At 66.0% G+C, this 56787-nt stretch carries 50 protein-coding genes and 1 tRNA gene (1 of these 51 cut by a window edge); 39 read left to right on the plus strand and 12 right to left on the minus strand.

The features are described from left to right. Positions 1 to 225: 225 nt before the first annotated feature. The 3 genes from AC13GI_RS02075 (at position 226) to AC13GI_RS02085 (ending at position 2744) form a co-directional block, all read left to right on the plus strand. Positions 226 to 993 carry a sulfurtransferase gene (locus tag AC13GI_RS02075; RefSeq protein ID WP_482995349.1) on the plus strand — a complete coding sequence of 256 codons (768 nt, stop codon included), beginning with the start codon at positions 226 to 228 and terminating at the stop codon, positions 991 to 993. Positions 994 to 1184: 191 nt separating this feature from the next. Further along, positions 1185 to 2180: an LLM class flavin-dependent oxidoreductase gene (locus AC13GI_RS02080; protein ID WP_099783538.1), complete on the plus strand. Its 996-nt coding sequence runs from the start codon at positions 1185 to 1187 to the stop codon at positions 2178 to 2180. 66 nt (positions 2181 to 2246) lie between these two features. Continuing rightward, positions 2247 to 2744, plus strand: coding sequence for a pyridoxamine 5'-phosphate oxidase family protein (locus AC13GI_RS02085; protein WP_099820081.1), 498 nt, complete (start codon positions 2247 to 2249; stop codon positions 2742 to 2744). 238 nt (positions 2745 to 2982) lie between these two features. On the opposite strand, the gene AC13GI_RS02090 is transcribed toward AC13GI_RS02085, so the two are convergent. Then, a complete protein-coding gene (locus AC13GI_RS02090; protein WP_482995350.1) occupies positions 2983 to 3636 on the minus strand; it encodes an exopolysaccharide biosynthesis protein in 654 nt (217 codons plus the stop codon). Further along, positions 3620 to 4924, minus strand: a complete 1305-nt coding sequence (locus AC13GI_RS02095; RefSeq protein WP_223880018.1) for a hemolysin family protein — start codon at positions 4922 to 4924, stop codon at positions 3620 to 3622. The genes AC13GI_RS02090 and AC13GI_RS02095 overlap by 17 nt, the downstream gene beginning before the upstream one ends. Positions 4925 to 5216: 292 nt before the next feature. Between AC13GI_RS02095 and AC13GI_RS02100 the strand changes: the two genes are divergently transcribed. Both AC13GI_RS02100 and AC13GI_RS02105 read left to right on the plus strand, forming a co-directional pair. Further along, positions 5217 to 5843: a DUF47 domain-containing protein gene (locus AC13GI_RS02100; RefSeq protein WP_025878890.1), complete on the plus strand. Its 627-nt coding sequence runs from the start codon at positions 5217 to 5219 to the stop codon at positions 5841 to 5843. Between the two features lie 13 nt (positions 5844 to 5856). Continuing rightward, complete coding sequence (locus AC13GI_RS02105) at positions 5857 to 6978, plus strand: inorganic phosphate transporter (RefSeq protein ID WP_265953508.1); 1122 nt, start codon at positions 5857 to 5859, stop codon at positions 6976 to 6978. A gap of 341 nt (positions 6979 to 7319) precedes the next feature. Here the strand turns inward: AC13GI_RS02105 and AC13GI_RS02110 are convergent, their stop codons facing one another. From AC13GI_RS02110 to parE, 3 genes are all read right to left on the minus strand, one after another. Continuing rightward, positions 7320 to 8816 (minus strand): S10 family peptidase, encoded by a 1497-nt coding sequence (locus AC13GI_RS02110; RefSeq protein ID WP_380656495.1) that lies wholly within the window; start codon positions 8814 to 8816, stop codon positions 7320 to 7322. A gap of 98 nt (positions 8817 to 8914) precedes the next feature. Next, positions 8915 to 9493: a GNAT family N-acetyltransferase gene (locus AC13GI_RS02115; RefSeq protein ID WP_380656493.1), complete on the minus strand. Its 579-nt coding sequence runs from the start codon at positions 9491 to 9493 to the stop codon at positions 8915 to 8917. Positions 9494 to 9646: 153 nt separating this feature from the next. Further along, on the minus strand, positions 9647 to 11536 hold the full coding sequence (parE, locus tag AC13GI_RS02120) for a DNA topoisomerase IV subunit B (protein ID WP_380656490.1): 1890 nt from the start codon (positions 11534 to 11536) through the stop codon (positions 9647 to 9649). A 160-nt stretch (positions 11537 to 11696) separates the two neighbouring features. On the opposite strand from parE, the gene AC13GI_RS02125 reads away from it, so the two are divergent. The 10 genes from AC13GI_RS02125 to truD all read left to right on the plus strand — a co-directional run bounded on the left by AC13GI_RS02125 (position 11697) and on the right by truD (position 19591). Beyond that, positions 11697 to 11930 carry a hypothetical protein gene (locus tag AC13GI_RS02125; RefSeq protein WP_089240228.1) on the plus strand — a complete coding sequence of 78 codons (234 nt, stop codon included), beginning with the start codon at positions 11697 to 11699 and terminating at the stop codon, positions 11928 to 11930. Between the two features lie 401 nt (positions 11931 to 12331). Next, positions 12332 to 13996: a CTP synthase gene (locus AC13GI_RS02130; protein ID WP_100464696.1), complete on the plus strand. Its 1665-nt coding sequence runs from the start codon at positions 12332 to 12334 to the stop codon at positions 13994 to 13996. 88 nt (positions 13997 to 14084) lie between these two features. Further along, entirely contained in the window at positions 14085 to 14915 is an 831-nt protein-coding gene (kdsA, locus tag AC13GI_RS02135; protein ID WP_099820088.1) for a 3-deoxy-8-phosphooctulonate synthase, read from the plus strand. Continuing rightward, positions 14912 to 15259 (plus strand): hypothetical protein, encoded by a 348-nt coding sequence (locus tag AC13GI_RS02140; protein ID WP_482995351.1) that lies wholly within the window; start codon positions 14912 to 14914, stop codon positions 15257 to 15259. The genes kdsA and AC13GI_RS02140 overlap by 4 nt, the downstream gene beginning before the upstream one ends. Beyond that, positions 15259 to 15591 carry a hypothetical protein gene (locus AC13GI_RS02145; RefSeq protein ID WP_482995352.1) on the plus strand — a complete coding sequence of 111 codons (333 nt, stop codon included), beginning with the start codon at positions 15259 to 15261 and terminating at the stop codon, positions 15589 to 15591. The genes AC13GI_RS02140 and AC13GI_RS02145 overlap by 1 nt, the downstream gene beginning before the upstream one ends. A gap of 97 nt (positions 15592 to 15688) precedes the next feature. Then, complete coding sequence (gene eno / locus AC13GI_RS02150; protein WP_089240235.1) at positions 15689 to 16981, plus strand: phosphopyruvate hydratase; 1293 nt, start codon at positions 15689 to 15691, stop codon at positions 16979 to 16981. A gap of 4 nt (positions 16982 to 16985) precedes the next feature. Then, positions 16986 to 17336, plus strand: a complete 351-nt coding sequence (gene ftsB / locus AC13GI_RS02155) for a cell division protein FtsB (RefSeq protein ID WP_482995353.1) — start codon at positions 16986 to 16988, stop codon at positions 17334 to 17336. Further along, positions 17333 to 18031, plus strand: coding sequence for a 2-C-methyl-D-erythritol 4-phosphate cytidylyltransferase (gene ispD, locus AC13GI_RS02160; RefSeq protein WP_100464707.1), 699 nt, complete (start codon positions 17333 to 17335; stop codon positions 18029 to 18031). Before ftsB ends, ispD begins: the two co-directional genes overlap by 4 nt. A 34-nt stretch (positions 18032 to 18065) precedes the next feature. Then, the gene (ispF, locus tag AC13GI_RS02165; RefSeq protein WP_089240241.1) at positions 18066 to 18563 is read left to right on the plus strand and encodes a 2-C-methyl-D-erythritol 2,4-cyclodiphosphate synthase; all 498 of its coding nucleotides are present in this window, start codon (positions 18066 to 18068) and stop codon (positions 18561 to 18563) included. Continuing rightward, the gene (gene truD / locus AC13GI_RS02170) at positions 18560 to 19591 is read left to right on the plus strand and encodes a tRNA pseudouridine(13) synthase TruD (protein WP_482995354.1); all 1032 of its coding nucleotides are present in this window, start codon (positions 18560 to 18562) and stop codon (positions 19589 to 19591) included. Before ispF ends, truD begins: the two co-directional genes overlap by 4 nt. Positions 19592 to 20038: 447 nt before the next feature. On the opposite strand, the gene AC13GI_RS02175 is transcribed toward truD, so the two are convergent. After that, positions 20039 to 20578, minus strand: a complete 540-nt coding sequence (locus tag AC13GI_RS02175) for a Smr/MutS family protein (protein ID WP_099820096.1) — start codon at positions 20576 to 20578, stop codon at positions 20039 to 20041. Positions 20579 to 20787: 209 nt separating this feature from the next. Between AC13GI_RS02175 and surE the strand changes: the two genes are divergently transcribed. The 4 genes from surE to AC13GI_RS02195 are packed head-to-tail and all read left to right on the plus strand — an operon-like array spanning position 20788 to position 23657. Beyond that, positions 20788 to 21567 (plus strand): 5'/3'-nucleotidase SurE, encoded by a 780-nt coding sequence (surE, locus tag AC13GI_RS02180; protein ID WP_089240247.1) that lies wholly within the window; start codon positions 20788 to 20790, stop codon positions 21565 to 21567. Then, positions 21564 to 22241, plus strand: a complete 678-nt coding sequence (locus AC13GI_RS02185) for a protein-L-isoaspartate(D-aspartate) O-methyltransferase (RefSeq protein ID WP_089240249.1) — start codon at positions 21564 to 21566, stop codon at positions 22239 to 22241. The genes surE and AC13GI_RS02185 overlap by 4 nt, the downstream gene beginning before the upstream one ends. Positions 22242 to 22260: 19 nt before the next feature. After that, on the plus strand, positions 22261 to 22875 hold the full coding sequence (locus AC13GI_RS02190; protein ID WP_346580119.1) for a YqaA family protein: 615 nt from the start codon (positions 22261 to 22263) through the stop codon (positions 22873 to 22875). After that, the gene (locus AC13GI_RS02195; protein ID WP_482995355.1) at positions 22872 to 23657 is read left to right on the plus strand and encodes a peptidoglycan DD-metalloendopeptidase family protein; all 786 of its coding nucleotides are present in this window, start codon (positions 22872 to 22874) and stop codon (positions 23655 to 23657) included. Before AC13GI_RS02190 ends, AC13GI_RS02195 begins: the two co-directional genes overlap by 4 nt. A 196-nt stretch (positions 23658 to 23853) precedes the next feature. On the opposite strand, the gene AC13GI_RS02200 is transcribed toward AC13GI_RS02195, so the two are convergent. Together AC13GI_RS02200 and yhbY are read right to left on the minus strand one after the other, a co-directional pair. Continuing rightward, complete coding sequence (locus tag AC13GI_RS02200) at positions 23854 to 24228, minus strand: Mth938-like domain-containing protein (protein ID WP_032976512.1); 375 nt, start codon at positions 24226 to 24228, stop codon at positions 23854 to 23856. A 12-nt stretch (positions 24229 to 24240) separates the two neighbouring features. Further along, complete coding sequence (gene yhbY, locus AC13GI_RS02205) at positions 24241 to 24546, minus strand: ribosome assembly RNA-binding protein YhbY (protein ID WP_025878910.1); 306 nt, start codon at positions 24544 to 24546, stop codon at positions 24241 to 24243. A gap of 64 nt (positions 24547 to 24610) precedes the next feature. Between yhbY and rlmE the strand changes: the two genes are divergently transcribed. From rlmE to AC13GI_RS02280, 15 genes are all read left to right on the plus strand, one after another. Beyond that, positions 24611 to 25243, plus strand: coding sequence for a 23S rRNA (uridine(2552)-2'-O)-methyltransferase RlmE (gene rlmE / locus AC13GI_RS02210; protein WP_100464728.1), 633 nt, complete (start codon positions 24611 to 24613; stop codon positions 25241 to 25243). A gap of 66 nt (positions 25244 to 25309) precedes the next feature. Next, complete coding sequence (gene ftsH / locus AC13GI_RS02215; protein ID WP_162292006.1) at positions 25310 to 27247, plus strand: ATP-dependent zinc metalloprotease FtsH; 1938 nt, start codon at positions 25310 to 25312, stop codon at positions 27245 to 27247. 98 nt (positions 27248 to 27345) lie between these two features. Next, positions 27346 to 27531 carry a hypothetical protein gene (locus tag AC13GI_RS02220; protein ID WP_482995356.1) on the plus strand — a complete coding sequence of 62 codons (186 nt, stop codon included), beginning with the start codon at positions 27346 to 27348 and terminating at the stop codon, positions 27529 to 27531. A 643-nt stretch (positions 27532 to 28174) separates the two neighbouring features. After that, positions 28175 to 29071 carry a dihydropteroate synthase gene (gene folP, locus AC13GI_RS02225; RefSeq protein WP_482995357.1) on the plus strand — a complete coding sequence of 299 codons (897 nt, stop codon included), beginning with the start codon at positions 28175 to 28177 and terminating at the stop codon, positions 29069 to 29071. Next, positions 29071 to 30024, plus strand: a complete 954-nt coding sequence (gene miaA / locus AC13GI_RS02230) for a tRNA (adenosine(37)-N6)-dimethylallyltransferase MiaA (RefSeq protein WP_482995358.1) — start codon at positions 29071 to 29073, stop codon at positions 30022 to 30024. The genes folP and miaA overlap by 1 nt, the downstream gene beginning before the upstream one ends. Positions 30025 to 30119: 95 nt before the next feature. Further along, on the plus strand, positions 30120 to 30395 hold the full coding sequence (gene hfq, locus AC13GI_RS02235) for an RNA chaperone Hfq (RefSeq protein WP_025878916.1): 276 nt from the start codon (positions 30120 to 30122) through the stop codon (positions 30393 to 30395). Positions 30396 to 30409: 14 nt separating this feature from the next. Next, complete coding sequence (gene hflX / locus AC13GI_RS02240; protein ID WP_482995359.1) at positions 30410 to 31720, plus strand: ribosome rescue GTPase HflX; 1311 nt, start codon at positions 30410 to 30412, stop codon at positions 31718 to 31720. Positions 31721 to 31823: 103 nt separating this feature from the next. After that, on the plus strand, positions 31824 to 32318 hold the full coding sequence (locus AC13GI_RS02245; RefSeq protein ID WP_025878918.1) for a CinA family protein: 495 nt from the start codon (positions 31824 to 31826) through the stop codon (positions 32316 to 32318). Positions 32319 to 32353: 35 nt separating this feature from the next. After that, on the plus strand, positions 32354 to 34036 hold the full coding sequence (ubiB, locus tag AC13GI_RS02250; RefSeq protein WP_482995360.1) for a 2-polyprenylphenol 6-hydroxylase: 1683 nt from the start codon (positions 32354 to 32356) through the stop codon (positions 34034 to 34036). Positions 34037 to 34247: 211 nt separating this feature from the next. Then, positions 34248 to 34883, plus strand: a complete 636-nt coding sequence (gene lexA, locus AC13GI_RS02255; protein WP_025878920.1) for a transcriptional repressor LexA — start codon at positions 34248 to 34250, stop codon at positions 34881 to 34883. A 201-nt stretch (positions 34884 to 35084) separates the two neighbouring features. Next, a complete protein-coding gene (gene recA, locus AC13GI_RS02260; protein WP_025878921.1) occupies positions 35085 to 36122 on the plus strand; it encodes a recombinase RecA in 1038 nt (345 codons plus the stop codon). A 109-nt stretch (positions 36123 to 36231) separates the two neighbouring features. After that, positions 36232 to 36723, plus strand: coding sequence for a recombination regulator RecX (recX, locus tag AC13GI_RS02265; RefSeq protein WP_099820106.1), 492 nt, complete (start codon positions 36232 to 36234; stop codon positions 36721 to 36723). Between the two features lie 105 nt (positions 36724 to 36828). Next, on the plus strand, positions 36829 to 39477 hold the full coding sequence (gene alaS, locus AC13GI_RS02270) for an alanine--tRNA ligase (protein WP_482995361.1): 2649 nt from the start codon (positions 36829 to 36831) through the stop codon (positions 39475 to 39477). Between the two features lie 149 nt (positions 39478 to 39626). Further along, the gene (gene csrA / locus AC13GI_RS02275; protein ID WP_025878924.1) at positions 39627 to 39830 is read left to right on the plus strand and encodes a carbon storage regulator CsrA; all 204 of its coding nucleotides are present in this window, start codon (positions 39627 to 39629) and stop codon (positions 39828 to 39830) included. A gap of 78 nt (positions 39831 to 39908) precedes the next feature. Next, a tRNA-Ser gene (locus AC13GI_RS02280) sits at positions 39909 to 40001 on the plus strand. Positions 40002 to 40058: 57 nt separating this feature from the next. Here the strand turns inward: AC13GI_RS02280 and AC13GI_RS02285 are convergent. Further along, the gene (locus AC13GI_RS02285; RefSeq protein ID WP_482995362.1) at positions 40059 to 42389 is read right to left on the minus strand and encodes a TonB-dependent receptor domain-containing protein; all 2331 of its coding nucleotides are present in this window, start codon (positions 42387 to 42389) and stop codon (positions 40059 to 40061) included. 177 nt (positions 42390 to 42566) lie between these two features. Here AC13GI_RS02285 and AC13GI_RS02290 point away from each other — a divergent pair, with 177 nt between their 5' ends. Continuing rightward, positions 42567 to 43049 (plus strand): LuxR family transcriptional regulator, encoded by a 483-nt coding sequence (locus AC13GI_RS02290; RefSeq protein ID WP_099820109.1) that lies wholly within the window; start codon positions 42567 to 42569, stop codon positions 43047 to 43049. 57 nt (positions 43050 to 43106) lie between these two features. On the opposite strand, the gene aceE is transcribed toward AC13GI_RS02290, so the two are convergent. Then, complete coding sequence (gene aceE / locus AC13GI_RS02295) at positions 43107 to 45779, minus strand: pyruvate dehydrogenase (acetyl-transferring), homodimeric type (RefSeq protein ID WP_482995363.1); 2673 nt, start codon at positions 45777 to 45779, stop codon at positions 43107 to 43109. 271 nt (positions 45780 to 46050) lie between these two features. On the opposite strand from aceE, the gene AC13GI_RS02300 reads away from it, so the two are divergent. The 4 genes from AC13GI_RS02300 to AC13GI_RS02315 all read left to right on the plus strand — a co-directional run bounded on the left by AC13GI_RS02300 (position 46051) and on the right by AC13GI_RS02315 (position 52282). Beyond that, complete coding sequence (locus AC13GI_RS02300) at positions 46051 to 46566, plus strand: RNA polymerase sigma factor (protein WP_482995364.1); 516 nt, start codon at positions 46051 to 46053, stop codon at positions 46564 to 46566. Next, on the plus strand, positions 46563 to 47600 hold the full coding sequence (locus AC13GI_RS02305; protein WP_482995365.1) for a FecR family protein: 1038 nt from the start codon (positions 46563 to 46565) through the stop codon (positions 47598 to 47600). Before AC13GI_RS02300 ends, AC13GI_RS02305 begins: the two co-directional genes overlap by 4 nt. Before the next feature lie 141 nt (positions 47601 to 47741). Continuing rightward, a complete protein-coding gene (locus AC13GI_RS02310; RefSeq protein ID WP_482995366.1) occupies positions 47742 to 50675 on the plus strand; it encodes a TonB-dependent receptor in 2934 nt (977 codons plus the stop codon). 11 nt (positions 50676 to 50686) lie between these two features. Beyond that, positions 50687 to 52282, plus strand: a complete 1596-nt coding sequence (locus AC13GI_RS02315) for an alkaline phosphatase D family protein (RefSeq protein ID WP_482995367.1) — start codon at positions 50687 to 50689, stop codon at positions 52280 to 52282. Between the two features lie 55 nt (positions 52283 to 52337). On the opposite strand, the gene AC13GI_RS02320 is transcribed toward AC13GI_RS02315, so the two are convergent. Together AC13GI_RS02320 and AC13GI_RS02325 are read right to left on the minus strand one after the other, a co-directional pair. Next, positions 52338 to 54446 (minus strand): phosphocholine-specific phospholipase C, encoded by a 2109-nt coding sequence (locus tag AC13GI_RS02320; RefSeq protein WP_482995368.1) that lies wholly within the window; start codon positions 54444 to 54446, stop codon positions 52338 to 52340. 10 nt (positions 54447 to 54456) lie between these two features. Beyond that, a protein-coding gene (locus tag AC13GI_RS02325; protein WP_482995369.1) for a TonB-dependent receptor crosses the window boundary here: on the minus strand, positions 54457 to 56787 show its 3' portion. 48 nt of this gene lie beyond the right edge of the window; the window shows 2331 of its 2379 coding nt (coding positions 49-2379); its start codon lies beyond the right edge, outside the window; the stop codon is at positions 54457 to 54459.

A 56787-nucleotide genomic window follows, 5' to 3' on the forward strand; every position in this document is an offset into this window, starting at 1 on the left:
GGGGGGGGGGCGGCCGCCGCGGCCCCCCGCCCCCCGGGGCGGGGGGCGCCCCCCCCCCCCCCCCCCCCCCCCCCCCCCCCCCCCCCCCCCCCCCCCCCCCGCCCCGGACGCGTTCCGGGTGCTGTCGGTAGATGTCGACCTTGGTCGACGCTGTGGTAGATCCACGCCATGCGTGGATGAACGGTGGAGGCTGATACGGGGGCGGTCAGGCGGTAAAATGGCGGGATGATCGCCAATACCGCTGCCTATCATTTCGCCGTCATCGACGCTCCCCAGGCCCTGTGCGACCAGCTGCAGGCGCGTGCCGAGGCGGCTGGCCTGCAGGGCACGATCCTGGTGGCGGGCGAGGGGCTGAACCTGTTCCTGGCGGGGGCACCGTCTGCTGTCGATGGCTTCTACGCGGAACTGCGTGCGGATGCGCGCTTCGCCGACATGCGGGTCAAGACCAGCTTCAGCGAGCACCAGCCGTTCGCGCGGCTGAAGGCCAAGGTCAAGGATGAGATCATCAGCTTCCGCCGGGACGATGGCCAGCCGCTGGACTACCCGCGCGCGCCGGCGATCGATCCTGCCACGGTGCAGCGCTGGCTGCGGCAGGGGCACGATGATGCCGGCAAGCCGGTGGTGATGCTTGATACGCGCAACCTGCAGGAAGTCGAGTACGGCACCTTCAAGGACGCGCTGGTACTGCCCATCCACAAGTTCACCGATCTGCCCGAAGCACTGGCACCCCATCGCGAGGCGCTGAAGGACAGCACCGTGGTCAGTTTCTGCACCGGCGGCATCCGCTGCGAGAAGGCGGCGCTGTGGATGCTCAACGACGGCATGGACAACGTGCTGCAGCTCGATGGCGGCATCCTCGGTTACTTCGAGGACGTGGGCGGCGAGGGCTACGAAGGCCGCTGCTTCGTGTTCGACGAACGGGTGGCGCTGGATGCCGAACTGAAGCCGCTGGTGGACGAACCGTTGCCGGAACCCCGCCCCAGCGCGTTCTGACCCGCCTTGTGTAGAGCCGAGCCCACGCTCGGCTGCTGTGCACCAGGGAAATGCAGCCGAGCGTGGGCTCGGCTCTACACAGGCCGGTGGCGCTGAATCCGTCCCACAGGAATCAGCGTCCCGCCACCGGCACTGGCCGTGGGGGCAGGGCGACCCCATCAACAGGGGATCCTGTAACGGAAAACCGCCTGATGATCCCGTTGTCGATCCTCGACCTGGCCCCGGTCTGCGAGGGCAGCGATACCACTGCTGCCTTCGCCAACATGCTCGAACTGGCCCAGCATGCCGACGCGCTGGGCTACCGCCGCTACTGGCTGGCCGAACACCACAACATGCCTGGCATCGCCAGTGCCGCCACCGCGGTGCTGATCGGCCATGTGGCCGGTGGCACCCAACGCATCCGTGTCGGCGCCGGCGGCATCATGCTGCCCAACCATGCACCGCTGCAGGTGGCTGAGCAGTTCGGCACGCTGGCCTCGCTGTACCCGGACCGTATCGACCTGGGCCTGGGCCGCGCACCGGGTACCGACCAGCCGACCGCGCGCGCCCTGCGCCGCTATTTCGACAGCGCCGACCAGTTCCCGCAGGACGTGCGCGAACTGCTGCACTACTTCGAACCGGTGCAGCCCGGCCAGGCGGTGCAGGCGGTACCGGGTGGCGGCCTGCGGGTGCCGACCTGGATCCTTGGTTCCAGCCTGTTCGGCGCGCGCATGGCCGCCTCTATGGGCCTGCCGTACGCCTTCGCCTCGCACTTCGCGCCCGATTCCATGGATGAAGCGCTGGCGGTGTACCGCCGTGAATTCCGCCCTTCGGCCACGCTCAAGCAGCCGCACGCGATGCTGGCATTGAACGTGGTGGCCAGTGACAGCGAGGCCGAATCGCGCCGGCTGTTCACCAGCCAGCAGCAGAGCTTCGTCAATCTGCGTCGTGGCCGTCCGGGCAAGATCCCGGCGCCGATCGACGACATCGAAGCGTTCTGGGAGCCGCACGAGAAGCTGGGCGTGGAGCGGGCGCTGGCGTGCACGGTGCTGGGTGATCCGCAGCAGGTGGCCGATGGCATCGCAGCCTTCGTCGAACGCCACCAGCCCGACGAACTGATGCTTACCGCCAACCTGTACGACCATCGCGCGCGCCTGCGTTCGTTCGAGCTGGCGATGCAGGCCTGGCACGCCCGCCACGCGGGCTGAACAATTGCGTCACGGCAATTTGCGGCGCGAACGCGTCTGATGGGGTTCCCCTCTCTGGAGTCCCCCATGGACGAGTCCCGCACCGAACACATTGCCCAGCTGGCCGAACTGATCAAGGACGTGGAGGTGGCGATGTTCACCACCCGCGGCGTCGACGGGCGTCTCTACAGCCGCCCGCTCGGCACCCAGCAGGTCGCCTTCGATGGTGACCTGTGGTTCGCCACCGCTGCAGACAGCCCGAAGGTGGCGGAGATCGCGCTCGACCCACGGGTGAACGTCGCCTATGCCTCACCGTCGAAGAACACGTATGTCTCGGTGGCGGGTGTGGCGCGCATCGTCGATGACCGCGCCAAGGTCGAAGAGCTGTGGTCGCCGGCGATGAAGCTGTTCTTTCCCGGTGGCCCCGATGATCCGAAGCTGCGGCTGATCCACGTACGTGCAGAAACTGCCGAGTACTGGGACGGGCCGGGCACGCTGTTGGGCTCGGCCCTCAGTTTCGTGTTGTCGGCCGTGCAGGACGAGCCGGCCCGGTTGGGTGACAACGGCTTCATCGACCTGCGTTGAGGTGCCGCATCCACGCATGGCGTGGATCTACTGGGTTCAAGGTAGATCCGCGCCAATCGTGGATGCGCGCGATCGAAAGTAGATCCACGCCGTGCGTGGATGAACGCGATCGAAAGTAGATCCACGCCATGCGTGGATGAACGCGGTTCAAGGTGAATCCACGCCGCGCGTCAATGCACCCGGTCCAAAGTAGATCCACGCCATGCGTGGATGGGAATCGCGCGGTAATTGCCTGCGCTCAGAACCAGCGCTGGAACAGTTCGACGGTGTAACCCACCAGTTGCCCGGAACTGAAACCAAAGAACGCGATCGCCACCACTGCAGCCACCCAGTTGAACAACATCAGCGCACCGTCGCGCTCGAGCAGCGCCAGCGCGAACAGCAGCAGCTGGAAACCAAACAGGTAGTTGGTGAATGGAATCGGCAGCGACAGCAGCAGGCCCAGCAGCACCAGCAGCAGGCCGCTGAAGGCGTGGGCGGGGGCAGGCGTCAGCATCTCTGGCATGCGCGGCTTGAGCATGCGGTCGAGGCGGCGCAGGGCACCGTCGATGCGGTCCAGGAACCGGTGCATGGTGCCGCGCTTGGGCCCGCGACGGGCGATGAACCCGGGCAGCCAGGGCCGGCGCATGCAGAACAGCATCTGCAGGCCGATCAGGATCACCAGCGGCCCACTGACCGCGCCGCCCAGCCCCGGGATGGGGATGAAGGCCGGCAGGATGGCGACGAACAGGAATACACCGAAGGCACTCTGCTGCAGATCCTGCAGGATCTGCCCGAGCTTCATGTGCTGGGCCGGGTCACCGAAGGCGAACATCGCCAGCAGGGTGCGGATGCCCTCGTTGCGGTATTCCGGTGGCGCAGCGCCGGGGCCGGACTCAGGCGGTGAGCTCATCGGCCTGCTCGTCGGACAGGGTGCGAAGCAGCAGCTTGTCCACGCGCGCGCCGTCCAGATCGACCACCTCGAAGCGCCAGCCGGCCCAGTCGAAGTACTCGCCCGCGTGCGGGATGCGGCCGAAGAAGTGGATGCACATGCCAGCCAGGGTGTAGTAGTCGCCATCCTCGGCGTCGGGCAGGTCGTTGCTGCCGATCAACTCGCGCAGATCCTCGATCGGCAGCGAGCCGTCCACCAGCAGCGAACCGTCTTCACGGGTCACCACCAGCGCGTCTTCGTCGGCATTCTCCGTTGCCTGCAGGCGGCCGACCACCGCGCCCATCAGGTCGCTGATGGTCACCAGGCCCTGGATCTCGCCGTACTCGTCCACCACCAGCGCCATTGACTGCTGTTCTTCGCGGAAGATCTCCAGCAGCTTCATCGCATGGGTGGATTCAGAGACGTACAGCGGCTCGCGCAGGGTCTGGAACAGCGCGTTGTCGCCGCGCGCCATGCGCGTGGCCAGCGATTTCAGCTCAAGCACGCCGACCACGTCCATGTCGTTGTCGCGGTACACCGGGTACCGCGAGAACTCATGCTCGGCCATGATTTCCAGGTTCTTGTCCAGCCCACCCAGCGTGTCCAGCCAGGCGATCCGGTTGCGCGGGGTCATCAGGCTGTCGGCGGTACGGTCGCCCAGGCGCATCACGCGGTTCATCATGTCGCGTTCGTGGCTGTCGATCACGCCGGCTTCGTGGCTCTCGGCCACCAGCATGCGGATCTCTTCTTCAGTGACCGAGGCGACCTCGTCCTTGCCCAGGCCGAACAGGCGCAGCACCAGCTGGGTGGTCTTGGACAGCAGCCAGACGAAGGGGAAGGCCAGCTTGGCCAGCCAGCTCATCGGCAGCGCCACCAGTCCAGCGATGTCCTCCGAGCGGGTCAGGGCCAGGCGCTTGGGCACCAGTTCGCCGAAGATCAGCGTGATGAAGGTGATGAAGGTGACTGCCAGCGCCTTGCCAACCGCGCCGGCATAGGCGAAGCCCGGCATCAGCCCCTGGATCCAGCCGCCGATGGCCTCGCCCAGCGCTTCGCCGCCGAGGAAGCCGGTCAGCACGCCGATCACGGTGATGCCGATCTGTACGGTGGACAGGAACGCTTCCGGCTTCTCCGACAGCTCCAGTGCCTTGGCCGCGCGCTTGGAGGTGCCGGCCAGCTGCTTCAGCCGGCTCTTGCGCGAGGTCATGACCGACATCTCGGACATGGCAAAGAAGCCGTTCAACAGAACGAGCGCGAAGACAATCAGGATCATTTCAAACACGGGCATCGTCCCCGGTTGGTGACAGGGAGGGCGGGTGCTTGCGATGGCGGCAGGCGCTCAGGAACGGGGTCCGGCGCGGCGCTGGGGGATAAGGGTCGTCGTCCATAAGGTGCGCCCGAAGACGCGCTGGCATCTTAGCAAAGGGCCGTGGCTGGGTGGCAAATGCCTGTTCAGTTTTGGGCCTTCCAGCCCCGAAAAGGGGGCAGGGATACCCGTGATGGTCATCTAGCCGTCATAATTCGCCCTGGTGCCGTCCTTCCCGCGACGGCTGACAGGTTTCTCAATGTTCTCTCTGCAGACCATTTTCGGTTCCGGCAAACAGTTCTACACCCTGCTCGATGAGGCTGCCGTCGCGGCTTCCGATGCCGCCAAGGCACTGCATTCGATGCTGCGCGACGCCGATCGCCAGCCCGCCCTGGATGCCTTCAAGCTGGCCCGTCTGCGCGAACGCGCGGCCTCAGACAAGATCAGCCAGGCGCTGGTGGACAGCTTCATGACCCCGATCGAGCGCGAAGACATCGAAGCGCTGGGCTCGGCCCTGTACAAGATTCCCAAGCAGATCGAGAAGTTCGCCGATCGCTATTCGCTGGCCACGACCCACCTGGAGCACATCGACTTCGCGCCGCGCGCGGCGATGCTGGAGCAGGCCGCCGGCGTGGTGGTGGAGATGGTCGCCGACCTGCGTCACATGAACCTGGACCGGATGACCGCGCTCAACGAGCGCCTGCGTTCGCTGGAAAACGAAGCCGACCGCCTGATGCTCGAGCTGTACCGCGACATCTACTCCGGTCGCCTGGACAACCTGCAGATGTTCCTGCTGAAGGAATTCTTCGAGATCCTGGAAAAGGCCATCGACCGCTGCCGCGAAGCCGGCGTGGTGGCGTACCAGATCGTGTTGAAGAACAGCTGACGGACGCCACAGCATGCTGACCCTCGTCCTGGTGGTGATCCTGGCCGCGCTCGTTTTCGAGTTCATCAACGGCTTCCACGACACCGCCAACTCCATCGCCACCGTGGTGGCGACCAAGGTGCTCTCGCCCGGTTGGGCGGTGATGCTCGCCGCGTTCATGAACCTGCTGGGCGCACTGACCGGCACCGCCGTAGCCCTGACCATCGCATCGGGCCTGCTCAACACCAACGTGGTCGAGGTGACCCCACAGGTGATCCTGTGCGCGCTGCTGGGCGGCATCATCTGGAACCTGATCACGTGGTGGAAGGGCCTGCCGTCCTCGTCCTCGCACGCGCTGATCGGCGGCCTGTGTGGTGCCGGCCTGGCCGCAGCCCACAACAACTGGGATGCGCTGATCTGGTCGGAACGCTTCGGCAGCTGGGTGCAGAACAAGGGCCTGCTGTGGAAGGTGTTCGTGCCGATGATCACCTCGCCGATCGCCGGCTTCCTGCTCGGCATCGTGGTGATGGTGCTGCTGTGGGCATTGATCGCAGGCCTGGCCAAGATCGGCGGCGCGATCGGTCGGCTGGCACGCCCGCGCATCGTCAATGCGTTCTTCGGCAAGGCACAGATCGCCTCGGCGGCCTACATGGGCTTCGCCCACGGCCACAACGATGCGCAGAAGACCATGGGCATCATCGCCATGACCCTGATCGGTGCCGAAGCGACCGGCGCGTTGAACGACCTGCCGTCGTGGCTGGCCTTCATGCATCCGGACGCGCACGCCGGTGATGGCATCGCCATGTGGATCGTGCTGACCTGCGCGGTGGTGATGGCCGCCGGTACCGCCTCGGGCGGCTGGAAGATCATCAAGACGCTGGGTCACAAGATGGTCAAGCTGCACCCGATCCACGGTTTCGCCGCGGAAACGAGCTCGGCCACCGTGCTGACCGTGGCTGCCCACTTCGGCATGCCGGTGTCGACCACTCACAGCATCTCGACCGCGATCATGGGCGTCGGCTTTGCCAAGAACCCGCGTTCGCTGCGCCTGGGCGTGATCGAGCGCATCGTCTGGGCCTGGATCCTGACCATCCCGGCAGCAGGCGGCTGCGCCTACCTGATCCTGAAGCTGTTCGAGCTGTTCGGCTGGGCCTGAAGCCCGAGGCATTGGGGTCAGAGCCCTTCCCTACGGGAAAAGGATCTGACCCCGGCAAATCAAAAAGCCCGCCGGATTCCGGCGGGCTTTTTCATGGGCAGATCATTTTCCCGTATCCACGCATGGCGTGGATCTACTGCAGGTCGCGTGAACCTGCCAGCGACGGGGTGGGGTGGGTGTGCAGGACCGTTGGCGCCATGGATGGCGCCATCGAGCCCCCAAGGACGGGTTTACGGCGTGTCCTGCACACCCACCCCATCCCGCCGCCCTCCAGAGACCGAGCCTTTGCCGTTGCTCCGGCCTCTGCGGGTGCCGGGCCGCAGGCCCGGCCCACACCCCCCTCAATTACGCTGGAACAACGCCTGCACATCCCTGCGGAACGCCGCCTGGCTGTCCGCCCGGCTGTAGAACATGTGCCCGCCCGGATAGCTGCGCACCTGCACGCGGTCCGGATTGCTGCCCATCGTCGGCATCTGGTCCACCGTCAGGATCGAGCCCATGAACGGGCACGACAGGTCATTCCAGCCGTGCACGATCAGCACCTGCAGATGCGGGTCGATCGCCACGGCCTGGCGCAGCTGGGTCACCGCGCCCTCGCGCAGGTCGCCATTGCGATCCCACAGACGGTTCACGTCGTAGTTCAGCGCCTGGTAGCGCGCATCTACCTTCCAGCCGACCTCTCGGGTGACGAAGTCGACCATCGCGGTGGTGGTCGGCGCGATGATGCTGTCCAGCAGCGGATCGTTGGCGCGCTGCTCCGGATCGTTCGGGAACGGATCGAACGCGGTGACGTTGGAGTCGTAGCGGCTGCCCAGCGTGCCCTTGTCGCGGAACACCTCGCGCAGGTAGGCCTGGGTCTCCAGGCGGCCGCCGGCGCGGCGCACGAACTGCGGGTCCAGGCCGGTCAACGCGGCCACCCGGCGCAGCATCGCCTCGGTCGCCTGCGGATCACTGCGGCCCTTCATCAACGCAGTGGCGTAGTCGCCGCGGGTGTACTCCACCACCTCGCGCATCGCCGCGTCGGTCAGCTTGCCCTGGCGCTCCAGGTGCGCGGCCGCGATCGAGGGCAGGGTCTGCATCCACGCCATCGGCGAAACATCGGCGTTGTCTTCCAGTGTCGGGCTCAGGTACGGCGACACCAGCACCAGGCCGTTCATCGCCACGCCCAGGCGGGTCTGCAGGAAGTGGGTGATGCGCGGGCCGCGGTAGCCGCCGTAGCTTTCGCCGGTCAGGTACTTGCGCGATGCCATCCGCTGGTTGCGCAGCAGCCAGTCGTAGATCGAGCGCGACAGGTACTCGATGTCGGCGCTGGGGGTGTACAGCTGCTTCTTCGCTTCGTCATCGCCGATGCGCGCGCGGCTGAAGCCGGTGCCTACCGGGTCGATGAACACCAGGTCGGTGAAGTCCAGCCAGGTGCCGGGGTTGTCGTGCAGCTTCGCTGGCGCCGATGCGCTGTCGCCTTCCGAACCGAAGGTCACCACCTTCGGGCCGATGGCGCCCAGGTTGAGGTACACCGACGACGCGCCGGGGCCGCCATTGAGGGCGAAGGTCACCGGCCGGTCCTTGCCCGGCATCGTGTAGGCGGTGAACACCACATCGGCGATCACCTTGCCCTTCGCATCGCGTACCGGCAGTGTGCCGACGGTGGCGGTGTAGTCGAGGGTGCGGCCCGCCAGGCGCATGCTCTGGCGAGCCGACGCATCGGCCGGCAGGGGCACGGCTTCGGTCTTTTCTTCTTTCGTTTCGGAGGCGCTGTCAGCAGCAGGAGCGGCCAGCGCGCAGGCAGGGGCGATCAGCAGGCCGACGCAGAGCGCGGCAGAGTGCAGCAGGAACTTCATGGCACCGGAACGGCAGCGGAAGGGACCCCGATGCTAGGACGGGGTGCCGCCTGCCGTATGTGTCCAAAGGCATGGGCCAGCGTTGCGGCCTGATCCGGTCAAGCCGAGGTGGCAGCTCGCGCAGCGTCATCGGCCAGCAGCCCGTACACGGCCGAGTCCGCCAGTTCACCGCGGATGCGCCAGCGCTGCCGCAGCAGGCCTTCGCGGTGGAAACCCAGGCGCTCGAGCACATGTGCCGAGGCCTGGTTGCGTGGGTCGATCTCGGCTTCCACCCGATGCAGTTGCAGCGTGTTGAACAGATAGTCCAGCACCCGCTGCAGCGCTTCATGCATGTAGCCATGGCCCTGCCTGCCAGGTGCCAGCAGATAGCCTATTTCGGCGCGGGCGGCGTCGCGATCCAGCGCAAACACCACGCAGATGCCCAGCAGCGGGCCGTCCACCGATTCGCGCAGGGCCAGCTTCAATTGCGTGCCGGTCGCCTGTGCGGCGAGGTCATCGTCGATCTGCGCGCGTGCTTCGGCGGGACGCGTCCACGCCGGGTGGTGCCACCAGTGCATCACGTCCGGGTCGGACTGCAGGGCGAACAGGGCCGCGGCGTCATCGCGGCGGATGGGGCTCAGCACCAGGCGCGCGCTGTGCAGCGGCAGCCCGGGAAACAGCAGCGAGTTGGCGGGCAATGGGGTCGTCCACGCGGATGAGCGCGCATTATGGACCCGCAGGGTTTGCCGATGGGGGTGTGATGTCTGTAGAGCCGAGCCGATGCTCGGCTGCCCGGCACGGCGCGAAATGCAGCCGAGCGTGGGCTCGGCTCTACAGGAGGGCCGCGAGCGTCAGACTTCCAGCGAAGCCAGATCGCCCTTGCTCTCCAGCCAGCCCTTGCGATCCGACGCGCGCTTCTTGGCCAGCAGCATGTCCATCAGCGAGCTTGTCTGCTCGCGATCGTCGACGGTCAACTGCACCAGGCGACGGGTGTCCGGGTGGATGGTGGATTCACGCAGCTGCGGCGGATTCATCTCGCCCAGGCCCTTGAAGCGGGTCACGTTGATGGCGCCCTTGATCTTCTCGCGTTCGATCTTGTCCAGCATCGAGCGCTTCTCTTCCTCATCCAGGGCGTAGAACACCTGCTTGCCCACGTCGATGCGGAACAGCGGCGGCATCGCCACGAACACGTGGCCGGCATCGACCAGCGCCGGGAAGTGCTTCAGGAACAGTGCTGTCAACAGGGTGGCGATATGCAGGCCGTCCGAGTCCGCGTCGGCGAGGATGATCACCTTGCCGTAGCGCAGGCCGCTGATGTCCTCCTTGCCCGGGTCGCAGCCGATGGCCACCGCCAGGTTGTGCACTTCCTCCGAGGCCAGCACGCTGTTGGAGGACACTTCCCAGGTGTTGAGGATCTTGCCGCGCAGCGGCAGGATCGCCTGGAAGTCCTTGTCGCGGGCCTGCTTGGCGCTGCCGCCTGCCGAGTCGCCCTCGACCAGGAACAGCTCGGTGCGCGACAGGTCCTGGCTGATGCAGTCGGCCAGCTTGCCGGGCAGGGCCGGGCCCTGGGTGACCTTCTTGCGGACGACCAGTTTCTCGGTCTTCAGGCGCGCGCTGGCGCGCTCGATGGCGATCTGCGCGATCTTCTCGCCCAGCTCCACGTTCTGGTTCAGCAGCAGGCTGAACGCATCGTGCGCGGCGCCTTCGACGAAGCCGGCGGCCTGGCGCGAGGACAGGCGTTCCTTGGTCTGGCCGCTGAACTGCGGGTCGGTCATCTTCAGCGACAGCACGAACGACACGCGGTCCCACACGTCTTCCGGGGCCAGCTTGACGCCACGCGGCAGCAGGTTGCGGAAGTCGCAGAACTCGCGCAGCGCTTCGGTCAGGCCGGTGCGCAGGCCGTTGGCGTGGGTGCCGTGCTGCGCGGTCGGGATCAGGTTGACATAGCTTTCCTGCACCAGCTCGCCTTCCGGCAGCCAGGCCACGGCCCAGTCCACGATCTCGGTGTCTTTCTTCAGGTTGCCGACGAACAGCTCGGCCGGCAGCATCTCGCGATCGCCCAGCTCCAGCTTCAGGTAATCGCGCAGGCCGTCTTCGTAGTACCAGGTGTCGACTTCACCGGTGGCTTCGTCGGTCAGCTTGACGGTCAGGCCCGGGCACAGCACGGCCTTGGCGCGCAGCAGGTGCTTGAGCGCGCGCACGGCGAACTTGGGCGTATCGAAGTACTTCGGGTCCGGCCAGAAGCGCAGGCGGGTGCCGGTGTTCTTCTTGCCGACGGTGCCGACCACTTCCAGCGGCGAGGCGCGGTCGCCGTTGCGGAAGGTGATGCGGTGTTCGGCACCTTCGCGCTTGATGTGGATTTCCACCAGGGTCGACAGCGCATTGACCACGCTGACGCCGACGCCATGCAGGCCGCCGGAGAAGGTGTAGTTGTTGTTGTTGAACTTGCCGCCGGCATGCAGGCGGGTAAGGATCAGCTCGACGCCCGGGATCTTCTCTTCCGGATGGATGTCCACCGGCATGCCGCGGCCGTCATCGCTGACCTCCACGCTGCCGTCCTTGAACAGGGTGATCTCGATCGAGCGGGCATGGCCGGCGAGGGCCTCGTCCACCGAGTTGTCGATCACTTCCTGCGCCAGGTGGTTCGGGCGCGCGGTGTCGGTATACATGCCGGGGCGGCGCTTGACCGGGTCAAGGCCGGACAGGACTTCAATATCGGCGGCGTTATAGCGGGCGTTCATCTGTCTTCGAAAGCGTGGAGCGACGGGCAAGTGTGCGGTCTGGACCGGGAATTTGCACGCCTGCGGTTCAGCCTCGTTGGCGGGGAGGGGGTAAAATGGCAGCCGCTGGAACCGAACACCGGCGCCCCCCACATCCGAGCCATACCGCGAGGAGGACTCCATGAAGAAGTTGCTGACCATTGCGATCCTGGCTGCCGCCGCTGTTGCAGTGCCGATGGTGCTGGCGCAGAACGCCGGCCAGCCTGCTCCGCAGCAGGGTGACCAGGCCGACAAGGCGCAGTCTGAAGCCGACGCCAAGGCCAAGCGCCGCGCGCAGGCCAATGCCGAGATGAAGGCCAAGGGCCAGCCGGTCCCGCAGCAGGAAGAAGAGGAAGAGGCACGCAAGAAGAAGTAATTCTTCTGCCCCTGCGAAGCCCTTGCCACAAGGGTTTCACCCTTGAACGCCCCGCCCAGCGGGGCGTTTCTTTTTGTCGATGGCGCCATCTGCCCCTTGGGTTGGCGGCCATCTATCTGTAAACTATGGCTTTCCGGGAGTAAGTGCGTGTCCACCATTTGCGAATGGGCTGGCACGGCCAAGCGTGGCCTCCAGCAAAGCGGGTCGCAGGTGACGGTCGAAGTGACCGGCACGGCCGCCCCGACCTCGCAGGGTGGTTCCCCGTTGGCGCCTGGCGCCGGCCGGGCCCGCACCTCCCTCGCTGCACCAGCGAACCGGAAAACCCCCTTTCTGCTCCACGCCCGCCCCCCGGGCAGGCGTGGCGCTGCCGTTTTCCATTTCCAGACAGGATGCTTGCAGCCATGACTCCCTTGATTTTCGTAACCGGCGGCGTGGTGTCCTCGCTCGGCAAAGGTATTGCCGCCGCGTCACTGGCCGCCATTCTCGAAGCGCGTGGCCTGAAGGTCACGATGATGAAGCTCGACCCGTACATCAACGTCGACCCGGGCACCATGAGCCCGTTCCAGCACGGTGAGGTGTATGTCACCGACGACGGCGCCGAGACCGATCTCGACCTGGGCCACTACGAGCGCTTCGTGCGCACCCGCCTGAGCCGCAAGAACTCGGTCACCACCGGCCGCATCTACGAAGAGGTGATCCGCAAGGAGCGCCGCGGCGACTACCTGGGTGCGACCGTGCAGGTCATTCCGCACATCACCGACGAGATCCGTCGCTGCATGGACGAAGCCACCGAGGGCTTCGACGTGGCCCTGGTGGAGATCGGCGGCACCGTCGGTGACATCGAGTCGCTGCCGTTCCTGGAGGCGATCCGCCAGGTGCGCACCGAGCGTGGCCCGGAAAAGGCACTGTTCATGCACCTCACCCTGGTGCCGTACATCGCCGCCGCGGGTGAACTGAAGACCAAGCCGACCCAGCACTCGGTGAAGGAACTGCGCTCGATCGGCATCCAGCCGGACGTGCTGCTGTGCCGTTCGGAACAGCCGGTACCGGATTCGGAGCGTCGGAAGATCGCCCAGTTCACCAACGTCTCCGAGCGCGCGGTGATCAGCGTCCCCGACGTCGATGTGCTGTACCGCATTCCGATGGGCCTGCACGCGCAGGGCCTGGACGAGATCGTCATCAACCAGCTGAAGCTGGCCGACAAGGCCGGCCCGGCCGACCTGTCGATGTGGGAAGACGCCGTCGATGCCACCCTGCATCCGCTGGATGCGGTGACCATCGCAGTGGTCGGCAAGTACATCGACCACCAGGACGCCTACAAGTCGGTCGGCGAGGCACTCAAGCACGGTGGCCTGCGCCAGCGCACCAAGGTCACCCTGAAGTGGCTGGAAGCGCAGGACCTGGAGGGCAGCGACATGTCCGCGCTGGCCGATGTCGACGGCATCCTGGTGCCGGGTGGTTTCGGCGACCGTGGCTTCGAAGGCAAGGTGCTCACCTCGCAGTACGCCCGTGAGCAGAAGGTGCCGTACTTCGGCATCTGCTATGGCATGCAGGCTGCCGTGGTCGACTACGCGCGCCACGTGGTGGGCCTGGAAGACGCCAACAGCACCGAGAACGACCGCCAGTCGCCGAACCCGGTGATCGGCCTGATCACCGAGTGGCGCACCGCCACCGGCGACGTGGAAAAGCGTGACGACAAGAGCGACCTCGGCGGCACCATGCGCCTGGGCCTGCAGGAACAGCGCCTGAAGCCGGGCACGCTGGCCCGCGAGCTGTACGGCAAGGACGTGGTCGCCGAGCGCCACCGCCACCGCTACGAATTCAACAACCGCTACCGCACCCAGCTGGAAGACGCAGGCCTGGTGATCGCCGGCAAGTCGATGGATGACACTCTGGTGGAAGTGGTTGAACTGCCGCGCGACCAGCATCCGTGGTTCCTGGCCTGCCAGGCGCACCCGGAATTCCTGTCCACCCCGCGTGATGGCCACCCGCTGTTCATCGGCTTCATCCGTGCCGCGCGCGAGCGCAAGGCCGGTGGCAAGCTGCTGCAGGAAGTGCGCGCCTGACTTGTCATGGGGGCCGCCGGCCCCCATCTTGCTCGCTTCAACCCCAGCGCACCGGCACTGCCGGTGTAGCGGACAACAAGGAAACGCCATGAAACTGTGTGGATTCGAGGTCGGGCTGGACCAGCCCCTGTTCCTGATCGCCGGCCCCTGCGTGATCGAGTCGATGCAGCTGCAGCTGGATACCGCCGGCAAGCTGAAGGAAGTGACCGACAAGCTCGGTGTGAACTTCATCTTCAAGTCCAGCTTCGACAAGGCCAACCGCACCTCCGGCACCGCCTTCCGTGGTCCGGGCATGGAAGAGGGCCTGAAGGTCCTGGCCGAGGTCAAGAAGCAGATCGGCGTGCCGGTGCTGACCGACGTGCACGAGTACACCCCGATGGACGAAGTGGCCTCGGTGGTGGACGTGCTGCAGACCCCGGCGTTCCTGGTCCGCCAGACCGACTTCATCCGCAAGGTGTGCGCGGCCGGCAAGCCGGTCAACATCAAGAAGGGCCAGTTCCTGGCGCCGTGGGACATGAAGCCTGTTGTCGAGAAGGCCAAGGCCACCGGCAACGAGCAGATCATGGTCTGCGAGCGTGGCGCCAGCTTCGGCTACAACAACCTGGTCAGCGACATGCGTTCGCTGGCGGTGATGCGCGATACCGGCTGCCCGGTGGTTTTCGACGCCACCCATTCGGTGCAGCTGCCGGGCGGCCAGGGCACCAGTTCCGGTGGCCAGCGCGAGCATGTGCCGGTACTGGCGCGTGCCGCGGTTGCCGTGGGCATCTCCGGCCTGTTCGCCGAGACCCATCCGGACCCGTCCAAGGCGCTGTCCGATGGCCCCAATGCGTGGCCGCTGGATCAGATGGAAGCCCTGCTCGAGACCCTGATGGAGCTCGATGCGGTGACCAAGAAGCACGGCTTCTCGCGCTTCGCGTGAGTCAGCACCCGCAGGCGGCGCTGGAGATCCAGCGTCGTCGCCGGCACTGGCGGCAGTGGCCGTGGGGCCCGATCGCACTCGGTCTGGCCTTGCTTTCGGTATCCGGCGTATTCGCCATCGGCATGCTGTTCGGTGCCGGTATGCGTCCGTCCAGTGCGGGCGGCCCGGTAGTGAACCTGCTGCCTTTCGTCATCGCGCTGGCGGTGGCCGAAGTGCTGACCATTTCCGCAGGGTTTTCCGCCGCGGTGCTCGGCTGGCGCCTGAACCGGGGCAGGGTCACCGCTGCACTGGCGATGGTCCTGCTGTCGCTGTGGTTGGGCATCCTGCTGCACGATCTGCTTTGATGAATACGACACCTGAACCCTCGCGTAGTCGCCCCTGGGGCCTGATCGCCCTGTTGCTGTCGGTGCTCGCCTGGGGCGCGTTGCTGCTGGGCGTGCTGGCCTTCGCCGCCAGCTTCCGGCCGCCGGGGGATGGCAACAACGGCGTGCAGGCTGTGCAGTACTGGATGCTGGGCGCGTTGGTTACGCTGGTGCTGTCTTTCGCAGGCAGCCTGGGCGCGATGGTGATGGCCTGGCGACGGCGGCGCGGACCTGTGTGCGCCGCCATTGCCGGTGCGTTGCTGGTGCTGCTGGTGTCGCTGGTGATGATCGTGATCGGGTCCAGCTGGGGCTGATGCCGCTCAGGCCATTTGGCAAGTGAGGGGTAGCCGGGGATAATCACGCGGCATTCGTTTTTGTCGCCCCCTCTCCATACAGGTAACCGGCCCGACCATGAGTACGATCCGCAGCATCCATGCCCGTGAAATCCTCGACAGCCGTGGCAACCCCACGCTGGAAGCCGAAGTCACCCTGGAGGACGGTTCGTTCGGTCGCGCCGCGGTTCCCTCCGGCGCATCGACCGGCACCAAGGAAGCGGTGGAGCTGCGTGACGGCGACAAGACCCGTTACCTCGGCAAGGGCGTGCGCAAGGCCGTCGACAACGTCAACGGCGCCATCGCCAACGCACTGAAGGGCTTCGAGGCCACCGACCAGGCCGGCCTGGACCGTCGCCTGATCGATCTGGATGGCACCGAGAACAAGGGCCGCCTGGGCGCCAACGCACTGCTGGGTGTTTCCATGGCCGCCGCGCACGCCGCCGCTGCCTCCAGCAAGCAGGCACTGTGGCAGTACCTGGCCAGCAAGACCGGCGCGACCCCGTCGCTGCCGGTGCCGATGATGAACATCATCAACGGCGGCGCGCACGCCGACAACAACGTCGATTTCCAGGAGTTCATGGTGCTGCCGGTCGGCTTCACCTCGTTCTCCGAAGCGCTGCGTGCCGGCACCGAAATCTTCCATTCGCTGAAGTCGGTGCTGAAGGGCCACGGCCTGAGCACGGCGGTGGGCGACGAAGGCGGCTTCGCGCCGGACTTCCGCAGCAACGTCGAAGCACTGGACACCATCCTCGAAGCCATCGGCAAGGCCGGCTACACCGCCGGTGAAGACGTGCTGCTGGGCTTGGACGTGGCCTCCAGCGAGTTCTTCGAGAACGGCAAGTACAACCTGGTCGGCGAGAACAAGCGCCTGACCTCCGAACAGTTCGTCGACTTCCTCGCCGACTGGGCCGCGCAGTACCCGATCATCACCATCGAAGACGGCCTGGCCGAGAACGACTGGGCGGGCTGGAAGCTGCTGACCGATCGCATCGGCAAGAAGGTGCAGCTGGTCGGCGACGATCTGTTCGTCACCAATCCGAAGATCTTCCAGGAAGGCATCGATTCGGGCACCGCCAACGCGATCCTGATCAAGGTCAACCAGATCGGCACCCTCAGCGAAACCCTGGAAGCGATCGCCATGGCCGACCGTGCTGGTTACGCCGCCGTGGTCTCGCACCGTTCGGGTGAAACCGAAGACACCACCATCGCCGATATCTCGGTGGCCACCACCGCCACCCAGATCAAGACCGGCTCGCTGTGCCGCAGCGATCGCGTGGCCAAGTACAACCAGCTGCTGCGCATCGAGGAAGCTCTCGGTGCCGGCGCGCGTTACGCGGGTCGTGACGCGTTCGTGTCGCTGAAGCGCTGAGCCGATGCGCAACTGGCGCTGGCTGCTGCTGTTGCTGGCCCTGCTGCTGGCATGGCTGCAGTACCGTTTCTGGTTCGGCCCGGGCAATTCGGGTGAAGTGATGATGCTCGAAGCCCAGGTCGCCAACCAGGAGCGGGACAATGACGGTCTGCGGCAGCGCAACGATGCGCTTGCCGCTGAAGTGAAGGACCTCAAGGAAGGCCAGTCCGCCATCGAAGAACGCGCGCGCAGCGAGCTGGGCATGATCAAGCCTGGCGAGAAGTTCTATCGCGTCGTGGAAGATGCACCCGTGCATCCGGCGCAGCCTGCGCCGGTCACGGCGCAGGCCGGTGACCATCCGGCGGACGTGCCATGAGCGCGGCGATCTGGGTGGTGGTTCCGGCCGCAGGGCGCGGCACGCGTTTTGGTGCGCCGTTGCCCAAGCAGTACCTGCAGGCAGGCGGGCAGACCCTGCTCGCCCATACCCTGGACACGCTGCTGGCACACCCGGCCGTGGCCGGGGCGATGGTGGTGATCGGCGCGGACGATGCTGACTGGCCGGGCTGGACCGAATGGGCCGGCAAGCCGGTGCTGACCTGCACCGGTGGCGCCACCCGCGCCGCCTCGGTGCTGGCGGGGCTGCAGGCCCTGCCGGACAGCGTGCGTGCCGATGAATTCGTGCTGGTGCACGACGCGGCGCGTCCGAACCTGTCGCAGGCCGATCTTGGCCGCCTGCTGGAAGTAGGGCGTACCGACCCGGTCGGCGCCATTCTGGCCGCGCCGGTGCGCGACACGCTCAAGCGTGCTGGCGACGATGGCGGCATCGATGGCACCGAGCCGCGTGAGCGCCTGTGGCGCGCACTGACGCCGCAGCTGTTCCGTCGTCACCAGCTGATCCGCGCCTTGTCCGAAGCGGCTGCTGCCGGCGTCGACGTCACCGACGACGCCATGGCCATGGAGCGCCAGGGCCAGCGCCCGCTGCTGGTGGAAGGCAGCGAGGACAACTTCAAGGTCACCACCCCGGCCGATCTCGATCGTTTCGAATTCGTACTCTCCCGCCGCGCCGGCTGACCGCCCGCGCGGCCCTGCTGCAAGGGCTGCATCCATGAGCACCTCCCCGTTCCCGCCCGTCCGTATCGGCCAGGGCTACGACGTCCATGCCTTCGGTGAAGGCGACCACATCATGCTCGGCGGCGTTGCGGTGCCGCACAGCTGCGGCGTGCTTGCGCACAGCGACGGCGACGTGATCCTGCACGCGTTGTGCGACGCCATGCTCGGCGCGATCGCGCTGGGTGACATCGGCCAGCACTTCCCGCCCAGCGATGACCGCTGGAAGGGCGCGGACAGCAGCGAGTTCGTGCGCCACTGCGACAGCCTGCTGCGCGAGCGCGGCTGGCGTGTCGGCAACACCGACATCACCGTGATCTGCGAGCGGCCCAAGGTCGGCCCGCATGCGCTGGCGATGCGCGAGCGCATCGGTGAACTGCTGCAGCTGCCGTTGGATGCGGTCAGCGTCAAGGCCACCACGTCCGAGAAGCTGGGCTTCACCGGGCGGGGCGAAGGCATCGCCGCGCAGGCCGTCGTTCTGCTGGTGGCGGCATGATTCCGTTGCCGCTCGCGTTCGGCGCGCCGCTGCTGCAGGCGCGCATCCGCACCACGCCGGAAGATTTCCAGGTCGATGAACTGCCGGCTTTCGAGGCGACGGGGGAAGGCGAGCACCTGCTGCTGCATATCCGCAAGCGTGGCGCGAACACGGTGCATGTGGCCAAGGTGCTGGCCAAGTGGGCGGGCCTGCCGGAAATGGCGGTCAGCTATGCCGGCATGAAGGATCGCAACGCGGTCACTACCCAGCGTTTCAGCGTGCACCTGCCCAAGCGCGTCGCGCCGGACCTGGCCGAACTGGCCGGTGACGAGATCGAAGTGATCGAGTCCACCTGGCACAACCGCAAGCTGCAGCGCGGCGCGCTGGCCGGCAACCGCTTCAAGCTGGTGCTGCGCGATGTGCAGGGAGATGCGGCGGCGATCGACGAGCGCCTGCAACAGATCGCCACGCGCGGCCTGCCGAACTGGTTCGGCGAGCAGCGCTTCGGTCGTGATGGCGGCAATGTTCCTGCGGCGCTGGCGATGTTTGGCGGCCGACGCATGCGCAAGGACCAGCGGTCGCTGCTGTTGTCGGCCGCCCGTTCGGCGCTGTTCAACCGGGTGCTGGCCGCGCGCGTGGAGCAGGGCAGTTGGGACCAGCCGCTACAGGGTGAAGTGTGGATGCTGGATGGCAGCCGCAGCGTGTTCGGTCCCGAGCCGTACAGCGACGTGCTGGCCGAACGCCTGGCGCGCTTCGACATCCACCCCAGCGCGCCGCTGTGGGGCGAGGGTGAGCTGCGCAGCACTGACGCCGCCCACGAGCTGGAACTGGCGGCGCTGGACGATGACGAATCCAAGGCGCTGCGTGTCGGTTTGGAAGAAGCGCGGCTGAAGCAGGAGCGGCGCGCGCTGCGGCTGCGTCCGGCGCTGTTGCAGCACCAGTGGCTGGCCGCCGACGTGCTGGAGCTGTCCTTCGCACTGCCGCCGGGCTGCTATGCCACGGCCGTCCTGCACGAGCTCGGGCCGGTCGAAGACGCTTCGCAGGCCTGACGGAAATAGTGGCGGAGGAAAGTAGATCCACGCCATGCGTGGACGGGCCGCCAGTAGATCCACGCCATGCGTGGCTGGGCCGTCAGTAGATCCACGCCATGCGTGGACGGGCCGTCAGTAGATCCACGCCATGCGTGGACGGGCCGCCAGTAGATCCACGCCATGCGTGGATGAATCGCCAGTAGATCCACGCCATGCGTGGATGAATCGCCAGTAGATCCACGCCATGCGTGGATGAATCGCCAGTAGATCCACGCCATGCGTGGCTGGGCCGTCAGTAGATCCACGCCATGCGTGGATGGGCCGTCAGTAGATCCACGCCATGCGTGGATGGGCCGCCAGTAGATCCACGCCATGCGTGGATGGGCCGTCAGTAGATCCACGCCATGCGTGGATGGGCCGTCAGTAGATCCACGCCATGCGTGGATGAATCCCACCGGCAAAACGTCAGCGCCGCGCCAGCAGCACCAGCACTGCACCGGTGCCGCCTTGCCCGGTCGGGGCCGAATGGAACGCCAACACGTCGTTGCGCAGGCGCAACAGTCGGTCCACCAGGTTTTTCAACACGGGCGCACTGCCATCGGACTGCAGGCCCTTGCCGTGGATGATGCGCACGCAGCCGTACTCGTGGGCGTGCGCCTCCAGCAGGAACTGGCGCAGCATCGCCTCGGCCTGCGCGGCAGTGGCGCCATGCAGGTCCAGCTCGTCCTGTACCGAGTACTGCCCGCGCTTCAAACGCTGGAACAGGCGTGGCGGCAGGTTGTCGCGCCGGTAGCTGGCAACGTCGCCCGCTTCCAGCGGCGCGTTGTCGCGCAGCAGCCGGGCGAACTCTCCGGCAGCTTCGGCGTCGTCGCGCTCGGCCATGCGCGCGCGCGGCTTGGGGCGCGGCGCGGCGGGCGCGGGCTCCACTTCCTTGCGCAGCGGCGTCACTTCGCCGATGGCTGCACGGAACAATGCAGCCGGGTCTTCGTCTTCAGGGTGCGACATGCGCACAGGTTAAACCGCCTGTGCGGGTCTGCCTATGACCGTTTGATGTCGGCCGTGACCGCAGACAGGGTAGGACCCAGCGCCCGCTTGCGGCACAATAGTCGGCGCACTTGCGGAGCTGCCGCCTCCCTGGAGGAGACGGGCCGGCTTCGCCCACGCTGCAAGGTGACGGGATCGAATTCTTGGAAAATCAAGCGGTTAAATCGAAGATGCGCATCCTGGTCAGCAATGATGACGGTGTCGACGCGGCAGGCATCCGCATGCTTGCTTCCGTGCTGCGCGAGGCCGGGCATGAAGTCACGGTGGTCGCACCGGACCGTGATCGCTCCGGCGCCAGCAATTCGCTGACCCTGGATCTGCCGATCCGGCTCAAGCGCATCGACCACTACACCGTGTCGGTGGCCGGCACGCCCACCGACTGCGTGCACCTTGCGCTGACCGGCCTGCTGGAGTTCGAGCCTGACATTGTCGTGTCCGGTATCAACAACGCCGCCAACCTCGGCGACGACGTGATCTATTCCGGCACCGTCTCGGCGGCGATGGAAGGTCGTTTCCTCGGCCTGCCCGCAGTCGCGGTGTCCTTGGTGACCCGCAACCACGACCCGAAGCATTTCGAGACGGCGGCGCGTGCCGCGGTGGAGATCGTTGCCCGCCTCAAGGCCGATCCGCTGCCGGCCGACACCATCCTCAACGTCAATGTGCCGGACCTGCCGTGGAGCGAGGTCAAGGGCTTCGAAGTCACCCGCCTGGGCAACCGCCATCGCGCCGAAGGCTGCATCGCGCAGAAGGATCCGCGCGGCAACGAGGTGTACTGGATCGGTCCGGCCGGCCGCGAGCAGGACTCAGGCCCCGGTACCGATTTCCATGCGGTGCGCACCGGCCACATTTCGATCACCCCGATCCAGGTCGACCTGACCCGCTACCAGGCGCTGGAAAAGGTCGCCAGCTGGGTCGGCGGCCTTACCGCTGCGCTGGACCAGCCGGCATGAGCCCACGCCTGCGCCTGCAGCCGGAAGCGGTCGGCATCGGCATGACCTCGCAGCGCGTGCGCGACCGCCTGGTCGACCGCCTGCGCGAGGCTGGCATCGTCGACGAGTCGACGCTGAACGCGATCCGGGTGGTGCCACGGCATCTGTTCATCGACGAGGCCCTGGCCTCGCGCGCGTATGAAGACACCGCGCTGCCGATCGGCCACGGCCAGACCATTTCGCAGCCGTGGGTGGTGGCGCGGATGACCGAGGCCGTGCTGCAGGTGGCGCCGAAGAAGGTGCTCGAAGTGGGCACCGGCTCGGGCTACCAGGCGGCGGTGCTCGGCGCGCTGGGGCTGGAGGTCTATACCGTCGAGCGCATCGGCGATCTGCTGCGGCAGGCGCGCAAGCGTTTCCGTGCGCTGGGCATGAACATCCGCACCAAGCACGACGACGGCCGCGTTGGCTGGGCCGAGCATGGCCCGTTCGACGCCATCGTGGTCACCGCCGCCGCACCGGCGCTGGTTGATGCCCTGGTCGAGCAGCTGGCCGAAGGGGGCCGCCTGGTCGCCCCGGTCGGTGGCGCAGGCGCACAGTCGCTGGTGCAGCTCGACCGCAAGGACGACGGCAGCATCGAACAACGCGTGCTGGCGCCGGTCACCTTCGTACCGCTGCTGTCTGGCATGCTCGATTGAATCCACGGAGCAGGGTTGCATGAAGATTTTCGGGCCGCTGTACGAGCGGGCGATGAAGTGGGCCGCGCATGAGCGCGCGCCGACCTACCTGATGGTGCTGAGCTTTTTCGAAGCCATCATCTTCCCGGTGATGCCGGAAGTGATGCTGGCGCCGATGTGCGTGGCCCAGCCCAAGCGCGGCTGGTGGTTCGCCACCCTCAGCCTGGCCGGCTCGATGGTCGGCGCGGTGATCGGTTACGCGCTGGGCCACTACGCATTCGAGGCAGTCAAACCGCTGTTCGAGGCGCTGGGCATGCTGCCGGCGATCGAGCAGGGCATCGCTACCGTGCAGGCCAAGATGGTGGAGTCGCCCTGGGCGGTGTTCACCTTCCTGGTGCTCGGCGGCTTCATGCCGATTCCGATGAAGGTCTTCACGTGGGCATCGGGTATCGTCGGCGTGCCGATGCCGCAGTACCTGTTGAGCATGTTGATCGGTCGTGGCAAGCGCGTGTTCGTGCTGGCCGCGGTCATCCGTATCGGTGGTGCGCGCGCCGAAGCAGTGCTGCGCCGATGGATTGAACCGCTGGGCTGGATCGCCACCGCGTTGGTGGTGGTGCTGATCGCCTGGCTTGTATGGAGGTCGAAGTTCGCATGAGTGCAGATCGTCTGAGCAAGGGAGTGCGCATCGGCGCACTGGCGTTGCTGGTATCCACCCTGGCCGCCTGTGGCACCGCCACCGTGGTCCGGACCAGTGGCAGCGGCGGCAGTGGCGTCAGCACGCCGAAGACATCGGTGCCCAAGCCGGGGCAGACGGTGGTCGTGCGCAAGGGCGACACCATCTATGCACTGGCCCGCATCCATGACATCACGCCGGCCGACCTGATCGCCTGGAACAACCTGGACAATCCGTCGACCATTTACCCGGGGCAGGTGATCCGCCTGTATCCGGCCGGCTCCGGCGGCGGCCGTGCGCCGACCACCGTGGTGACCGCACCGCGTCCGGGTGGCAGCACGTCCGGCGGCAGTACCGCGCCGACGCCGGGTCCGGCCGGTCCGGTCAAGAGCAACATCGCCTGGCGCTGGCCGGCCGATGGCGCAGTCGTGGGCCGCTACGTGGCCGGCGACGCGACCAAGCAGGGTGTGGACATCGCCGGCACCAGCGGCGCGCCGGTGAAGGCCACGGCCAACGGCGTGGTGGTGTATTCCGGCGCCGGCCTGGTCGGCTATGGCGAGCTGATCATCATCAAGCACAGCGACCAGTGGCTGTCGGCCTATGGCCACAACCGCAAGCGCCTGGTAAATGAAGGGCAGAGCGTGAAGGCCGGCGAGCAGATCGCCGAGATGGGCCGTACCGGTGCCAACCGGGACATGCTGCACTTCGAGATCCGCTACAACGGCAAGCCGGTCGACCCGCAGCAGTATCTGCCGGCGAAGTGATCGGATATTCGCCTTCCGGGCGGATCCCCGGCCCGGCGCAGCGCGCCGGGCCATGCCCGGCATGCTGATCTGTAGAGCCGAGCCAATGCTCGGCTGCCTTTCCGTCGCTGCACGGCGCCGCGCGAGCATCGGCTCGGGCGCTACGAATGGGGCGTGATCGATGCGAGCGCCGCGTCATGCCCGGCGGCTTCAGGCCTCAGCCTTCCAGAATGAAGGCGGCCGCCACCTTGCGGCCTTCGCCGGCAAGGATGTTGAAGGTGCGCGCGGCGGCCGGATTGTTCATCACTTCCAGACCGATACCGCGCGACAGGCAGGCGGCCATCACAACCGCCGGCGGAAACGCCTGACGCTCGCCGGTGCCGAGCAGTATCAACGCCGGCTTCAGTGCCAGGATCGGCTCCAGGTCAGCCACCTGCAGCGCCGCGACGTCGGTCACCGGCCACTGCTCGACCAGCTGATCAGGGGTCAGGAAGAAGCTGTTGCCCAGAACGCGATCATTGACCCGCGCCGAGCGACCGTCCGCGGCGCGCAGGCTGTAGGCGTAGTCGGGCAGTTCGTGGTTCAGCTGCATGGCAGGGACCGATCAGCCGCGCGGCAGCACGATCTGGCGGTGTTCCTTGCTCGGGCGATACAGCACGGCCACATGGCCGATACGCTGCACCAGCGCACTGTCGGTGGCCTGCACGATCTCGCCGATCATCACGTCGCGGGCGTCACGGTCTTCGGCGGCAACCTTCACCTTGACCAGTTCGTGGCGCTCCAGCACTTCGTTCAGCTCGGTCAGGAAGGCCGGCGTGACGCCCTTGCCGCCGGTCTGCAGCAGGGCCTTCAGGTCGTGGGCTTGGCCGCGCAGGAAACGGGTCTGGGAAGGGGTCAAGGCAGTGGGCATGCAGAAAACACGGTTGAATGGGACGATCAGGGTATCATGGCGACCCCATCAGCCCCTATTTCCAATGGCTACCCGCAGCAAAAGCAGCCAGCGCTGGCTCAAGGAACATTTCTCCGATCCCTTCGTGAAGAAGGCCCAGGCCGAAGGCATGCGCTCCCGTGCGGCCTACAAGCTCGAAGAACTGCTCGAACGTGACCGGTTGCTGAAGCCGCACATGGTGGTGGTCGACCTCGGCGCGGCCCCGGGCGGCTGGTCTCAGCAGGTTCGGAGACAGATTGGCGACACTGGCCGCGTGCTGGCCCTGGACATTCTGGACATGCCGCCACTGGCCGGCGTGGAGTTCCTTCATGGTGACTTCAGGGAAGAAACCGTCCTATCGGAGTTTGAAGCCATGCTCGGGGATCAGCCGGTAGACCTTGTGCTGTCGGACATGGCCCCCAATAAGAGTGGTGTGGGCGCGGTCGACCAGCCGCGGATGATGCACCTGGCGGAGCTGGCGCTGGATTTTGCCGACAACCACCTCAAGACCGGTGGGGCATTCCTGATCAAGCTGTTCCAGGGTGAAGGCTTTGACGACTATGTGCGCGACATGCGCCGCCGGTACGACAAGGTCTCCATCCGCAAGCCGGAAGCCTCGCGCAAGCGCTCTCCCGAGGTGTATGCCTTGGGTCAGGGAAAACGCGCCCACATGAAGTAAGCTCGACCCCGTAAGTTCGACCCCAACGCAACGCCAGCACTGAGAGGAACACCGGAGCCAATGAGGATGAACGACTTGACCAAGAACCTCCTGCTATGGGTGGTCGTCGCCGTCGTGCTGATGGTGGTCTTCCAGAGCTTCTCGCCCAAGACCTCGGGGGCCGGGGCGCAGGGCGCTTCGTACTCGCAGTTCCTGGACCAGGTGGATACCGGCAACGTGCAGAAGGTCGCCTTCGGCGGCGATACGCGCGGCGGTACCAGCCAGATCACCTACACCACCCGTGGTGGACAGTCGTCCACCATCACCGCGCCGTTCGATCGCGACCTGATCAACGTGCTGCGCACCAAGAACGTCGAGATCGTGCAGGAAGAGCCGTCCAGCGGCATCTCCCTCGGCGCGATCCTGATGAATTTCCTGCCGGTCATCCTGATCATCGGCTTCTGGTTGTTCATCATGCGGCAGATGCAGGGCGGTGGCGGCGGTGCCAAGGGCGCGATGTCCTTCGGTAAGTCGCGCGCCAAGCTGCAGGGCGAAGACCAGATCAAGGTCACCTTCGCCGACGTTGCCGGCTGCGACGAGGCCAAGGAAGAAGTCGGCGAACTGGTCGACTTCCTGCGTGACCCGTCCAAGTTCACCAAGCTCGGCGGCAAGATTCCGCGCGGCGTGCTGATGGTCGGCCCGCCGGGTACCGGCAAGACGCTGCTGGCCAAGGCCATCGCTGGCGAAGCCAAGGTGCCGTTCTTCTCGATTTCCGGTTCGGACTTCGTGGAAATGTTCGTCGGCGTCGGTGCCAGCCGTGTGCGCGACATGTTCGAGCAGGCCAAGAAGCACGCGCCGTGCATCATCTTCATCGATGAAATCGACGCCGTCGGCCGTCACCGTGGTGCCGGCCTGGGCGGCGGTCATGACGAGCGCGAGCAGACCCTGAACCAGCTGCTGGTCGAGATGGATGGTTTCGAAGGCGGCGAAGGCGTGATCGTGATCGCCGCGACCAACCGTCCGGACGTGCTGGACCCGGCGCTGCTGCGTCCGGGCCGCTTCGACCGCCAGGTGGTGGTCGGTCTGCCGGACGTGAAGGGCCGCGAGCACATCCTCAAGGTGCACATGCGCAAGCTGCCGCTGGCCGACGACGTCGTGCCGATGGTGATCGCGCGTGGTACCCCGGGCTTCTCCGGTGCCGACCTGGCCAACCTCTGCAACGAGGCCGCCCTGTTCGCCGCCCGTGGCAACGAGAAGGAGGTCCGCATGGACCACTTCGATCGTGCCCGCGACAAGATCCTGATGGGTGCCGAGCGCCGCTCGATGGCCATGAGCGAGGAGGAGAAGACCCTCACCGCCTACCACGAAGCCGGTCACGCCATCGTCGGTCGCCTGGTGCCCGAGCACGATCCGGTCTACAAGGTCACCATCATCCCGCGCGGCCGTGCGCTGGGTGTGACCATGTACCTGCCGGAAGGCGACAAGTACTCGATCAACCGCGTGGCGATCAACTCGCAGCTGTGCTCGCTGTATGGCGGTCGCGTCGCCGAAGAGCTGATCTTCGGGCCGGACAAGGTCACCACCGGTGCCTCCAACGACATCGAGCGTGCTACCAAGATGGCCCGCAACATGGTCACCAAGTGGGGCCTGTCGGAGACCCTGGGACCGATCGCCTACGGTGAAGAGGACGATGAAGTGTTCCTCGGCCGTTCGGTCACCCAGCACAAGAGCGTGTCCAACGACACGGCGCGCCGCATCGATGAGGAAGTGCGCAGCATCCTGGACAAGGCCTATGCCCGGACCACCGAGCTGCTGACCGCCAACGTCGACAAGCTGCATGCGATGACCCAGCTGCTGCTGCAGTACGAAACCATCGACGCGCCGCAGATCGACGCCATCATGGAAGGCCGCGATCCGCCGCCGCCGATGGGTTGGACCAAGTCGAGCAAGGACGATGGCGGCAATGACAAGGGTGGCGACGCCCGTCCGCTGCCGCCGATCGCCGGTCCGGCCGAATCGATCTGACGGCCTGCCGTACGCAATGCAAGACGAGGCCGGGGCAACCCGGCCTTGTTGTTTCCGGGCCCCGGCCCATCCGATCCCGACCGTCCGCTGGAGTCCGCATGTCCGCCCCCACGCCTGAACCGATTTCCCACACTGCCGAGATGGTGATCGCCACCGTGGTCGGCGTCGCTGTCGGCCTGACCGTGGACAATCTGCTGCTGGGCTGTGGCGTGGGTATCGCGGTGGGCATCCTGCTGAGCATCATCAAGACGCTGTACGTGGACCGGAAGCGTCGGCGCAAGTAGGGTTCTGCGGCAGGGCTGCGCCCTGCAACCGCAGAGGCCACAGCGACCGCCGAAGCAACGGCAAGAGCTGGGCTTCCTGGGGATGGCGGGGCGGTGTCGGATTGCGGGGACGCCGTAAACCCGTCCATGGGGGCTTGGCCGCGGCTTGCTCGTGTGCGCTGTCCTGCGCACACGGCAAGACCGGGGTTGGGCGTCCTGCCCAACCCGCCCGAGGCATGCCTCGGGCCCATGCCGCGGACACCCCGCAATCCGACACCGCCCCGCCTTCGACGATTCCCCGCTGCTGTTGGGCTGCTGTTGGTAGGTGTCGACCTTGGTCGACACGTAGATCCACGCCATGCGTGGATGCTCTTCGTTCAATTGTCGAGATGTTCGATTCCGCTGGAGATTCATCCACGCATGGCGTGGATCTACTGGCCGCCGGAAAACTGTCGAAGGCAGGGCACTGTGGGTTTGCGGGGTGTGAGCCGCATGGATGCGGCGACCAAGCCTCCATGGACGGATTCACGGCGTCCCCGCAAACCCACAGTGCCCCGCCATCCCACGAAAACCCGCTGTTGCTGTTGCTCCAGACCTGGCCTCTGCGGGTGCAGGGCGCCGCCCTGCCGCCGTAAACTACCCTTCGTTGCCCGCAGGATCTGCCATGTTCGATATCTCTCCCCAGCTCGATTGCGCCGGCCGCATCCTGCGCCTGGACCGTGCCCGGGTCATGGGGATCGTCAACGTCACCCCCGATTCGTTCTCCGACGGCGGTGCCCATGACACTACCGAAGCAGCAGTCGCGCATGGCCTGAAGCTGGTGGAGGAGGGCGCCGACCTGCTCGACATCGGCGGCGAATCCACCCGCCCGGGCGCGGCGCCGGTGTCGATCGACGAAGAGCTGCGTCGGGTCGTGCCGGTCATCGAGCAGCTGGCGGCGCGTACATCGGTGCCGATCAGCATCGACACCTTCAAGCCGGAGGTGATGCGTGCCGCAGTGGCTGCAGGCGCCGGGATGATCAATGACATCTTCGGCCTGCGCCAGGACGGTGCGCTGCAGGCCGCGGCAGACACTGGCGTGCCGGTGGTGCTGATGCACATGCAGGGCGAGCCGGGCCACATGCAGGCCGACCCGCAGTACGACGATGTCGTCACCGAGGTCCATGGCTTCCTGGTGCAGCGCCTGTTCGCCGCCGAGATGGCCGGCATCGCCAAGAAGAATCTGCTGATCGACCTCGGCTTCGGCTTCGGCAAGACCACCGCGCACAACATCACCCTGTTGGCCCGTTCCGAGCGTTTTCTCGAGCTGGGTGTGCCGATGCTGGCCGGACTGTCGCGCAAACGCAGCCTGGGCGAGCTGACCGGGCGCGAGTCACCGGCAGAGCGGGTCGCTGCGTCGGTGGCCGCACACGTCATCGCCGTGCAGCGCGGTGCCCGTATCGTGCGCGTGCACGATGTGGCAGCGACGGTCGATGCGTTGAAAGTCTGGCAGGCGGTCGACGCGGTGCCTGCTGTCCGGGTGGATGCCAAACCGAGCCTCCGCTGGCCGGACGAAGACTGATGGCCGTCGATCAGCGGCCGCTGGCGATCGCCGTGATGGGGCCGACTGCCAGCGGCAAGACCGCCACCGCGATCGCGCTGGCGCAGCGGCTGGATGGCGAAATCGTCAGCGTCGATTCGGCGCTGGTCTATCGCGGGCTGGATATCGGTTCGGCCAAGCCTGATGCCGGCGAACGTGCGCAGGCGCCGCACCACCTGCTGGACCTGCGCGATCCCTGGCAGAGCTATTCGGCCGCCGAGTTCGCTGCCGATGCCGGCCGCGTGGTGGCCGACATCGTTGCCCGGGGCAAGACGCCGATCCTGGCCGGCGGCACGGGCTTGTACTTCCGTGCGCTGCTGCAGGGGTTGTCGCCGATGCCGGAGGCCGATCCGGCGATGCGCGACGCGTTGAGCGCCGAGGCCGCCGAGCGTGGCTGGGCGGCCCTGCACGCCGAACTGGCCACGGTTGATCCCGCCGCCGCCGCGCGCATCCATGCCACCGACCCGCAACGCATCCAGCGGGCGCTGGAGGTCTACCGCCTGACCGGCACGCCGATCAGTGAATGGCAGCGCCGCCCCGGCGTCGCCCCGTTGCCGGTGCGTACGTTGAAGCTGATTCTGGCGCCGCGCGACCGCGCCGTGCTGCACCAGCGCATCGAGGCCCGCTTCGACGCCATGCTCGCCCACGGCTTTCTCGACGAAGTGCGCGCCCTGCGTGCGTTGCCGGACATGCAGGCGGTCGCCGCGCCGCTGGACCTCCCGGCCGTCCGCGCGGTGGGGTATCGCCAGGCCTGGGAGTACCTGGAGGGCGAGGGTGACCAGGCCCGCTTCCGTGACAAGTCCATTTTCGCCACCCGGCAACTGGCCAAGCGCCAGCTGACCTGGCTGCGCGGCGAGCTTGATGCACGCTGGTTCGACCCCCATATGGATGGGGAGCGCCTGGCAGGCGCGGTGTCGACCTTCGTTGCACGCTGAACCGACGCTGGCCGTGTACCATCATGGGCCGGCAAGCGGCTCGGGGGCCGCGGCAACCGCCGGCTACCAATAAGAACAATAATCAGGAGTGTGCAATGTCCAAGGGGCAATCGCTGCAGGATCCTTTCTTGAATGCACTGCGGCGCGAACGCGTGCCGGTTTCGGTGTACCTGGTCAACGGCATCAAGCTGCAGGGCACGATCGAATCGTTCGATCAGTTCGTGGTCCTGCTGCGCAACACCGTCAGTCAGATGGTCTACAAGCACGCCATTTCCACCGTGGTGCCGGCGCGCAACGTCAAGGTCGGCCCGGGTGGTGGGTACGTGCAATCAGGTGAGGATGGTCAGGCGGGTGATGAAGCAGACGAATGATGTTGGAGCGGTGAATGTTTGACCGCTCGAAAAAGGGCGAACACGCCCTGTTGATCCAGCCGCATTTCGGCAAGCTGGAAGACGATGTGCTGGAAGAATTCGGTGATCTGGCCCGCTCGGCTGGGGCCAGCATCGCGGTGACCATCACCGCGCGCCTGGATCGCCCCAATCCATCGACCCTGCTCGGCAGCGGCAAGCTGGATGAGATCAAGGCCGCCGCCGAAGCAACCGGCGCAGATCTTATCCTGGTCAACCACGCGTTGAGCCCGGGCCAGGAACGCAATCTGGAACGTTTCCTGGAGCGCCGGGTGATCGACCGTACCGGTCTGATCCTGGACATCTTTGCCCAGCGTGCGCGCAGCCATGAAGGCAAGCTGCAGGTCGAGCTGGCCCAGCTGCGCCATATGGCGACCCGCCTGGTGCGTGGCTGGACCCATCTGGAGCGCCAGCGTGGTGGTTCGATCGGTCTGCGCGGCCCGGGTGAAACCCAGCTGGAAACCGATCGTCGCCTGCTGCAGAAGCGGGTTGAACAGCTGCAGAAGCGGCTGGAAAAAGTCGAAGTACAGCGCACCCAGATGCGCCGTGCGCGGGTGCGCAGCGAATTGCCGCGCGTCGCCCTGGTGGGCTACACCAATGCCGGCAAATCGACCTTGTTCAATGCGATGACCGGCGCCGAGGCCTATGCGGCTGACCAGCTGTTCGCCACCCTGGATCCGACCGTGCGCCGGATAGCCGTGCCCGGTGGCAACGTGGTGCTGGCCGATACGGTGGGTTTCGTACGCGACCTGCCGCATGACCTGGTGGCGGCCTTTCGCTCGACCCTGTCCGAAGCGCGGGAAGCGGATTTCCTGCTGCACCTTGTCGATGCCGCCGATCCGCACCGCGAGGAGCGCATCGCCCAGGTCGACGAAGTGCTGACCGCCGTCGGTGCCGGCGACCTGCCGCAGTTGCTGGTGTTCAACAAGATCGACCGCATCGAGGGTGCCGACGTGCGCCACGACGGCCAGGACGGCGTGCTGGATGAATCGCGGCGTGAGCGGGTGTGGATTTCCGCACGCGACGGGCAGGGCATCGAGCTGTTGCAGGCCGTGCTCGGCAAGCGCTTGGGGCTGCAGCACGTCACCGGCGAGCTGCGCCTGCCGCCCAGCGCCGGCCGCCTGCGCGCGCGCCTGCACCAGCTGGAGGTGGTCCGCAGTGAACAGGCTGATGACGAGGGCTGGCTGTTGCAGGTCGATCTTCCCATCGCCGAGGCCGAGAAGCTGGCGGCCAGCGCCGATGGCGAGCCGATCCGGGCCCTGCTGCCGGAAAAGCTGCCCGAATGGTGAGGTAGTGCCGGCCGCTGGCCGGCAGCTCCCGCGGGCCCGTGCCGCGACACCACCTTGCGATCTGCGGTACAACGTGCGGGTTCTTCACCTTTCAGCTACCCCGATGGCCTTCCCGACCGACGCCGAACTCAACGCCCAGGCCGCTGCGCTGGGCCAGCGCCTGCAGCAGGCTTCGCTGCAACTGGTGACTGCTGAAAGCTGCAGCGGTGGCTGGATCGCCAAGTGCATGACCGACATCGCCGGTTCCTCGGCGTTCTTCGATTGCGGCATGGTGGTTTACAGCTACGAAGCCAAGCAGCGCCTGCTCGGCGTGCGCGCGCAGACGCTGGAACAGTTCGGTGCCGTCAGCCGTGAAGCCGTGCTGGAGATGGTGTCCGGGGCGCTGGTCAATTCCGGCGCCGGCATCGCGGTGGCGGTCACCGGCATCGCAGGTCCGGGCGGTGGTAGCCCGGACAAGCCGGTCGGCAGTGTCTGGATCGGCTGGAAGCGCCGCGGCGGCTATGCGCGTGCCGAGCTGTTCCAGTTCGACGGTGACCGCGAAGCCATCCGCCGGCAGACCGTAGCGGCGGCATTGCACGGTATCGACGCCCAGCTGTGACATGCTGCTCCGGCAATCAACCGGAGTAGGCAACGATGTGGGAGACGCTGGGCACCGTCCGTGACCTTGGTAGGCTGCAGGAAATCGCCGCCGTCCTGATCCGCTACGGCTTCGGCGACGTCGTGCGGCGCATCGGCCTGGCCACGGTGCTGGAACGTACCGGCCGCCTGCTGCACTGGAACGAGGAGCGGCAGGAGATGCTGCGGATGACCGCGCCGGTGCGCGTGCGCAGCGCCCTGCAGGAACTCGGACCGACCTTCGTGAAGCTGGGCCAGGTGCTCGCCACCCGCGTCGACCTGCTGCCGCCGGACTGGATCGCCGAACTCTCCGAGTTGCAGAACGCGGTCCCTGCATTGCCCTACGAAAACATCCGCGAACAGCTGGAGGCCGATCTCGGTGCACCGCCGTCGCAGGTGTTCGCCTTCCTTGATGAAACCCCGATGGCCGCTGCTTCGTTGGCCCAGGCCCATCGTGCGCGGCTGCGCGATGGCCGCGAAGTGGTGCTGAAGGTGCGTCGCCCCGGTATCCGTGACGTGGTTGAAGCCGACCTGCGGTTGCTGGCACGGCTGGCCGAGATCGTCGAAGCCCGCCTGCCGGATCTGCGCCGCTACCGGCCCGCCGAGGTGGTGCAGCAGTTCACCGTGTCGCTGCGGCGCGAGCTGGATTTCGCCGCGGAGTGCCGCAATGCCGAGCGCATCGCGCGCAACTTCGAGGGGCGGGACGACATCCTGATTCCGGCGGTGCACTGGCAATGGACCTGCGAAAGCCTGAACGTGCAGGACTTCGTCGACGGCATTGCGGGGCGTGATCTGGCCGGTGTCGATGCGGCCGGCCTCGACCGCCGTGAACTGGCCCGGCGCGGTGCCGACATCGTATTGAAGATGGTGCTGGAGGACGGCAGCTTCCACGCCGATCCGCACCCGGGCAACATCATCTACCTGCGCGATGGCCGCATCGGCGTGATCGATTTCGGCATGGTCGGCGCCTTGTCGGAGGTGCGCCGCTTCCAGGTCGCGCAGCTGCTGCATGGTCTGGTGGAACAGGACCCGCAGGGCGTGGCCGATGTGCTGCTGGACTGGGCGGGTGGCGTCGAAGTGGACGAGAACCGGTTGCAGCACGACATCAGCCTGTTCGTCGACCAGTACCGTGGCGTGCCGCTGAAGGACCTGCGCATCGGCCTGATGCTGGGCGACATCACCCAGCTGCTGCGCAGCTACAACCTGACCCTGCCGGCGGATCTGGCATTGATGATCAAGGCCTTCCTGACCCTGGAGGGCATGGGCCGCCAGTTGGACCCGGATTTCGACATGGCCAGCGCCGCGCGCCCGTTCCTGGAGCGGGTGGTACTGCAGCGTTATGCGCCGCGGGCGCTGTTCAGGCGTGGCCGCCGCAGTCTGCTGGGCATGATCGACTTTGCCGGTGAACTGCCGCGGGATCTGCGCAAGCTGGTGCAGGCTGCGCGCCGGGGCCGCCTGCAGCTGAAGGTCGAGACCAGCGCGCTGCAGGGCTTCGGCGACCAGGTCAATCGCGCCGCGAACCGGATGGTGATGGGCATCGTCACTGCGGCCCTGATCATCGGCTCCTCCATCGTGATGCACAGCGTAGGCGGCGTCTCCAGCCGCTGGCTGCTGGCGCTGGGCGTGTGCGGTTTCATCGGCGCGGGGTTGTGCGGGGTGTGGATCCTGTTCTCGATCTGGCGCAGCGGCAAGCACACGTAGTGCGCTTGCCGCGGTGATTCCCGCCGGGAACCGCGGAGTCGCGCAGCGATTCCTGTAGAGCCGCCCGCTGGTCGGCTGCTTTCGCTTCCGCCACCCCCGACCCGTCACGTCGCATTCCCGGTAGCGCCGGGCCATGCCCGGCGGTATTCGCGCTTCCCGCAATCGCCCCCGGCACTTGCAGTCCCGGATGTTAGTAGTAATACTACTAACCATGGACCTGACCGACACCCAGCAGGCGATCCTGCAGTTGATCGCCGAGCGTATCGAGAGCGAAGGCGCACCGCCGTCGCAGACTGAAATCGCACGTGCCTTCGGCTTCAAGGGGGTGCGAGCAGCGCAGTACCACCTGGAGGCGCTGGAGCAGGCCGGGGCGATCCGTCGTGTACCGGGCCAGGCCCGCGGCATCCGCCTGGTGCAGGCGCCACCGGTGGAAAAGCTCGCCGAGCCGGGCCTGCCCGACAGTGTCCTGCGGCTGCCGATCCTGGGTCGGGTCGCGGCGGGTCTGCCGATCGGCGCCGACATCGGCTCGGATGATTTCGTGGTCCTGGACCGGGTGTTCTTCTCGCCGGCGCCGGACTACCTGCTGAAAGTGCAGGGCGATTCAATGATCGACGAAGGCATCTTCGATGGCGACCTGATCGGCGTGCACCGCACCCGCGACGCCCATTCCGGGCAGATCGTGGTGGCGCGCATCGATGACGAGATCACCGTCAAGCTGTTGAAGATCGCCAAGGACCGGATCCGCCTGTTGCCCCGCAATCCCGACTACAAGCCGATTGACGTGCTTCCGGACCAGGATTTCTCGATCGAGGGCCTGTACTGCGGGCTGCTGCGACCGAACCGTTGACGATTCACCCTGCATTTCCCGCGGTCTTTTGTGGCGATTCTCTGGTTCTGCTGAGGTTGGTACGGATGTCCGATAATTTTTTTCCGAACGCCGGGCAGAATCTCAGCCTGTGCGATACGCCAGCCTTAAAGTGAACCCATGGCCAAGAAGACTTCCAAAGACAGCACCTCCAACGACGTGACCTCTGCAAGGACCAATCCGATGGACGAGAACAAGAAGCGCGCCCTCGCTGCAGCTCTGGGCCAGATCGAAAAGCAGTTCGGCAAGGGCTCGGTGATGCGCATGGGCGACCGTGTGGTCGAGCCTGTCGAGGCGATTCCGACCGGTTCTCTGATGCTGGATATCGCATTGGGCATTGGTGGTCTGCCCAAGGGCCGCGTGGTGGAAATCTACGGACCGGAATCCTCCGGCAAGACCACCTTGACCCTGCAGGCCATCGCCGAGTGCCAGAAGCTGGGTGGTACGGCGGCCTTCATCGATGCCGAGCATGCGCTGGACCCGATCTACGCTGGCAAGCTGGGCGTCAACGTCGACGATCTGCTGCTGTCGCAGCCGGATACCGGTGAGCAGGCGCTTGAAATCGCCGACATGCTGGTCCGCTCCGGCTCGGTGGACATCCTGGTGGTCGACTCGGTCGCCGCGTTGACCCCGAAGGCCGAAATCGAAGGCGAGATGGGCGACCAGCTGCCGGGCCTGCAGGCTCGCCTGATGAGCCAGGCGCTGCGCAAGCTGACCGGCAACATCAAGCGTTCCAACACGCTGGTGGTGTTCATCAACCAGCTGCGCATGAAGATCGGTGTGATGATGCCGGGCCAGAGCCCGGAAGTGACCACCGGCGGCAACGCGCTGAAGTTCTATGCCTCGGTGCGCCTGGACATCCGCCGTATCGGTGCGATCAAGAAGGGCGACGAGATCATCGGCAACCAGACCAAGATCAAGGTCGTCAAGAACAAGCTGGCGCCGCCATTCAAGCAGGTCATCACCGAGATCCTGTACGGCGAAGGCATCAGCCGCGAAGGCGAACTGATCGATATGGGCGTGGAGGCCAAGCTGGTCGAGAAGGCCGGTGCCTGGTACAGCTACGGCGAAGAGCGCATCGGCCAGGGCAAGGACAACGCCCGTGGCTATCTGCGCGACAACCCGCAGGTTGCCGCCAAGCTCGAGGCCGAGCTGCGCGAAAAGTTCCAGCCGACCGAAGCCGTCCGTGAGGAAGGCGAAGACGAAGGCGACGACGAGTAAGACTTGCTGTGGGGCAGGGCGGCGCCGTCAGTGACGTCGCCCTGTCCTGCAGATTCGGTTTCCCCGACGGGGGACGCGCCAGGGACGGCGCATTTGATTGAAGGCGAGCATGAACGATTCCGACGCCCCGGAACCCGGCCGCAAGCGCCGCGTACGCGAACAGACGCCCGTCCAGCGTGCCCTGGGGTTGCTGGTGCGGCGTGAGCATTCGCGCAAGGAATTGACCCGCAAGCTGACCTCCCGGGGTATCGAGGGCGAGGCGGCGCAGGCCGCGGTCGACAAGCTGACCGAGGCTGGTTGGCAGGACGACACCCGGTTTGCCGAGAATCTGGTGCGCATGCGCGCCAATACCGGCTACGGCCCCATCCATGTGCGTGCCGAACTGGGCACCCATGGACTGGACAGCGAGCAGATCGCTGCCGCCATGGAGACCTTTGAAGGCGACTGGACGGAGAACGCCCGGGATCTGGTCCGTCGCCGCTTCGGTGAGGCTGGCCCGCAGGACCTGGCGCAGCGTCGCAAGGCCGCCGATCTGCTGGCTCGCCGGGGCTTTGATGGCGACAGCATCCGCCGTGCGACCCGTTACGATCCGGACGACTGAGACTGATGGCGCCGGGCCTGATACCCTTTGGGGTTTCGGCGGTCCGTTCGACCCTGGCCACTGCGGCCGGCGGCACGGGCCCCGGCCCGCAGACTGCCAGCCCCCATGAACGCATCCGCCAAATTCACGACATCCCAGATCCGCAGCGACTTCCTTGAGTTCTTCAAGGGCAAAGGCCACACCATCGTGCCGTCGGCGCCGCTGGTGCCGGGCAACGATCCGACCCTGCTGTTCACCAACTCCGGCATGGTGCAGTTCAAGGACGTGTTCCTGGGCGCGGAAAAGCGCAGCTACGTGCGCGCGGCCGACGTCCAGCGCTGCCTGCGTGCCGGTGGCAAGCACAACGATCTCGACCAGGTGGGCTACACCGCCCGCCATCACACCTTCTTCGAAATGCTGGGCAACTGGTCCTTCGGCGATTACTTCAAGAAGGATGCGATCGCCTGGGCCTGGGAGCTGCTGACCCAGGTCTGGAAGCTGCCGGCCGAGCGCCTGCTGGTCACGGTCTACCAGACCGACGACGAGGCCTACGCGCTGTGGCGCGACATGATCGGCATTCCGGAAGAACGTATCGTTCGCATCGGCGACAACAAGGGTGCGCCGTTCGCCTCGGACAACTTCTGGCAGATGGCCGATACCGGTCCGTGCGGTCCCTGCACCGAGGTCTTCTACGACCATGGTGACCATATCGCCGGTGGCCCGCCGGGCTCGCCGGACGAAGATGGCGACCGTTTCATCGAGATCTGGAACTTGGTCTTCATGCAGTTCGATCGCCAGCAGGACGGCACGCTGATGCCGCTGCCGGCGCCGTGCGTGGATACCGGCATGGGCCTGGAACGCCTGGCCGCGATCCTGCAGCACGTGCATACCAACTACGAGATCGACCTGTTCCAGGCGCTGATCCGCAAGGCATCGGAGCTGACCGGCACCGCCGATCTGGAAAACAAGTCGCTGCGGGTGATCGCCGACCACATCCGCGCCTGTTCGTTCCTGATCGTCGATGGCGTGCTGCCGTCCAACGAAGGCCGCGGCTATGTGCTGCGCCGGATCATCCGCCGCGCGCTGCGACATGGCTGGATGCTGGGCGTGCGCCAGCCGTTCTTCAGCAAGCTGGTGCCGACCCTGGTCGAGCAGATGGGCGAGGCCTATCCGGAACTGCCGGCGCAGGCCGATACCGTCGTGCGCGCACTGCAGGCCGAAGAAGAGCGTTTCGCCGAAACCCTCGATTCGGGCATGAAGATCTTCGACGACGTTGCGGCCAAGGTCAGCAATGGCGTGATCCCGGGCGTGGACGCGTTCCGCCTGTACGACACCTACGGCTTCCCGCTCGACCTGACCCAGGACATCGCCCGCGAGCGTGACCTGACCGTGGACATCGACGGCTTCAACGCCGCGATGGAGACGCAGCGCGAGACCGCGCGTGCGGCCGGCAAGTTCGGCGGTGGCGTGACGCTGTCGGCCGATCTGGTCGCCACGCTCAAGCCCACCGTCTTCCTCGGCTATGACCGCCTGCAGGCCGATGGCCTCAACGTGGTCGCGATCCTCAAGGATGGCCGCCCGGTGGACGCTGCCCAGGCCGGTGACGAGGTCATCGTGCTGACCAGCCAGACCCCGTTCTACGCCGAGTCCGGCGGCCAGGTCGGTGACACCGGCACCTTGTCCGCTGCCGGCGTGCAGATGCAGGTGAGCGACACCCAGAAGTTCGCGGGCCAGTTCCATGGCCACGTCGGCAAGCTCACCCAGGGCAGCCTGAAGATCGGTGATGTGCTGTCCGGCCAGGTCGATGGCGAGCGCCGTGGCGCCACCATCCTCAACCACTCGGCCACCCACCTGCTGCATGCTGCCCTGCGCGAAGTGCTGGGCACCCACGTGCAGCAGAAGGGCTCGCTGGTGGCGCCGGACCGCCTGCGCTTCGACTTCTCGCATTTCCAGCCGATCAGCGCCGAGGAACTGGCGATCATCGAGCGCAAGGTCAACCAGCAGGTGCGCGCCAACAATGCCGCCGAAGTGCACAACATGGGCATGCAGGAAGCGCTGGACTTCGGCGCGATGGCCCTGTTCGGCGAGAAGTACGGCGAGAACGTGCGCGTGCTGAAGATGGGTGACTACTCCACCGAGCTGTGTGGTGGTACCCACGTCAACCGGACCGGTGACATCGGTCTGTTCAAGATCACCTCCGAGGGCGGCGTATCGGCCGGCGTGCGTCGTATCGAGGCCGTCACCGGCCAGGGCGCGCTGGACTACGTGGATGCCGAGGAGGCGCGCCTGGCCGAGGCCGCGGAACTGCTGGGTGGCAGCGCTGCCGACGTGGTCGAAAAGATCCGTGCGCTGGGCCTGCGCCAGAAGCAGCTGGAGCGCGAGCTGGAGGCCGTGAAGGCCAAGGTCGCTGCCGGCGCCACGGCGGATCTGTCCGGCCAGGCCGTCGAGGTCGCCGGCGTGAAGGTCCTCGCTGTCCGCCTGGAAGGCTTCGATGCCAAGGCCCTGCGCGATGCCATGGACCGCCTGAAGCAGCAGCTGGGCAACGCGGTGATCGTGCTGGCCGGTGCCCAGGACGGCAAGGCAGCCCTGGTCGCGGGCGTGAACGGCAGTGCAATGGGCAAGGTCAAGGCCGGGGAACTGTTGTCCCATATCGCCGGTCAGATCGGGGGCAAGGGCGGCGGACGCCCGGACCTCGCCCAGGGTGGTGGCGAGGACGGGCCCGCCCTTGCCACCGCGCTGGCTGCGGTCGTCGAATGGGTCAGCCCCCGCCTGTGATGAACCCCTGCCGTCCCCCCTCCTTGTAGGAGCGGGACGGCTGACGGTACCATTGCGAATCTTTTCCCTTTGTCGTGGGCGCGCTTCTTGACGGAGCGTCAAGCCGGTGGGGGATACCCTTCCACACGGTTCCATGGAGACTTAAAAAAATGTTGATCCTGACTCGCCGCGTCGGCGAAACCCTGATGATCGGTGACTCGGTGAGCGTCACCGTGCTTGGCGTCAAGGGTAACCAGGTGCGTATCGGCATCACTGCGCCGAAGGACGTCGCTGTGCATCGCGAAGAGATCTACCAGCGCATCCAGCGTGGTGACGAAGCCGGCAGCACCGGTGGTGAAAATTCTGCGGAATAAGGCTTTACCTTCGCGCGTGATTAACGTTATGATTCACGCCCCGCTGAGGTGCAACGCACCAGACGCGGAGAAAACCCCGGAGCGATGCCCGAGCGGCTGAAGGGGCTCCCCTGCTAAGGGAGTATAGGGTCAAAAGCTCTATCGAGGGTTCGAATCCCTCTCGCTCCGCCAGATACAAAGAAGCGCCTGCAGATCCTCGATCTGCAGGCGTTTTTCTTTTCCGGTCCCTTAAAGCCTTACGGTCACGCCGACCTGGAACCCGCGACCGGGCAGCGGTGCGATGTACTTCAACGGCGAGTTGTGTGGGCGGGCGTCGTCATCCAGAAGGTTGCTGCCGTTGACGAACACCTCCATCCCCGCGATGTAAGCATTGCGCACCGGTAGTTCGCGGCTGACCTGCAGATCGACCAGGTTGAATGCATCCAGCGGAATCTCTTCGCTGACGTTGCGGCCCAGGTACTTCTGCTTGTCGTAATAGGTGCTGGAGACTTGTAGCTTCCAGCTGTCGCGCTGCCATTGCAGGGTGGCGCCATAGCGGTTGGTCGGCATGTTCGGCAGGTACTCGCCGTCGTTGTGCGCGCGCAGCGTGTCCGGGCGATCGGCCTGGTTCCTGACCAGGTCGGCGAAGGCGGACAGATTCAATGTTCCGTAGCCGCCAAGGTCGAGCGCCTGCGAGGCATCGATCTCGAATCCCTTCACCGTGGTGTCGGTCTGCTTCCAGTACTTCAGTGGCAGGCGGTTGGCCATCTGCATGCCGGAGTGGCCCTGGTAGAGGTAGTTGTCGTACTTCATCCGGTAGGCGGTGGCTGACAGCGCGAAGCCGCCAAGGTGGAACAGTCCGGTCAGCTCCAGGTTCTTCGCGCGTTCCGGCTGCAGGTTCTGGTTGCCTTCTTCCTGGGTCATCACCGAATAGTGCGCGTTGCTGGCATACAGCTCGTTGATCTCCGGTGCGCGCTGCGAAGACGAATAGCGCACCTTGGCGGCGAACAGCGGGCCGAGTTCGACATACGAACCCAGGCTGTAACTGTTGAGGCGATAGGAGCGGTCCTGCAGCGTGGTGTTGGCAGCATTGCGCGAGGTCTTGAAGCGGCTGGGCTGCAGGTCATGGTCCACGCGTTCATGGCGGACACCGGCATCGAAGGAAACCCAGCCGACGTCGAGGGTTTCCTTCAGGAATACGGCGTTGCTGCGCGTTTCCACATCAGGCAGGTAGCGCAGCGTGCCGCTGCCGGTGACGTCGCGCGCCTGATGGCTCAGACCGAGCACGCCGCTGAGCGGCCCGACGGGTTGATGTGCCAGCAGCAGTTCGGCCTGGGTGCTCTGGAAGTCGTAGTCGTTGGCCCTGGTCGAGCCCAGGCGCTCGCCCGAGGTGTTGTCCAGATTTGAAACCCGCAGTTCGGCACGTTCGACGTACGGCAGTGGGTCCCGCAGCAATGCTTCCAGGGCGTAGCGCTGCTGCTTGATCACCACGCCCACCGGCAGGCCGTCGGCAGGGTTCGCGCCGAAGGACAGGTTCTGCATCGAGAAGCCCGGCACACCGTATTCGCTGTCCTTGGCATCGATGCTGACGCCGACGTAACCGCGATCGAAGAACCAGGTCGAGCCGAGTGCCACCTGCGAACTGCGTGAGTAGCTGTTGCCCAGCCGATGGTGGTAATCGGGGGTCACATCGTTGTTGATCTGTTTCTGTACGTAAGAAGGCGTGCCGGCGACATAGGCCGGATTGACCGGATTGATGTAGGTGCGGCGCTGCCAGACCGAGGTCGGACTGTTGGTGTAGAAGGAAAAATCACCATCGGCCCAATCGGGGTTCTCGGTCATGAACTGGTCGATGTAGGGTTGCGAGGCCTTGTTGTAGAGCTGCTGGACGCGCGCTTCCTTCTGGCAGCTGTCGGCCAGTGCCGAATTGACACCACCGGTGGCCGGGAACAGCCGGGTGTTGCAGACGCTGGCCTTGCTGTTGCCGGGAATGTCGTAGTACGAGATGCGTTGCCGCGAGACCTGCAGGTTCGTCGACACATTCCGCTGGTTGTTGAAGTTCATGCGGAAGCCCTGCGCATCGGCCGCGTTGAAACCTTTGCGCAGGACCAGTTCCATCGACTGGTCCTTGTCCTCCATCGTGCGCGAGATCAGACCGGAATCGACGTCGACGCTGCCGCCGATGGCGTTGCCGCCATAGCGGACGGTATCGGAGGATTTGTTGACGGTGACGCTGCGCACGAACAGCGGATCGAACGGAATGTTGATGTCGCCGCTGAAGGCGTTCATGCCGAGGATGGACTGGCCGTCCTCCAGGATCTGCACGCGGTTGCCGCTGAGGCTGCGGATGACCGGTGCGCCGGCGTTGGGCCCGAAGGCGCTGTTCTGCACGCCGGAGACATGTTCAAGCATGCCGCCGAGGGTGCGGTTCTGGGCCTGCGGGGTCTCGACGGTGACGATGCTGTCGATCCGGGAGGGCTTGCTTGCCTCGACCCGGACGGTGGGCAGGGTGGGGCCGTCGCTGGCATGGACGTTGTGGACGACGAACAGGATGGCTGCAGCAAGCAGGTGACGACGCATGACACACTCCGTGAAAAGAATGTGAAATGTTATAACGTAACTCTTCAGCGTCACAAGACGGAGGGTAGGGGGACATCGGCCAGCGCTTGCACGACCGGACGTTGGCGCGCAGCATCGGCTTTTGCGGGTACCCCACAACGCACCTGCAGCACCTTCCTCACTCGAACGGAGCCTCGCATGAAGCTGTTGTCCGCCGCGTTGCTGTCCGTGGCCCTGCTGCAGGCGATGCCTGCGCTGGCTGAAAGCTCGAAGTCCTCGCCGCTGCTGGGCCGCTGGTCGCTGGATATCGCCACGTCCGCGCTGCCTGAAGCACAGCGTCCGCAACGGGTCGTGCTGGAATTCAAGGATGCCGGCGCGGGCAGGTGGAGCTCGCACGTGGATATCGTCCTGCAGGATGGCAAGACGATGAAATCCGACGGTACGCTGGCGCTGGACGGCACGCCCGCGGCGCTGACCGGCAGCTACGGCGCCAACCAGGCGACGCTGAAACTGCCAGCGCCGAATACGCTGGTGATGCAGCTGGTCGATCACGGTGCGCCGGCGTCCACCCGTGTGTATACGGTGGCCGCTGACCGTTCAACGATGACCGAAACCAAGGCGTTCTTCGCTCATGACGGCACGCCGATCCTGCAGACCAACCTGTTCAAGCGGTTGCCGTAGCGGTGTAGTGCAGCGACACCCGCAGAGGCGCGCTCTGCGGATGCCGTTGCTGCGCTGTCATGCGGCGGCGGGATCGCGCTTGCCGGTATCGATCCCGTAGCGGTCGATTGCCTGCTGCAGCAGGTTCCGTTCGACATGTCCGTCGTCGGCCAGGGCCTTCAGTGCCGCCAGCACGATGAAGTAGCGATCGACCTCGAAGAACGTCCGCAGCGATTCGCGTGTATCCGAGCGACCAAAGCCATCGGTGCCGAGTGCGATGAAGCGACGATCGTTGATGAAGGGGCGGATCTGGTCGCCGACGATCTTCATGTAATCGGCCGCCACCACCACCGGGCCGGCATGGTCCTGCAGGCACTGCTGCACGTAGGGAACGCGCGGCTCGTCGGCCGGGTGCAGCAGATTCCAGCGCTCGACGGCCAGGCCGTCGCGGCGCAGTTCGGTCAGGCTGGTGGCGCTCCAGACATCGCTGCCGATACCGAAATCCTGCTGCAGAAGATCGGCGGCGGCCAGCACCTCGCGCAGGATCGAGCCACTGCCCATCAACTGCACGCGCGGCTGCGCAACCGTATCGATCGCGGCGCGGCGCAGCAGATAGAGGCCCTTCAGGATGCCGGCTTCGGCGCCGTCGGGCAGGGCCGGGTGCGGGTAGTTCTCGTTGAGCAGGGTGATGTAGTAGTAGATGTCTTCCTGCTCCACATACATGCGGCGCAGGCCGTCGTGGATGATCACCGCCAGCTCGAAATTGTAGGTCGGGTCATAGGACACGCAGCTGGGAATCACCGAAGACAGCACGTGGCTGTGGCCATCGTCGTGCTGCAGGCCTTCGCCCATCAGCGTGGTGCGGCCCGAGGTGGCGCCAAGCAGGAAGCCACGGGTGCGCGCGTCGGCCGCTGCCCAGGCCAGGTCGCCGACGCGCTGCAGGCCGAACATCGAATAGAAGATGTAGAACGGAATCGTGGCCAGGCCGTGGTTGGCGTACGCGGTACCGGCGGCGATCCACGAACAGATCGCGCCGGATTCGTTGATGCCTTCCTGCAGGATCTGGCCATCCTTGGCTTCCTTGTAATAGCTCAGCTGGCCAGCATCCTGCGGCGTGTACAACTGGCCGAGGTAAGAATGGATGCCGATCTGGCGGAACAGGCCTTCCATGCCGAAGGTGCGTGATTCATCGGGCACGATCGGGATCACCAGACTGCCCAGCTCGGGGTCCTTGAGCAGGGTGGAGAGGATGCGCACGAAGCCCATGGTGGTGGACTGGCCGCGATCACCACTGCCCTGCAGCTGGACGTTGAACGTGGACAGCGGCGGCAGCGGCAGCGGATCGACCTGTGCCAGTCGTGCCGGCAGCTGGCCACCCTGCGCCTGGCGACGCTGCGCGAAGTAGATCGCCTCCGGGCTGCCCGGTTGCGGGCGCAGGTACGGCATCTCTTCCAGTTGTTCATCGCTGATCGGCAGATCGAAACGGTCGCGGAAGGCGCGCACCGCATCGGCGCTCATCTTCTTCAACTGGTGATTGATGTTCTGGCCTTCGCCGGCCTCGCCCATGCCGAAGCCCTTCACCGTCTTGGCCAGCACCACGGTCGGCCGGCCGCTGGTGTTCACCGCCTGCTGGTAGGCGGCGTACACCTTCTGCGGGTCGTGGCCACCACGCGCCAGCGCCCAGATCTCGTCGTCGCTCATGTCCGCGACCAGCGCCAGCAGTTCCGGGTAGCGACCGAAGAAGTGTTCGCGCACATAGGCACCGTTCTGTGATTTGAACGTCTGGTAGTCGCCATCGACGCATTCCATCATGCGCTGGCGCAGCAGCCCGCTGTGATCGCGTGCCAGCAGCTCGTCCCAGCCACCGCCCCAGATCACCTTGATCACGTTCCAGCCGGCGGCACGGAAGGTGCCTTCCAGTTCCTGGATCACCTTGGCGTTGCCGCGCACTGGTCCGTCCAGGCGTTGCAGGTTGCAGTTGACCACGAACACCAGGTTGTCCAGTCGCTCGCGCCCGGCCAGCGAGATGGCCGCCAGCGATTCCGGCTGGTCCATTTCGCCATCACCGAGGAAGGCCCAGACCTTGCGGCCCTGGTGCTGCTTCAAGCCGCGGTATTCCAGGTAGCGCATAAAGCGCGCCTGGTAGGCGGCGGTCAGCGGACCCAGGCCCATCGATACGGTGGGAAACTGCCAGAACTCCGGCATCAATCGCGGGTGCGGGTACGAAGACAAGCCCTCGCGCCCAGCCTCTCGGCGGAAGTTGTCCATGCGCTCGGCACTGATGCGGCCTTCCACGAACGCACGGCCATAGATGCCCGGCGCGGAATGGCCCTGGATGTAGATCATGTCGCCGTCGAAGGTGTCGGTACGGCCACGGAAGAAGTGATCGAAGCCCACGTCATACATGACCGCTGCGGACTGGTAAGTGGCGATGTGGCCGCCGACGTTGGAATGCCTGCCGGCGCGCAACACCATCACCATGGCGTTCCAGCGGATCATCGCGTTCAACCGACGCTCGATGGCCAGGTCACCCGGGTAGGCGGGCTGGCGTTCGGGGGGAATCGTGTTGGTGTAGGCGGTCCACGCGCGGGTGTGCAGGTCGCCATGCTGCTGCACATCGAGTGCATCGAGCTGGTCCAGCAGATAGTGCGCGCGGGGGCGGCCGCCAGCCTCGATCACCGCGTGCAGGGACTCGCGCCATTCGCGGGTTTCCTGCGGATCGGTGTCGAGAGGGAAGTGTGCCTGGTTCATGCTGCGTCTCCAGAGAGCGCCGGCCGGCATCTGCGCGACACCGCCGGCAGGGCGACAGCTCTGGAGCGGAGTCGCGCCGGCAGGGCCGTGGCGCGGGGGCAGCCTTGGTGGCTGCCGGGGAGACAAGCGTAGGCGGCGCATGGGTTGGCCGGTAGACAGGTGAGGGTTGGGTCTGCGCGAACCTGCGCTTTGCCCTGCGGCGCTGCAATGCGGGTGTCATCGTCGGTGTGCACCCTGCTGGGTTTTCCAGCCTCGGGGTGGTTGGTCGGTTGTGAACAGCGTCAGGATCTGGGAGAAGAGCTACGCCCTGCGGCGCCGCCTGCTGCGTGGCTTCTTCCTTCGGCGTGGTTCACAGGCTGCCGATGCCGAGGATCTGGCGCAGGAGGTCTACCTGCGCCTGCTGCGCAGCACCGGCGAAGACGCCGCGGCGATCGAGAACACTGAAGCCTATCTGTTCGCGGTGGCAGCCAACCTGGCCCGTGAACAGGCACGCTCGCGCTCCGGCCTGCCGCAGATCGAGGACGTCGACCTGCTGGCCGAGGTACTCAGCAGCGAAGAGGACATCGAGGCTGATTTCGAGCGGGCGCAGCGCTGGAGCGGAATCCGTGGCGCCATCGCGCAACTGCCGCCCACGACGCGGCGGGTGATGGAGCTGCACTACCGCGAAGGACTGGATTGCCATCAGGTGGGGGCGCAGCTGGACGTGTCGGTGCACATGGTGCGCAAGCACATCGGCAAGGGGCTGGAAGCCTGCAGGAAGGCGCTGGGCGCCGGGAAGGACGGATGAACCAGCAGGAGCCTGCAGCGATGGATGACGAGGTGGCCGAACAGGCTGCGCACTGGTTCCTGTGCAACCGCGAGGGTGACCTGAGCGCTGCGCAGCGCGCCGGGTTCATGGCGTGGATGAAGGGCTCGCCCGAGCACGTGCGCGCGTACCTGCATGTCCTGCATCTGCACCGGCAGGTGGGCGCGGCGATGTCGGTGCACCCGCAGGAACAGGGAAGCAGGGAAGTGCTGCCGATGCTGCCGGCAACGGCGAAAGTGGTGCCCTTGTTTGCCGCGCCCGTGCCCGCGCCGCGCGCCGTGGTTGCAACACGAACGCGCCGGCCGCTCTGGAGGCGGGTGGCTGCGGTGGCGTGCGGACTGTTGCTGGTGGCCGGTCTGCTGCCGTGGCTGATGCCGCGCGAACAGATGCTGGTCGCCGGGCACGGGCAACTGCGTGAGGTGCTGCTGGCTGACCAGACGCAGGTGCGGCTGAATGCAGACAGCCGTCTGCGGGTGAAGATTGGCTGGTTCAGCCGCCGCGTCGAACTGCTGCAGGGCGAGGCCACATTTGATATCGCAGCGGATCGCCGGCCCTTCGAGGTACGGGTCGGTGATCTGCAGATCCGTGACATCGGCACCGTGTTCGATGTGTCGCGCCGGTTGCAGAGCACGCGCATCGGCGTGGTATCCGGCGAGGTGGAGGTCTGGACCGCCGGTGACGGGCAACGCCGGCTGGCGCAGCTGCCCGCCGGGCGGGTGGTGCAGGTCGATCATCTCAGCCATGCGGTGCAGCCGCTGGAAATACCGATGTCCATGCTGCTGGACTGGCAGCAGCGCCGGGTGTCGTTCCGTGATGAGCGCCTGGACGAGGTGGCTGCTGCGTTCAACCGGCACAACCAGGTGCAGGTACGGGTGACCGATGACGCGGCGCGGGCGGCGCGCCTGTCGGGCAGCCTGGAGGCGCACCGGGTCGCAGCGCTGCAGGCATTCCTGCAGCGGGACGCGCGCTTCGTCATCCGTCGCGAACAGGACACGGTATGGGTCTCCAGCCGCTGATCCTGATCTGCTGATGGGCTGTCAGAAAAAATTCATCGAATCGGCGTTCTCCACTTCCGCCGATGCCGGCTCTTACTTGGGAGAAGCCGCTGTCGAATGCCGACGCGGTAGCAGCAATCCTCTCTCCTGCAAGGAACCGTGATGCGCAAGAAGCTCTATCTGTCGGTGGTACTGGCCTTGTCTCCCTGTCTGGGCGCACATGCGCAGGCGGTGTCGTCCAACGGGCTTGAGACCAAGGTCACTGCAGCGATCGCCGCGCAGCCATTGAGCCAGGCACTGGAGCAGCTGTCACGCAGCTCCGGCGTGCAGTTCCTGTATGCCGGCGCGGGCAATGCACCGATGGCGGGCGCGGTACCGCGGGGCGCCACCGTCAAGCAGGCGCTGGACACGCTGCTGGCCGGCACCGGCCTGCGCTACACGGTGCTGGACGGCAACGTGATCGCCATCGATGCGGCACCGGCCCAGCGCGAAACCAGGCCGGCCGCACCGGCACCGCAGCAGCCGCAAGCAGTGATCGCTCCGACCCTGGGAACGATCAAGGTGATCGCCGCCCATGAGGTGATCGATCAGAAGAAAACCTCGCCGGTGATCAAGGATTCGGTGATCTACGATGAGATGGACAGCTACGGCGATGAGACGCTGGCCGAGAGCCTGATGGCCGCGCCCGGCCTGAGTGCGGTGGAAGATGCGGGAGAGCCGCGCTATGTGACCGTGCGCGGTGTGCAGGCCAATCTCAACTACACGACCATCGACGGCATCGCGATCGCAAGCGTGGGTGGCAGTGGCTCCGGCGAGCGCATGAACAACCTGCAGCTGATTCCCAGCGACATCGGCACCCGCACGGACATCTACAAGAGTTTCAGCGCCGAGCAGGCGCCGGATGCCATTGGTGGTGTGATCGACATTATCAGCCGCAGTGCCTTTGACCGCTCCGGCAAGTATGTGTTCGCCGACGTGGCCGGCATCTATTCCACGGCCGAGACCAACGTGGGGCGCAGCGCGGGTGGCGACCACAAGACCCTGGGGCACTTCGGCAAGAGCGCCAAGGCGGTGTTCTCCAACCAGTTCGGTGCCGATGATCAGTTCGGCATCGTCGCTGTCGCGCGCTATGAACAGCGTTCGCGCAACAGCGTCAAGCGCTGGGTCGAATCGAACTATTACTACAACGATGCCGGCAAGTACCTCACCGATGGCACCACCGGCCCGGACGAGGCGAAAGGCTGGAACGGCCTGCGCGCGCCGGGCAACTTCAGTACCGGCACCTACACCAACTACATCACCAACTTCGGTGGTTCGGCCAAGCTGGAATGGAAGCCGTCGGACGATCCGTTCTATGCCTCGCTGCTGCTGTACTCGTACCGGTTCTACGAGAACTCGACGATGAACAAGACCGATCTGTATGGCAATGCCAAGTTCCCGATACGCAACCAGATCGAGGACGGCGGCACCACCCAGATCAACAGCATCTACATCAAGAACCGCCATGACCGCTGGGACCGCAGCAACCGCGGTGCGATCGCCAGCTTCAACTGGGATATCGGCGACCTTTCGCGGCTGACCCTGCGCGCCGGCCACACCGAAGAGACCTTCCACAACACCCAGGTCTACTGGGGCGTACGCGCGTACCCGAGCAACCTGTTCGTCGACTATGCCAACGACAGTCATGGCTTTCCGAACGCGGTGGGTGTGTCGGACTCCAGCCTGCTGACCAGCTCGGCGTTCAAGCTCAATCCCGCGCAGGCCTACATCTCGCCGCGTGACGCCAAGGAGAGCATCGACAACCTGCGTGCCGACTTCAGCTACAACATCGATGCCGATGCGCGCGGCTTCGGTCTTGCCGCCGGTGCCGAGTATCGCCACCTGAAGATCTGGCAGGACATCGATTTCGACTACTACAAGACCAGCGCGACCCTGAACGACTATCTGTACCCGGGTTCGACCCTGCTGGGCAGCGTCCCCGGCTTCCCGTTGATCGACAACCGCAAGTGGCATGACGAGCTGTACCCGAAGCTGGGCAACAACGATGCGGCCTACCCGAATGCCGATTTCACCAGCGACTACAAGTACGTGGAAGACATCGCCAATGCCTACGTCTCGGCGCATTACGCCTGGGACCGGCTGCTGCTGATCGGTGGCCTGCGCTATGACCACACCACCTTCGATGCGTTCAGCCCGTTCAGCGATGATGGCGGTACCACCTACACCTCGGCATTCCGCAAGAGCAGTGGCGGCTACAACAACCTGCTGCCGTCATTGAATGCGACCTTCAAGCTGAGCGAGAACCAGCGCCTGCGCTTCTCCGCCAGCCGCACGCTGGGGCGGCCGACACCCAGCAACATCGCCCAGGCCACCAGCACCAGCTGTGGCGATGACGAGCTGGGCGGAGGTTTCTGCACGATCAAGCAGGGCAATGCCTCGCTGCAGCCGCGCCGCTCGACCAATCTCGACCTGGCCTGGGACCTGTATTTCAACGGCAACAACGGCCTGGTGTCGGTCGCGTTGTTCGACAAGGTCATCAAGGACGACATCTACACCCTGACCACGTTCGAGAACATCGGCGACGTCCGCTATCGCGTCACCCAGCCGATGAACACCGATGAGTCGACGCTGCGCGGTGTCGAGTTCGCGGTGGCAAACCGCAATCTGCAGTGGGGCCGTCACCGCTTCGACATGTACCTCAATGCCACCCGCCTGGACGGGCAGACCAACTATCGCATCAGCGATGGCAGCGAGCGCCGCCTCGACCGCCTGCTGTACCAGCCGGACTGGTCGGTGAACGGCTCGGTGATCTGGCGCATGCCGTGGAAGAGCTCGCAGCTGCGTGTGTCCGGTACCTACCGCAGCCGCATGCTGGTCGACTTCGGCGATACCCAGTGGCTGGACTCGTATTACGACCCGTACATGACCTTCAACCTGGCCTTCAGCCACAAGGTCAGCAGGCACGTGACGCTGAAGTACGAGGCGAAGAACCTGTTCAATACCCAGCCGACCTACAGCACTGGTCCGAACGGACGCTTCCGCACCGAGATCGATGACTACGGTCGCTTCTTCTACTTCCACATCATCTACAACTGAGGGCGGCCGTCTTGGATACGATCAATCGCAGGCGCTTCCTTGCCCTGTCGGGTCTTTCCGCATTGGGGGCGTGGGCCGGGACCGCCCGCGCGCTGGCCGCGCAGAACGATGCGGCGGCGTTGAATCCACGCAATCTTCTGGCTTCACCGCGCTTTGCCAGTACGCCGTTCACCCTCGGCGTGGCATCCGGTGATCCGTCAGCCGACGGCATGGTGCTGTGGACGCGGCTGGCCACCGAGCCCTTGGTGTTCGGTGGCGGCATGCCCACCCGGCCGATGGTGGTGGGATGGCAGGTGGCCGCTGACGAGGCCATGCGCACCGTGGTACGGCAGGGAACCTCGCTCGCCCACCCCGAACTTGGCCATGCGCTGCACGTGGAACTGGACGGCCTGCTGCCGGGGCGGCCGTACTGGTACCGCTTCACCCTGGGAGGCCATGCCAGTGCGATCGGACGCACCCACACCCTGCCTGCCGCGAACGCGCCGATCGAGCGCGTGCGCTTCGCGGTGGCCGGTTGCCAGCATTTCGAGGAGGGGCACTACACGGCGTGGCGACATATTGCCGAGGAACCACTCGATTTCGTGTTCCATTACGGCGACTACATCTACGAGGGCGAAAGCCGGCCCGGCGTGCGGAAGATGAACGGTCAGCCGTTCACCAACCTGCGCAACCACGTTGGCCCACAGACCTATACGCTCGACGACTATCGCCGCCGCTACGCGCAGTACAAGACCGATACGGACCTGCAGGCCGCGCACGCCGCATCACCGTGGTTCGTGACGTTCGACGACCATGAAGTGGACAACAACTGGGCGGGTGCCGAAGACCAGGACGGTACGCCCAGCGAACTGTTCCTGCTGCGCCGCGCACAGGCGTTCCAGGCGTATTACGAGAACATGCCGTTGCGCGCTTCGTCGTTCCCGCGCGAGGGTCATATGCAGATGTTCCGTCGCGCACGCTACGGCACGCTGCTGGACCTGCACCTGCTTGATACCCGCCAGTACCGCAGCAAGCAGGTGGACATGGCGCAGCGCGGACAGGTGGAATCTGCCGAGCGCAGCATTGTGGGTGCGAAGCAGGAGCAATGGCTGTTCGATGGCCTGGCCGATGCCGCGCCGCGTTGGCACGCGATCGCGCACCAGGTCTCACTGGGCAATTACATGCGCGAGAAGGACGGCGTGGTGCAGTCTTCCGATGACCAGTGGTCCGGCTACCTGTCCAGCAGCCGGCGCCTGCTCGATCACATCCAGAAGGTGGGCTTCGGCAACGTGGTGACCGCCTGTGGCGATGCGCACCGCCACTATGCCAGCGACCTGGTGCAGGACAACACCGATTCCGGGGTGATCTCCAGCGAGTTCCTGGCGACCTCGATCAGCTCGGGCGCTGACGGGCAGGGCGTGGATGCCTATGCAGAGAACCAGCTGCGGCACAGTCCGCACCTGAAGGCGACGACGGACAAGCGCGGTTACGTGCTGTGTGATGTCACCCGCGATGCCTGGATCGGTGACATGAAGACCCTTGATACGGTCATGCGGCCGAACGGCACGCTGCAGAGCTGGAAGCGCTACGCAGTGGAGCACGGCCGACCGGGGTTGCAGGAGGCGTGAGCCTGCTGTCCTGCCCTGTAGCGCCGGGCAAGCGCCCGGCGCTACGGAAGTACTCTCAGCCGTGTTCGAAGCGCAACGGTGCGGTGCCCATGGCGGGGTCGCTGGTGCCGGCGCGGCCATCTTCGGCACGGCCGGCCAGGCGTTGCTCGACGCCCTCCGAGCGCACGATCAGGTCGTACCAGCCTGCGGTGGGTGTCGGGTCCCAGGCCAGGACGGTTTCCGCGCCGGCCACCAGCTGCAGTTCCCTAACGGGCATGTGGCCCGCGTAGGCACCGCCCTGCACCTTGACGCTGCGAGCTGAAGGCGATGGATTGCGCAGCACCAGCCGCAGCTGGCCGTCCGCGCGTTCCACCTGTGCATGCAGCGGCGCGAGCGTGCCCGCACCGCGATAGTGGCGATGGAATCCATTCGGCCCCAGCAGCCAGAGGTCGTAACGACCCTGTGCATCCAGCGGCCAACGATCCTGCAACGGGGCACCCGGTACCACGGTGTAACGGCGCGGGATGGCGTCCAGTCGCAGGCGGTCGTAGACATGCAGCACGGCCGTGGCGCCATCGCTGGCCAGCTGCAGGGTGAGGCCCAGGCCATCCACCGACGTGGCCTGCACCTGCGGCCGATAGGGCAGTGCCCGCGCAGGACGCACGCCCGGCTCCTGGCGGGCCGGATGCAGGCCATCGGGCAGCGCAGGCACGGTACGGCCGGGCAGGGCGGCGGCGCGCGCTGCCACGGCGGTGACGTCCGGCAGCGCCTTGACGAAGGGGCGCGTGTCGCGCTGGGCGAAGTCGAAGGCGTTGCTGAGATCACCGCAGACCGCACGCCGCCACGGCGAGATGTCCGGCGCGGCCACGCCGAAGCGTCGCTCGATCAGACGCAGCACCGAAGTGTGGTCATACACCTGCGAGTCGACCCAGCCGCCACGGCTCCACGGCGAAATCACATACAACGGGACGCGCGGGCCGAGCCCATAGGGGCGCCCGCGCAGCCCGGCGGCATCGTATTTCTCGTCGCCTGGTGCCGGGTTGCGGTGGTACTCGCCCTCGGTGCTGACCGCCGACGCACCGGCCCAGCCATCGCCAAGCGGTGAGGGCGGTGCCGGTGGCGGCACATGGTCGAAGAAGCCATCGTTCTCATCGAACATCAACAGCAGGGCGGTGCGGCTCCACACCTCCGGGTCGGCGGTCAATGCATCCAGCAGGCGTGCAGTATAGGCGGCGCCCTGCGCGGGGCTGGACGGCCCCGGATGCTCGCTGCCGGCCGCATCGGCGATGATGAAACTGACCTGCGGCAGGCGGCCGTTGATCGCGTCCTCGCGCAGCTGCGCCAGACCACGGGTGCTGACGCCGCGTGCGCGCAGTTCCGGGTCATGCCCCGGGTCACCGCGGTGTGCCTGGCGGAAGGCCTCGAACCCGGCCAGCGGGTTGTCGGTGAAGTTGTCGGCCATGTCCTGGTAGATCTGCCAGGACACGCCGGCCTGCTGCAGTCGCTCGACATAGCTGGTCCAGCGGTACGAGTCCGGATGGCCGCCCTGCTCGGGGAAATTGTCGTGCGAGTTTGCGATCACCGGGCCGCCTGCACGGGCCTGGGCATCGTTGTGGCCGGTCCACAGGAACACGCGGTTCGGGTTGGTGCCGGCCTGCATCGCGCAGTGGTAGGCATCGCACAGGGTGAACGCATCGGCCAGGGCAAACTGGAACGGCATGTCGCTGCGCTGGAAGTAGCCCATCGAATGGTTCTGCTTGGCCTTGGGCCAGTGCGCCATGCGTCCGTGGTCCCACGCCTGCTGTGCATCCGGCCAGGTGTGCGGCGTGCCTTCCACCCGCATGTAGCCGAAGTGCGCAGCGGTATCCAACGGGAAGGGGGCGATCGCGCGTTGCCCGCTGGCATCGGGCTGCAGCCACAGGCTGCGCGGGTGGTCGCTGCCGGGCAGGGGCGGCGCTGGGACAACGAAGCGGTCGCCGAAACCACGTACGCCCGGCAGGGTGCCGAAGTAGTGGTCGAACGAACGGTTCTCCTGCATGAACACCACGATGTGCTGCAGGTCCTGCAGGCTGCGCGTGCGCGAAGCAGGGGCGATCGCTGCTGCCCGGGCGATGCTGGGCAGCAGCGGCGAAAGGCCGGCGGCGACGCCGGCCTGCAACAGTCGGCGTCGGCCGGTATCGGTCACAGGGTCACACTCACAAGTCCACGCGGAAGGAGATGCCGACGGTGCGCGGGGCGCCGATGAAGGCGTTGTCGCGGCCGTCCACCCCTGCAAGATAGCGCTTGTCGGTCAGGTTGCTCACCACCAGGTTGGCACCCATGCCCTTCAGGCGCGGCGACAGGCCCTGCAGGTCGAAACCGATGTTGGCGTTGAACACGGTAGCCGAAGGCAGTTTGTTGACATTGGCCGCATCCAGGTAGCGCTCGCCGAGGTAGCGACCGGACAGGCCGAAGTTCCAGTTCTCACCCTGCCAGTCGGCCGACACCACCAGGATCTGCTCGGGCTGGCCGATCACCTTGGCACCGTCGACGATGCCAAGCTGCGTGTCGCGCGCGTCGTTGCCGCTGCCCAGGTACTTGGAGCGGTTGTAGGTGTAGGCGGCATTGATGCGCCAGCCATTGTCCCAGCCGTAGCCGAAGGCCGCTTCCAGGCCATTGCTTTCCACGCCGCCGAAGTTCTCGTAGACGCCATCGGTCTCGCCGAGGTAGTCGATGCCGCTGACCAGGCCGGCCGGCAGGTAGACGATGCGGTTGTCGAACTTGATGTTGTACAGGGTGACCGAAGCGGTCAGCGGCCAGCGGCTGATGCGCATGCCCAGTTCGATGTTGTCGGCGGTTTCCGGTTCGACGTTGCGGAAGCGCTGCGGATCGGTTTCACCCAGCACGCCGGAGGGGATCGCGGCGAAGTTCTGCGAGTAGCCGGCGAACAGCTCCATGCCCTCCACACCCGGGGCCCAGGTAAAGCCGGTGGACAGCAGCGGATCGGACTTCGAATCGGACTTCACATTCTCGGCGGCGCCGATCACACGGCGACGCGACTGGTCGACGAAGAACTGCTTCACGCCGAGGCGCGCGCTGAACGGACCGAAGCGGGCCACGTCCTCGACGTAGTACATCTGCTCATCGACCTTGTACTTGTCTTCGAACTGCACCCAGTAGGGCTGGTGGTCGAAGGCGATGTCCTGGCCGACGTTGAGCAGGCGGTGCCAGTCGCGGCGCACGGAACGGTCGAGCTTCTCCACCCACAGGCCACCGCGGATCGTGTTGTCGATCGCGCCGAAGGTCTGCCGCCATTCGACGTCGGCGGTGACGCCCATGCGATCGTTGTCGTAGTGGGAATGGCGGTAGGACTGCGCGCCCTGCACATTGCCGGCGTAGCAGTTGGGGTCGTACTCGGCGCTGAAGCCGAGTCGCGGCGTGCAGTTGGCCAGACGCTGGGCGGAACTGCCATCGGGGTTCACGAAGTAGATCTGGCCACGGTTGCTGCCGCCGTAGACCGTCCTGCCGCCGAGGTACTCCGACTGCGGGCGACCGGCGCCATCGTCGCTGACATCGGCCAGGTACGGCGGCAGCCAGTCACCGCGGCCCTGCATACGGTGCCCGTAGGCGGCCATCGAGGCCTTGAAACCGTTGCCGCCATCAAAGGCTGCGCGCAGGTAGCCGAAGGTGTTCTCGCGCAGCGCGCGTGAACCGGAGCGGTAGTTCTGGTCCAGATACGGAATGCCGGTGAGGGTGCCGACCAGGCCGTCGCGGTCCGGGTTGGTGGCGAAGCCCTTCGGTGAAACGCTGGTGTACTCCGGTTCGTCGGCATCGTTGTAGGACAGGTAGCCGGTCAGGGTCCAGCGATCCAGTTCGGTGATGAACTTGCCGGCGATGTTGTCGTTGCTGGTGTGGCCGGTGCCATCGATCCAGTCATGCACGCGCGCCGACGATGCGCTGATCCACGCGCGGGTGTGTCCGCCCAGCAGGCCGGTGTCGTAGCGTACGTAGTACTTGCGTGCTTCATTGTCACCGGCACCCACCACCATGCGCAGGCGCTGTTCCTGCAGTGGATCGCTGGTGAGGAAGTTCAGGGTGCCGCCCAGCGCTTCGTTCGAGCGCGAGGAGATATCGGCAGTGCCCTGGCTCACTTCCACCGTTTCCAGGTCGAGCGTATCGATGTAGCGGTTGGCCAGCGAGCCGCCGCCATACCCGGAGCCGCCATTGGGCAGGCCGTCGATGGTGGTGCCGATCTGCTGGGTATCGCGGTTGGTGACGAAGCCGCGCATGCTGATCTGCGTGCCCCACACCGACGAACCGGTGGCATCGGCTTCGCTGACGACCACGCCGGGCACTTCGTTGAGCGCGCCATTGACGCTGCTCAACACGGTCTGCCGGTTCAAGGTTTCCTGGCGCACCGAGGTCTTGGCATAGCTGGTGGCCTGGCCGATCACCTGCACCTGGTCCAGGGTCCGCGCGTCGGCGCTTCGCGTATCGGCTGCATCGCCCTGCGGTGCTTCAGCCAGGGCATCCAGTGCGGGAGCAAT

The sequence above is a fragment of the Stenotrophomonas sp. 82F1 genome (assembly GCF_056861525.1).

Coding starts and splice junctions, on each gene's coding strand:
- rlmE (WP_100464728.1), top strand. CDS start 24,611: ATGGCTACCCGCAGCAAAAGCAGCCAGCGCTGGCTCAAGGAACATTTC.
- surE (WP_089240247.1), top strand. CDS start 20,788: ATGCGCATCCTGGTCAGCAATGATGACGGTGTCGACGCGGCAGGCATC.
- AC13GI_RS02125 (WP_089240228.1), top strand. CDS start 11,697: ATGAAGAAGTTGCTGACCATTGCGATCCTGGCTGCCGCCGCTGTTGCA.
- AC13GI_RS02095 (WP_223880018.1), bottom strand. CDS start 4,924: ATGATCCTGATTGTCTTCGCGCTCGTTCTGTTGAACGGCTTCTTTGCC.
- AC13GI_RS02310 (WP_482995366.1), top strand. CDS start 47,742: ATGCGCAAGAAGCTCTATCTGTCGGTGGTACTGGCCTTGTCTCCCTGT.
- AC13GI_RS02145 (WP_482995352.1), top strand. CDS start 15,259: ATGAATACGACACCTGAACCCTCGCGTAGTCGCCCCTGGGGCCTGATC.
- AC13GI_RS02075 (WP_482995349.1), top strand. CDS start 226: ATGATCGCCAATACCGCTGCCTATCATTTCGCCGTCATCGACGCTCCC.
- AC13GI_RS02175 (WP_099820096.1), bottom strand. CDS start 20,578: ATGTCGCACCCTGAAGACGAAGACCCGGCTGCATTGTTCCGTGCAGCC.
- AC13GI_RS02130 (WP_100464696.1), top strand. CDS start 12,332: ATGACTCCCTTGATTTTCGTAACCGGCGGCGTGGTGTCCTCGCTCGGC.
- ispF (WP_089240241.1), top strand. CDS start 18,066: ATGAGCACCTCCCCGTTCCCGCCCGTCCGTATCGGCCAGGGCTACGAC.
- AC13GI_RS02305 (WP_482995365.1), top strand. CDS start 46,563: ATGAACCAGCAGGAGCCTGCAGCGATGGATGACGAGGTGGCCGAACAG.
- ftsH (WP_162292006.1), top strand. CDS start 25,310: ATGAACGACTTGACCAAGAACCTCCTGCTATGGGTGGTCGTCGCCGTC.
- ubiB (WP_482995360.1), top strand. CDS start 32,354: ATGTGGGAGACGCTGGGCACCGTCCGTGACCTTGGTAGGCTGCAGGAA.
- recA (WP_025878921.1), top strand. CDS start 35,085: ATGGACGAGAACAAGAAGCGCGCCCTCGCTGCAGCTCTGGGCCAGATC.
- AC13GI_RS02245 (WP_025878918.1), top strand. CDS start 31,824: ATGGCCTTCCCGACCGACGCCGAACTCAACGCCCAGGCCGCTGCGCTG.
- aceE (WP_482995363.1), bottom strand. CDS start 45,779: ATGAACCAGGCACACTTCCCTCTCGACACCGATCCGCAGGAAACCCGC.
- AC13GI_RS02105 (WP_265953508.1), top strand. CDS start 5,857: ATGCTGACCCTCGTCCTGGTGGTGATCCTGGCCGCGCTCGTTTTCGAG.
- hfq (WP_025878916.1), top strand. CDS start 30,120: ATGTCCAAGGGGCAATCGCTGCAGGATCCTTTCTTGAATGCACTGCGG.
- parE (WP_380656490.1), bottom strand. CDS start 11,536: ATGAACGCCCGCTATAACGCCGCCGATATTGAAGTCCTGTCCGGCCTT.
- AC13GI_RS02220 (WP_482995356.1), top strand. CDS start 27,346: ATGTCCGCCCCCACGCCTGAACCGATTTCCCACACTGCCGAGATGGTG.
- miaA (WP_482995358.1), top strand. CDS start 29,071: ATGGCCGTCGATCAGCGGCCGCTGGCGATCGCCGTGATGGGGCCGACT.
- truD (WP_482995354.1), top strand. CDS start 18,560: ATGATTCCGTTGCCGCTCGCGTTCGGCGCGCCGCTGCTGCAGGCGCGC.
- hflX (WP_482995359.1), top strand. CDS start 30,410: ATGTTTGACCGCTCGAAAAAGGGCGAACACGCCCTGTTGATCCAGCCG.
- ispD (WP_100464707.1), top strand. CDS start 17,333: ATGAGCGCGGCGATCTGGGTGGTGGTTCCGGCCGCAGGGCGCGGCACG.
- recX (WP_099820106.1), top strand. CDS start 36,232: ATGAACGATTCCGACGCCCCGGAACCCGGCCGCAAGCGCCGCGTACGC.
- yhbY (WP_025878910.1), bottom strand. CDS start 24,546: ATGCCCACTGCCTTGACCCCTTCCCAGACCCGTTTCCTGCGCGGCCAA.
- AC13GI_RS02200 (WP_032976512.1), bottom strand. CDS start 24,228: ATGCAGCTGAACCACGAACTGCCCGACTACGCCTACAGCCTGCGCGCC.
- AC13GI_RS02090 (WP_482995350.1), bottom strand. CDS start 3,636: ATGAGCTCACCGCCTGAGTCCGGCCCCGGCGCTGCGCCACCGGAATAC.
- eno (WP_089240235.1), top strand. CDS start 15,689: ATGAGTACGATCCGCAGCATCCATGCCCGTGAAATCCTCGACAGCCGT.
- AC13GI_RS02195 (WP_482995355.1), top strand. CDS start 22,872: ATGAGTGCAGATCGTCTGAGCAAGGGAGTGCGCATCGGCGCACTGGCG.
- AC13GI_RS02110 (WP_380656495.1), bottom strand. CDS start 8,816: ATGAAGTTCCTGCTGCACTCTGCCGCGCTCTGCGTCGGCCTGCTGATC.
- folP (WP_482995357.1), top strand. CDS start 28,175: ATGTTCGATATCTCTCCCCAGCTCGATTGCGCCGGCCGCATCCTGCGC.
- AC13GI_RS02185 (WP_089240249.1), top strand. CDS start 21,564: ATGAGCCCACGCCTGCGCCTGCAGCCGGAAGCGGTCGGCATCGGCATG.
- kdsA (WP_099820088.1), top strand. CDS start 14,085: ATGAAACTGTGTGGATTCGAGGTCGGGCTGGACCAGCCCCTGTTCCTG.
- csrA (WP_025878924.1), top strand. CDS start 39,627: ATGTTGATCCTGACTCGCCGCGTCGGCGAAACCCTGATGATCGGTGAC.
- AC13GI_RS02285 (WP_482995362.1), bottom strand. CDS start 42,389: ATGCGTCGTCACCTGCTTGCTGCAGCCATCCTGTTCGTCGTCCACAAC.
- lexA (WP_025878920.1), top strand. CDS start 34,248: ATGGACCTGACCGACACCCAGCAGGCGATCCTGCAGTTGATCGCCGAG.
- AC13GI_RS02290 (WP_099820109.1), top strand. CDS start 42,567: ATGAAGCTGTTGTCCGCCGCGTTGCTGTCCGTGGCCCTGCTGCAGGCG.
- AC13GI_RS02085 (WP_099820081.1), top strand. CDS start 2,247: ATGGACGAGTCCCGCACCGAACACATTGCCCAGCTGGCCGAACTGATC.
- ftsB (WP_482995353.1), top strand. CDS start 16,986: ATGCGCAACTGGCGCTGGCTGCTGCTGTTGCTGGCCCTGCTGCTGGCA.
- AC13GI_RS02080 (WP_099783538.1), top strand. CDS start 1,185: ATGATCCCGTTGTCGATCCTCGACCTGGCCCCGGTCTGCGAGGGCAGC.
- alaS (WP_482995361.1), top strand. CDS start 36,829: ATGAACGCATCCGCCAAATTCACGACATCCCAGATCCGCAGCGACTTC.
- AC13GI_RS02190 (WP_346580119.1), top strand. CDS start 22,261: ATGAAGATTTTCGGGCCGCTGTACGAGCGGGCGATGAAGTGGGCCGCG.
- AC13GI_RS02100 (WP_025878890.1), top strand. CDS start 5,217: ATGTTCTCTCTGCAGACCATTTTCGGTTCCGGCAAACAGTTCTACACC.